The organism is Ferrimonas kyonanensis DSM 18153, from assembly GCF_000425405.1.
GTDB lineage: Bacteria > Pseudomonadota > Gammaproteobacteria > Enterobacterales > Shewanellaceae > Ferrimonas > Ferrimonas kyonanensis.
This window is the reverse complement of sequence record NZ_AUDJ01000014.1, coordinates 115,343-173,013: the sequence shown is the minus strand read 5'-3', so window position 1 is coordinate 173,013 and position 57,671 is coordinate 115,343. Positions and strand designations below refer to the sequence as shown.

Below are 57,671 nucleotides of genomic sequence, written 5' to 3'. Positions count from 1 at the left end.
GCAGCCACGACCTTCTCGAATTTCGGTCATGATGGAACGAGCCACCACGTCGCGACCCGCCAGGTCTTTGGCGTTGGGCGCATAACGCTCCATGAAGCGCTCACCGTCTTTGTTCAGCAGGTAGCCGCCTTCGCCCCGACACCCTTCGGTCACCAGCACCCCGGCACCGGCGATGCCGGTAGGGTGGAACTGCCACATCTCCATGTCCTGCACCGGCACACCGGCACGCAGGGCCATGCCAACGCCGTCACCGGTGTTGATGTGGGCATTGGTGGTGGACGCATAGATGCGGCCGGCGCCGCCGGTGGCCAGCACCGTGGCCTTGGCTTTGAAATAGACAATGTCGCCGGTTTCGATCTCGATGGCGGTGCAGCCTACGACGGCACCGTCTTCGTTCTTGACCAGATCCAGGGCATACCACTCTGAGTACACCTCGGTTTTGTTCTTAACGTTCTGCTGATACAAACAGTGCAGCAGGGCATGGCCGGTACGGTCTGCGGCGGCGGCGGTTCTGGCTGCCTGCTCACCACCGAAGTTCTTAGACTGGCCGCCGAACGGGCGCTGATAGACGCGACCGTTGTCGAAGCGGCTGAACGGCAGGCCCATGTTTTCCATCTCGGTGATGGCTTCCGGGCCGGTTTTGCACATGTATTCGATGGCGTCCTGGTCGCCGATGTAATCGGAACCTTTAACGGTGTCGTACATGTGCCATTCCCAGTTGTCTTCATGGGCGTTGCCCAGGGCAACCGTAATGCCACCCTGTGCCGATACCGTGTGCGACCGGGTTGGAAAGACTTTAGACAGCAAGGCACAAGACTTGCCTTCCTGGGAAATCTGCAGTGCGGCACGCATACCTGCGCCGCCGGCACCAATGACAATTGCATCAAACTCGCGAACTGGAATACTCACTTACACACCCCACAGTACAACAACGCCGGTAGCCAGATACGCCAACAGCACTACGTTGATAACGAACAGCAGAAAGGCTCTCAATTTGGCGGGCTTGATGTAGTCAGTGACTACCTGCCACATGCCAATCCAGCCATGGATTAGTACGCTGAATAACGCCAAAAGGGTGAACACTTTCATCGCCACCGAAGCGAACAGCCCCTGCCAGGCGGCAAAAGTCAGTTCCGGGGTGGTCACCAGATATCCCACGAGAAAAAGGAGGTAGGCCAGCATTACCAGGGCGCTGGCGCGGATCAATACGAAGTCCTGAACGCCACTGCGTCCGAACGTTGCGGCGTTCTTTACCATAACCAGGCTCCTGCCAAAACAGCGACGACCAGGGTAAGAGCAAAGCTGGCTTTCGCCGAGGCATTGCCTGATCCCATCTCTTCAAAATGTCCCAGGTCCTGGAACAGATGACGAATGCCACCAATGACGTGGTATGCCAACGCCGTCAAAATGCCCCACAGGATCACTTTAACGGGCAACATCTGGAAGTAGGACTGGACTTCGGCGAACCCCTGAGCGCCGCTCAATGAGGTCGACAGAAGCCACAACAGAATGGCAAGGGCAACGAAGGTAATTACACCACTGACGCGATGCAGGATTGATGCTATCGCCGTGGCCGGAAACTGGATTTGACTCAAATCCAAATACACAGGTCTTTGCTTATTCACAGCTGCTCACTCAGCTCCATTGAGCATTTTTTGTTATATCCACCGAGTATGGGATTCATTCCCAACTCCAAGGTAGGCTTTTGGAACAGAAAATAGGCAATATTTTAGCCGAGTGTTTGCCGGAAAAACCCGCATGACCTCACCGCTCTACTGCCTCTTTTCAGCGGCCCGGGCCCAGTATACATATCGCTGATTTTGATTACAAACATCACATTTTGCCGATTTATGGGATTTTACACACACAAGTATTTGTATTGTGGGTGTTAGCCCGAAATGAATAAAAGTCGTGCTTTTTCGACTAAAGCTCCGACCAGACAATTGCTTTTTGTGATTCGTGTCTCGTAAAATGGGGGCAACGTTATGGATAGATAACAATAATGTAGTAAGGAGAACAAAGTATGGCTGAATCTAAAGCCACACTGCAGGTTCCGGGTCAGGAAGCCTTCGATTTGCCGATTAAATCGGGCACAGCTGGCCACGATGTGATCGACATTAGCAGCTTGGGAAAGCAAGGATTCTTTACCTTTGACCCTGGCTTTATGGCGACCGCCTCTTGCGAGTCTGAGATCACGTTTATCGACGGCGCGAAAGGCGTACTGCTGCACCGCGGCTACCCCATCGATCAATTGGCAACCCGCTCCAGTTATGTCGAAGTATGCTATCTGTTGCTGTACGGCGAACTGCCAAATGCCGCGCAACTGAAAAAGTTTTCCAGCACTGTGCGTAACCACACCATGGTTCACGAACAGATCTCTACCTTCTTTAAGGGGTTCCGTCGCGACGCCCACCCAATGGCGATTCTGTGTGGCGTAGTGGGTGCCCTGTCCGCGTTCTATCATGATTCACTGGACGTGAATAACCCCACCCATCGCGAGATCTGTGCCTACCGCCTGATCTCCAAAATGCCAACTCTGGCGGCGATGGCCTACAAATACAACCTGGGTCAGCCATTCGTTTACCCGCGCAATGATCTGTCCTTCGCCGGTAACTTCCTGCACATGATGTTCTCTGTGCCTTGCGAGGAGTACCACGTTAACCCGGTCATCGAACGTGCCATGGACCGCATCTTTATTCTGCATGCGGATCACGAGCAGAACGCCTCCACCTCCACCGTACGTCTGGCAGGCTCCTCCGGCGCTAACCCGTTCGCCTGCATCTCAGCCGGGGTTGCCTCGCTGTGGGGCCCGGCTCACGGCGGCGCCAACGAAGCCTGTCTGGAGATGCTGGCCGAAATCGGCAGCGTCGATCGCATTCCCGAATTCATCGACAAGGCCAAAGATAAGAACGACCCGTTCCGCCTGATGGGCTTTGGTCATCGGGTGTACAAGAACTTCGACCCTCGGGCCACCGTGATGCGGGAAACCTGCCACGAAGTTCTGAAAGAGCTGAACATTCAGGATCCATTGCTGGACGTGGCCATGGAGCTGGAGCGCATCGCTCTGGAAGACCCGTACTTTGTCGAGAAGAAGCTGTACCCCAATGTCGACTTCTACTCCGGCATCATCATGAAGGCCATCGGCATTCCGACCTCCATGTTTACGGTGATTTTCGCCTTGTCCCGCACCGTGGGCTGGATTGCCCATTGGCAGGAGATGCTGAGTCAGCCCGGCCACAAAATCGGCCGGCCTCGCCAGCTTTATACCGGTGCGCCGATGCGCGATTACCGCGAAGTCAGCGACCGCTAACCCGTCCTTGGCAGCAAAAAAAACCCGGAATCTCGATTCCGGGTTTTTTATTGGCCGTGACTCTGGGGCATTTACTCTAGAAAAATCGATTGCCTCTATCGGTTTTTCTCCAGCGTTTGGTGCCATTTCTGCTGTTCAGGGCAGCACATCCATCAATTCCATGGGGTGATGAATGATGGCCCTGGGAGCCGCCTGCTGCAACTTGGCCACCGACGACGCCCCGTAAGAAACGCCAACCCCAACCGCCCCGGCTCGATTGGCCATCTCCAGATCAAACAACGCATCTCCCACCATCACCGCCGCCGCAGGATCGCAGCGCAGTTGCTGGCACAGCTGCAGAATCATCTCCGGATTCGGTTTAGACGCCGCTTCGGTGGGGGTGCGACTGGCATCAAACAACGCCCCGAGACCGGACTGGGCCAGCACCCGCTCCAATCCCGGCCGGCCTTTGCCGGTGGCTACCGCCAACTGATACCCTCGCCGCTTGAGGGTATGCAACAGCTCCTCTGCCCCATCAAACAGCGGTGTCTCCACCTGGCTACGTTGCAGATACCACTGGCGATACTGATGTTGAAATGCCTGATTCTGCTGCGAATCAAGCTCCGGTGTCAGTGCCTCAATGGCGGCATCAATGGACAAACCGATAATGGAACGAATCTCTTCGCCATCGGGCACCCGCAACGCCAGCTCGGTGGCGGCACGTTGCCAACTGTCGACGATACGGTCCACCGAGTCCATCAGGGTGCCGTCCCAATCAAAAATCACCATCTGGCAAGGGGTCAAAGCGGTCTCTTCCTCTATTTACTGTTCAGTGCTTTCAGCGCCCGCTTGAGTCGCGGCTCCATCGGCGCTTCCAGCTCGATGGTCGTTTCCTCGCCCGGATGAATAAAGCGCAGCTTATGAGCGTGCAGGAACAGCCGATCCAGCCCTCGCTCTTTCATGTTGCGATCAAACCCGTCATCGCCGTAACGGTCGTCACAGGCAATGGGATGGCCCTTGCACTGGGCATGGACCCGAATCTGATGGGTACGACCGGTAATGGGACTGGCTTCCACCAGGGTGGCCTCACTGCCAAAACGCTCTACGACCCGGAAACGGGTTTCAGAGGGTTTGCCCTCACCGTCGACCCGCACCAGCCGTTCTCCGGATTTGAGGGTATTTTTCAACAATGGCTCGTTGACCACCTTATCGCGGTCCTGCCACTTGCCTTTCACCAGCGCCAGGTACTGCTTCTTCATGGTCTTGCTGCGCAGCTGGTTCTGCATGTGCTTGAGGGCCGAGCGCCGCTTGGCCAGCATCAGCAGCCCTGAGGTGGCCCGATCCAGTCGGTGCACCAACTCCAGGTTTTTCTCTTCCGGCCGCAGTGCTCGCAGCGCTTCGATGACCCCGAAATTCACCCCACTGCCGCCATGAACGGCGATGCCGGAAGGCTTGTTGATCACCAGGATCAACTTATCTTCATAGACAATGTGCTGCTCCAACTCGGCCACTTTACGCAGTTTCGCCGACGGGGCCGTGTCCTCATTGCTCTTTTCGGACACTCGAATCGGCGCAATGCGAATCTCATCGCCGCCAATAAGTTTGTATTCCGGCTTAATTCGCTTTTTGTTGACTCGAATCTCGCCTTTTCGAAGTAGTCGATAAATAAGGCTTTTAGGAACGCCTTTAAGGAAAGTGCGCAAAAAATTATCAATCCGCTGGCCTTCATAGTCCGGCTCGACGGTCACCCACTGCACTTTGGGTGTTTTTGGAGTCTTTGAATCAGTCATGGGCGCCATTGTACTACGATTCCACTTTCTATCGATAATATCGCGATTGACGATTGCCGCATTGTGGTGAAATTGCTATATTCTTTTCGTTGTGGACGGGTTTGAACTGTGAATTTTAAACCGTCGGCAATGATTTGGTCCTGCTATCGGTGATTTACAGACAAAATTTGTCGGTGCCAGGCCCCGGAAAGCGATGAAACACTTCTTGCCACCGGAGCGGCACTTACCTTCCCTAGCAGTCGACCCATTAATAGGAATGCATAATCGGAAACCGATTCAGGTCATTCGTCCGGAACTGTAGCCGGAAAGAATTTTCAGCCTGAGCGCACTGCGCTTGGGTAGCAGTTGTAAGCTGCACAAAAAGTGGAACAAGGGTTGAAGAGAGCATCTGCGGCGCGCCCGCAGCCAACCCTTATAAACCTTAATGTGTTGATTGGCATGGCCCCAGTCAACCAGTCGTGAGACTGCAAAAAATTGATACTGGGGTGCCGGTGCAGCCGACGCTCGACCTGAAGCGGTGACCAACTTAATTGGACTAAGAGTCACCCAAAATGAAAAGAATGCTAATTAACGCAACTCAATCCGAAGAGTTGCGCGTTGCCCTGGTAGATGGGCAGCGCCTTTACGATCTGGACATCGAAAGCCCAGGTCATGAGCAGAAAAAAGCCAACATTTACAAAGGCAAAATCACTCGAGTAGAGCCTTCTCTCGAAGCCGCTTTTGTCGATTATGGTGCCGAGCGCCATGGCTTCCTGCCCCTGAAAGAGATCGCCCGTGAGTACTTCCCCGAAGGGTACTCCTTCCAGGGTCGCCCCAATATCAAGGAGGTGATCAAGGAAGGCCAGGAAGTGATCGTTCAGATTGATAAAGAGGAGCGTGGCAGCAAGGGCGCAGCCCTGACCACCTTCATCAGTCTGGCCGGCAGCTACCTGGTGCTGATGCCCAACAACCCTCGTGCCGGCGGTATCTCCCGTCGCATCGAAGGCGATGAGCGTACCGACCTGAAAGAAGCGCTGAGCAAACTGACCGTGCCCCAGGGCATGGGCCTGATTGTGCGTACCGCCGGCGTCGGCAAAGCTGCCGAAGAGCTGGAATGGGACCTTAAGGTACTGTTGAACCACTGGGACAAGATCAAAGAGGTTTCCGGCTCTCGTCCGTCTCCGTTCCTGATTCATCAGGAAAGCAACGTCATCGTTCGCGCCATCCGTGACTACCTGCGTCGCGACATCGGCGAAATTCTGGTGGATCATCAGCGCATCTATGACGAAGCCATTGAACACATCGGCCTGGTTCGTCCCGACTACGTCAGCCGGGTAAAACTGTACAAAGCCGAAGTACCGCTGTTTACCCACTACCAGATCGAGACCCAGATTGAGTCTGCCTTCCAGCGTGAAGTGCGACTGCCTTCTGGCGGCTCCATCGTTATCGACCCCACCGAAGCCCTGACGGCCATCGACATCAACTCCGCCCGGGCAACCAAGGGTGGCGACATCGAAGAGACCGCACTGCAAACCAACCTGGAAGCGGCAGACGAGATTGCTCGCCAGTTGCGCTTACGCGACCTGGGTGGCCTGGTGGTGATCGATTTCATCGACATGGGTCCAGTCCGCCACCAGCGCGAAGTGGAAACCCGTCTGCGTGACGCCGTTCGTCAGGACCGTGCCCGCGTACAGATCGGTCGCATCTCCCGCTTCGGCCTGATGGAGATGTCCCGTCAGCGTCTGCGTCCTTCTCTGGGTGAGTCCTCCGCCAACATCTGCCCACGATGCAGTGGTCAGGGCGTGGTACGTGGCACCGAATCCCTGGCGTTGTCGATTCTGCGCCTGATGGAAGAGGAAGCGATTAAGGACAACACCGCTCAGATTGAAGCTCAGGTGCCTACCGACGTGGCCGCCTTCCTGCTGAACGAAAAGCGTAAAGCGATTCGCATCATCGAGGAGCGCCACAAGGTTGAGGTGTATGTGATTCCTCATCCTCATATGGAGACCCCACACTACAAAGTGGTTCGTCACCGTAAGGATGACACCATCACCGAAGCCAGCTACCAAATTGCCGAAGCGCCGGAAGCCGTCTTGTACGAGCCGCGCAAGCTGGAGAAGCAGGTCGCCGATCGTCCGGCTATCCGCACCATGGCAGCCCCTAAGCCAGAGCCTGCCAAAGTGGCAAAAGCCAAGCCTGAGGCGAAAGCCAAACCGGCGAAGAAGGCCGAACCCGAGCCATCTCTGTTTGCCAAGATTGCCGCCGGCCTGAAGTCGCTGTTCGCGACCGAAGAAGAGGCGAAGCCCGCCAAGGCGAAAGGCAAAGGCGCGAAAGACGCCAAAGAGGAAAAAGACGGTAAGCGCGGCGACAACCGTCGCCGTAATGATCGCCGTCGCGGTAACCGCAACGAGCGTGGTGAACGCGGTGACCGTAAAGATCGCGGTGAGCGCGGTGAGCGCAAAGAACGTGCTGACCGTAAAGAACGGGGCGAACGTAAAGATCGCAACGAACGAGGCAACCGCAGCGAACGAGGCAACCGCAATGAGCGCGGTCGTCAGCGGGACGACGAACTGAAGACCGATAAGGGTCAGGAGCGTCGTCGTAATAAACCTGAGCAAACTCAGGGCAACGAAGACAAACGCAATGAGCCGCGCGCTGAACAGCGCAGTGAGCAACGCGAAGACAAGCCAGTTCGCCAGCGCCGCATGCGTCGCAAAGAGCAGGATCCCGCTCTGCGCGAACGCGACACTGTCGACGCCCCGGTTGACGCCATCGCCGACACTCAGACTGAGGCTGCACCGCAGAAAGAGAAGCGTGAACGTGAAGTAGTCAAGGAGCGTCGTCAACGTCGCAAACTGGACCGTTCCGTGCGCCTGAACAGCGAAGGTAAGCCGACCGCCGTCAAGGAAGCTAAAAAGCCTGACGCGCCAAAGGCAACCACCGAGGTCGACACCGAGGTCGCCGCTGTCGAGGCACCTGTAGTTCAGGAAACTCAGGCACCAGCAGCAGCCGAAGCCCCGGCCGTGGCCGCAAAAGCCAAAGTCGAAGACACCAAGGTCGCCGAGGCGGAAAGCCAGGACAACAACGGTGAAGACAACGGCGAGCGTGATAACAGCCGCCGCAGTCGTCGCAGCCCTCGCCATCTGCGCGCCGCTGGCCAACGTCGCCGTCGCCAACGGGACGACGAGCCGAAGGAGCTGGAAGACTCAGCAGACCTGGAAGCCAAGGCCCAAAAGGACCCGGTGACCGCCCGCTATCCGGAAGACGCCGCCGCTGAGACTCAGCTGGAGATGTTTGAGGCCACCGACACCAAAGAGACTGCCAAGGCTGTCGAGCCGAAACCAGCCTCAGAGCCTGTTTCGGCCGAACCTAAGCCCGCGGTAGAAGCCAAAGCGGCCAAGCCTAAGCCGGCTGCACCTAAGCCAGCCGTGGAAGCCAAAGCCGCCGAGCCTAAGCCGGCTGCACCTAAGCCGGTCGTGGAAGCCAAGGCCGCCGAGCCTAAGCCGGCCGCACCTAAGCCAGCCGAGGAAGCCAAGGCCGCCGAGCCTAAGCCGGCCGCACCTAAGCCGGTTGTGGAAGCCGAGGCCGCCGAGCCTAAGCCGGCCGCACCTAAGCCAGCTGTGGAAGCCAAGGCTGCCGAGCCTAAGCCGGCCGCACCTAAGCCGGTCGTGGAAGCCAAGGCCGCCGAGCCTAAGCCAGCCGCACCTAAGCCAGCTGTGGAAGCCAAAGCTGCCGAGCCTAAGCCGGCCGCACCTAAGCCGGTCGTGGAAGCCAAAGCTGCCGAGCCTAAGCCGGCCGCACCTAAGCCGGCCGTGGAAGCCAAAGCCGCCGAGCCTAAGCCAGCTGTGGAAGCCAAAGCCGCCGAGCCTAAGCCGGTCTTGGAAGCCAAAGCTGCAGCACCGAAAGCCACCGCCGGGGCCAGCCGCTTTGCCAAAGCCGCCTTTGCTCAGGCGGCCGCGCCTGCCGTGGAAGTGCCAGAGTTCGAAGCCGTGAAAGTGCCTCAGAGCGACGCACCAGCGGAAGCAGAAGCCAAGCCCAACGACTTTGCCAAGAGTCGCTACCGCTTCTCTTCCAACGCCACCATGACCAAACCTGAAGACTCAGAATAAGTCACTGGCTCGCGTCGATTAAAAAACCGGTAACGGCAACGTTACCGGTTTTTTTCTGCCCATCTCTTACACAACTCTGACCAGTGGTTCGCCAGCAGGTGAAAAAAATGTGCATTAGATAACATCTCGGTTAAATACCGTTACCGGCGCTGAACCAACCCGCTTAAATTGAACTCTTAACCAGTACTTTCTGTGTCTTAGGAGTGATTCTCAATGAATCCGATTAGGGGCCTGCTCTGGGGCCTGTTACTGTGCGTTCTTTCTCCGCTGGCCACCGCGGCCGATGCCGATTGGTTTTCTAAAGGCGCCGACGATCAGCCTGTGGTCAACCTGTATTTCTTTTGGTCTGAAACCTGCCCGCACTGCGCCGAGGCTCACCCCTTCATCACCGAAAAACTGCTTGCCCACTACCCCTGGATACAGCTGAAAGATCACAAGGTATCGGATCCTGAGACCCGCCAACACTGGCAACACATCGCCCAACTGACCGGCAGCCAGACCAACTCCGTGCCCTTTATGGCGGTCTGTGGCACCCCCATCGTCGGCTACACCAGTGAGCAGACAACCGGTCAATTCCTTGAAGCGCAGCTGCGCAGCTGCTATCAACGCCTGGGGGGGGATCTCAGCGACAGCCCCGCCATCGCTGGCACCAGCGCCGATGCCGACCTCAGCCTGAACACCAGCCTGGATCTGTCTGCTCAATGCGGCGAAGGCGACGAGGGCACCTGCGGGGTCAGCGAACTGGCGGTACCGGCCGTGCAACCGGTAGAGCTGCCCTTCGTTGGTGTCGTGAATCCGGAAAAGCTGTCCCTACCCATGCTGACCGTGGTGTTAGCCGGCGTAGATGCATTTAATCCCTGTGCCTTCTTTGTGCTGCTGTTCCTGCTCAGCGTCATGGTGAACGCCAAGAGCCGAGGCAGAATGTTGATCGTCGGCGGCATCTTCGTATTTTTCTCCGGGCTGATTTACTTCCTGTTTATGACCGCCTGGCTGAATCTGTTCCAGCTGCTGGGCAACGGCTCTGACGGTGGCTGGATCATTCTCGCCGCCGGAATACTGGCGATCATCGCCGGCGGCATTAATGTGAAGGAGTTTTTCCTCAATCGCGGTGAGGTGTCACTGTCGATGTCGGCAGAAAACCGAACTGGCCTGATTAAACGCATGGGCAAGCTGTCCAGCGCCTCCAGTATGGCGGCCATGATTGCCGGCACCACGGTATTGGCGGTATTAGCCAACGCCTATGAGCTGCTGTGCACCGCCGGCTTCCCGATGATCTACACCAGTGTGTTGTCCATGCACGACCTTAGTGAAAGCACTCGCTACCTGTATTTGGTGCTGTATAACGTGGTGTACGTGATCCCCCTGGCAGCCATCGTGACCGTGTTTGCCATGACCATGGGCAAACGCAAGCTGACGGAGAAAGAGGGGCAAACCCTGAAGCTGATGTCCGGGGTGATGATGCTGGGCCTAGGTGGCACTCTGGCAGTCAACCCCAATGCCCTTCAAAGCCCCATCGTCGCCATCGGTATGATTCTGGGGGCCATCGTGGCCACTATGATCATTGTGCCCATCAAGCGCCGCTGGGAACGACGTCAGGCCTGAGTCTAACCCATAAAAAAACCGGCCCTACGGCCGGTTTTTTTGTGGTCATCGACGACGATTCAGCGCAGCCGTAGCAACCAGTTATCGGCAGCCCCCTCCAGCAAGTCCAGCACCCGTTCAAACCCATCGCTGCCGCCATAGTAGGGATCAGGCACCTCAGCCCCGTCGATGATCATCGCCAGCTTGTGGGTCAAGTGGGACGGACACCTCTGGCGCAGATCGCTCATATTGGAGCGATCTGCCGCCAGAATCAGGTCATAGTGTTCAAAGTCCTCATCCCGAACCTGGCGGGCGCGAATACCAGAAAAATCGTAACCACGTTGTCGCCCCGCCGCCGCGGAGCGCGCGTCCGGCGTCTCGCCGGCGTGATACGCCAGCGTACCCGCCGAGTCCAGCTCGATCCTAAGCCCGGCGGCCTCGAAGCGATGGCGAAACACCGCCTCGGCCGTCGGCGAACGACAGATGTTGCCCATGCAGACGAACAGCATTGATCGGGTGTGTTTGAGTTCGGGCTGCTTAGCCATAACCTCTTTTCCTCACTTTGACATCAACCTTCCCTGTTAACGACCGTATTGCCGATAGCTTTAGCCACATCGTCGACACCGTGCCGCGCTCTCTGCTGGCCACAACCCCCACAAAAAAGGCACCGTCATCGGTGCCCTGAAATGATGCAATTCAGGCTATAACAGCGCCGTTTTAAGCTGCTGCATCAATGCCTGACCGCCTTCACTATTCACATAGTCCAGCAGCACCTGGCTGAACTGCGCCACCATGGCCGAGTCCAGCCCCAGAGAGGAGAAAGCGTCATTGAGCCCCAGCAACGAGGTGGCGTTGCCGCCCATCAGACCACCCAGCAGGCTGGAGGTCCCCGATGACGCCCCGTCTCCGCCCAGCAACTGAGCACCGCTGGCCAGCAGTCCGTCCATATTGGGAATGATCCCCGACAGGGAGTTCATCCCCTCTGCGCTCATGTTCGGCTCAGCCGTCGCCAGCAATGCTCCCAGGCCACCACTGGCCTGCTGCTCACTGACCCCGAGCTGAGAGGTCAGCATACCAATCAGATCCTCGCCGGCACTCACCGGTGCCGACAGCAGCACCATCATCAAAAACAACCCTCTGGATACCATCGCTTTCATCATTCTCTCCCTGACGTTGTTGTCCTCATAGCATAGATGACTCAGCGCCCTCCGACTTACAAATCCTGGCGCCCGTGCGGCTGCATCCAATCCAACCACGGACCGGCTGGCACTACCCCGGTGGGATTAATCATGACGTGAGAACGGTAGTAGTGCTCCTTAATGTGCGTCATATTGACGGTCTCTGCAATCCCCGGCCACTGGTACAATTCACGGGTGTAGGCCCACAGATTTGGGTATTCGCGCAGGTCACGAAGGTTGCACTTGAAATGACCGACATAGACAGAATCGAAACGCACCAGGGTGGTGAACAAGCGCCAATCCGCTTCGGTCGGCTGGTCACCAACCAGATATCGTTGTGATCCCAGTCGTACCTCGAGCAGATCCAATCCCTGAAATAGCTGCTCCACCGCCTCGTCATAGGCTGCCTGGCTGGTGGCAAATCCAGCCCGATAGACGCCATTATTGATACTGGGGTAAACCAGTTCATTAACCGCGTCGATCTCTGCCCTTAGCGGCTCTGGGTAGTAATCCCCCTGCAGGGCACCAACCCCGTCGAAGGCGCTGTTGAACATTCGAATGATTTCGGACGATTCATTGCTGACGATGCGCTTAAGCCGTTTATCCCACAGCACTGGAACCGTCACTCGACCGCTGTAAAGCGGGTCATCGGCGGTATAAACCTGGTGCAGAAACTCGGCACCATTGATGTCATCGGCGACCACGCCATCGGCAGGGGCGAACGACCAGCCCTTTTCGGCCATCAACGGGTGCACCACCGACACGCTGATGATGGCTTCCAGTCCTTTGAGTTTTCGAAAAATCAGAGTCCGGTGGGCCCAGGGACACGCCATAGAAACATAGAGGTGGTAGCGGCCCGGCTCGGCTACAAAACCACCTTCGCCACTGGGACCGGCTGCACCGTCGGCAGTAACCCAGTCCCGGTGCTGAGACTCACTGCGAACAAATTTGCCCTGATTGGCCTCGGTGTCGTACCACACGTCGTGCCACTTTCCATCCACTAAACGTCCCATCGCCTGCTCCAGTAAAAGGGGAAAGCCTGAGAATAGCCCTCAATAAATAGAATAAAAAGCGCATAAAATGGCAGGTTACTTTCGATTTTACTGGAGAAGTGATTCACAGCCACTGGTCGATGGCCTGCATCAGCGAGGCCCGGTGTATGGGTTTATGCAGCACCGCATTCATGCCGGCCTCCATGCACATCTTGTGCGCTTCGGCGGTGGTGGTGGCCGTCAGCGCCAGTATGGGGGTGGTACAGCCTTTGGAACGCAGTGCCTCGGTGGCCGAGTAGCCATCCATCACCGGCATGCTGCAGTCCATCAGGATAAGATCATAGGGGTGATCACTGGCCTGCTCCAGCGCTTGACGACCGTTCTCGACGATGGTGACCTGGCACCCCTCTTTCTCCAGCATCAGCCTCACCACCAACTGATTGGCCTTGGTGTCTTCCGCCACCAGGATATGACCGTTTTTGCTGGCCTTTAACCGGATCTGACTCACCTCCGGCCGCACACAGGGCGTCAACTCCAAGGCAAAATAAAAGCGAGTACCCTGTCCCAACTCACTGGCAACCTGCAGTTCACCGCCAAGTCGCCGCACCAGCTTCTGGCTGATGGACAACCCCAGTCCGGTCCCCTTGCCGCTGGCGTCACTCTCCTGAGTAAAAGGCTCAAACAGCCGCTGCTGAAACGCCTTGCCGATGCCCGGACCGCTGTCCTCGACACCGGTGACCACCTCAACCATCTCTCCAATCCGGCGACTCGCCAGGGTCAAGGTCACTCCCCCTTGCTCGGTATGGTTGACCGCATTGCCCAGCAGGTTTAACAGCACCTGTTTGTAACGGCTGGGATCGACGCGCACCGCCTCGGGAAGGTCGCCGCTAACGTCACAGGATAGACTCAGCCCCTTGTCACTGGCCATGGGGCGGACCACCTCGAGGGTGTCCCGGCAGAGTTGATGCAAATCGGTGGGTTTGTCGTTCAGGCAGAATTGGTCGGAATCGATCTTGTTGTAATCCAGCACATCGTTGATCAAGGCCAGCAAGCTGTGACCGGACTGAGTCAGGACCTTCAATAACTGCCGCTGCTCTGCATCCAGGGAGGAGGAGGCCAGCAGATCGGCACAGCCCAGTACCCCATTCATGGGCGTTCGCAACTCGTGAGTCACCATTGCCAGAAACCGCGACCTCAGATTCGACATTCGGTGGGTTTCCTGCTCGGCCAGCTTCAACTGGGTGAACGCCAACCAGTTGTTATAGAAGGCATCGAACAGCAGTGCCAAATCCCTGAGCATGTCCTGATGGGGGGCGCGCCACTCCACCTCCTCATTGAACACCACCACCAATGACACGCCGGTGGCCACCGCCTGATAACCAACAGAGTGGTCACGCTCACTGAGCAGCGGCTCCTCCTTGGCCAGCCGCCCGCTCTGGCGCTTAGGCCAAGGGCCGTTATAAACCAGCGGCCAACAAAGCGACCTTCCGCGCCCCCACTCCAACCCGATCCAGGCTGCCGACAGCAGGGCGCCAAGGCGCGCCTGAGTGTCACGAATGGTATCGAAAGGGGCGGACACATTGCAGGACAGCAGGTCCCGGCAAACCCCAAGCAAACAGGCGTCGGCCCGCTGACGCCATTTGATCTCTCCGGCTTGCAGCAGGTTGGTGGCCTCCAGTTGCCGATTCAGTTCATACAACTCGAGGCTTTTGCTTTCCAGCAGTGCTTCGGCCTGCTCACGAGCACGCCGCTCCCGCTGATAGCGTTTTTGCCAAAGGTCGCTCATTCACTGGCCTGCCTGGTCAACCGGAAGCACACTCGAGTTTTGTCCTGGCCGCTCAGATCGGTCAGGTCAATGTCGATGGTTTCTTCGAAGTGGTCGCAGCAGCGGGCAATCAGGCCATGGGCGACATCCGCCAGTCCGCGCTTAGAGTTGTAGATCACCTCCATATGGTTCTCATCTCGCTTCGGAAACTCGAACGTGGGCACCTCTGCACTGACGTGGATTTTTTTTACGTGGGTGTGGATCTCATTTTCCACGGCATAGAGAAAATCGAAACTGTTGTCACAGTGACTCAACCGCTGCGGGTACAGCTCCATTAGCCGGGGAAACAAATAATAACCGTAGGTATAAAGCAGCTCGGCCACCGGTTTATTGACCCGGTCGCTCAGCGCCACCACCAGAGCCACAATCTCCTCATGATCGTAGTTGCCTACCCGGGTGTAGGCGCCGCCACTGGGCAACTCCACCTGCTCAAACAGCGCTTCGGTCACCTCGGGACCAAACGCCTCATCGACCAAGTCCAGAAACTCGGTAAAGATGATTCCCTGCATATCGCCTCCCTGGCAATTCTGTTGCTGTGGCCAGTGCCTGTCACCAGTTTAGTCTATTCATCGCCTTTCATCCTGTCGGCAAACCGCTGATATACCGATGCAACCTTGGGATTAATCACCATCTGACAATAGGGCTGACTCTGGTGCTGCTGATAATACTGCTGGTGGCTCAATTCCGCCGGATAGAAATCGTGTCCCGACTCCACCGCGGTGACGATCGGTTGGGCAAAGGCGCCACTGGCCTCCAGTCGCTGCACATAGCGACGAACCCGCTCGGCTTGCTCCTCTTGCTCACAAATCACAATGGATCGGTACTGAGTGCCTCGGTCGGCCCCCTGTCGATTCAGCGTAGTCGGGTCGTGGCTGGCAAAAAACAGCTCCAGCAACGAGTCCAGATCCACCACAGCCGGGTCATAGCTGATCTTAACCACCTCGGCATGACCGGTATCACCTCGGCACACCTGCTGATAACTGGGGCTGTCAATGCTGCCACCGGCGTAACCACTGACGACACGGCTCACCCCCCTGACCCGCTCGAACACCGCTTCAATACACCAAAAACAGCCCCCCCCCAGCATCAGGGTGGCGACCGTGGAATCCGACTCCGGCCGGAATGCCAGGCTCAGTGAATTGACACAATGGCGCTCATTGGCCGGGGTCAAACGCTCTCCCCGGAATACGTGCCCCAAATGCCCACCGCATTGACTGCACAGAATCTCGGTTCGTCGACCGTCGGCATCCACCACCTCGGTCACGGCCTGCTCCACTGGCACCTCGAACGAGGGCCAGCCACAACCGGCGTCAAACTTGGATTCACTGCGATACAGTGGCGCATCGCACTTACGACAGCGGTAGCACCCGCCGCTGTCGTGGTTCAAAAATCGACCGGAAAATGGGGGTTCGGTGGCTTTATGCTCCAGTACCCGCTTCTCCTCATCGGTCAATGGTCGTCGTGGCATGCTGCGCTCCTCACCCTGGGGGCGTTAATGCGCCTCGAGCCGCCAACCTGCGCGCTCCATGCAGGCGGCAAAGCGCCCTTTGAAATCGGCCTGACTGTCATCGATAGCACCGTTACAACGGTCTCGATCTGTCATAAAGCCCTGATTGTCCTTAGTATCATGTACCCAGCTGGCTTCAGGCTGTCCACATCCCGCCAACACCACAATCGTCAGTGTGCCCAAAAGCAATTTTTTCATGATCTTTCCTTTATTAGATGTCACTCCCTGAGTGCCTACGATAGCAAACAATTCGCTGTTGCATCACTCTCGTCGCCGTGCCAAACTTCCGGCGCATTTTTACGGAGTCCATTATGTCTACTGAAATCTACAAAGAGTTTCATTTTGAAGCCGCACACCACCTTCCGAATGTTCCTGAAGGACACAAGTGCGGCCGGCTGCATGGTCATTCGTTCCTGGTGCGCATCTACATCAGTGGAGAGGTCGACGCGCACACCGGCTGGATAATGGACTTCGGCGATCTCAAAGCGGCCTTTAAGCCCATCTACGATCGCCTGGATCACTACTACCTGAATGAGATCCCCGGCCTGGAGAACCCCACCAGCGAAGTGCTGGCCCGGTGGATCTGGAATGAACTCAAACCGACACTGCCACAGCTGTCGATGGTGGAGATCAAGGAAACCTGCACTTCCGGATGTCGCTACCGCGGCTAACCTCCCCTTGAATCAAAAAAAGCAGCCAATGGCTGCTTTTTTTAGGTTCCAGCCGATGATTAAGACCAGATAAATTTCGAATGGTTCTTTAGTTTTATTCGGTTTTACCGCATCGGCAACTCGATGTTTGCGAACATCTCATCCACCTGTTGCTGATCCCGCAGCAACTGCGCCTGCTCGACCCGCTCCCGAGTCAGGTGAGGCGCAAACCTTTCCATAAATTCATACATATAGCTGCGTAGAAAACTGCCTTTACGAAAGCCAATCTTGGTCGTGTTCGGCTCAAACAAGTGACTGGCATCCACCACCACCAGATCCTGATCTTCCACTTCATCTATGGCCATGGTCGCCATCACCCCGACGCCTAACCCCAGGCGGACGTAGGTCTTCAGCACGTCGGCGCTGGTGGCGGAGAACACCACCCTGGGCTCCAGACCATTACTGTGAAATGCTCGCTCCAAAGCGCTACTGCGGTTAAAGCCAAACACGTAGGTCACCAACGGGCACTCGGCCACATCCGACAGGCTGACCGTGCTTTTCGATGCCAGCGGATGATCCTTGCGAAACACAATGGATCGGTTCCAGTGATAGCAGGGCAGCATCAGCAGATCATGGAACATGTTCATGCCTTCGGTGGCGATGGCAAAATCCGCATCGCCACGTACCGCCATCTCGCAGATCTGGTCCGGGGTCCCCTGATGCATGTGCAAATTGACCTGAGGGTAACGTTCGATAAAGCCACGAATCACCTCGGGCAGCGCATAGCGGGCTTGGGTATGAGTGGTGGCCAGGATCAGATCACCACGATCAGGCTGAGTGTACTCCCGGGCGACCTTCTTGATACTTTCGACCTTGCCCAAAACCTCGGAGGCGATATCGATCACCTGCTGACCCGCGGGGGTCACATGGGTCAGGTGCTTGCCGCTGCGGCCAAAGATCTGAATGCCCAACTCATCCTCCAACATCCGCACCTGTTTGCTGATCCCCGGTTGAGAGGTATACAGACTCTCTGCGGTAGCAGACACATTGAGGTTGTTGTTCAGCACCTCGACGATATAGCGCAACTGTTGAAGCTTCATGTTGTTGTCAAACCCTTGTCTCTAATACCATAAAGTTATAAACCCGATGGTTCTAAAACGCAAATGGAATATAGCAAAGCCGTATCCGTTAAGATGCAACTCACTGGACAATAGTGTAACATTGATAAAAATTCTAACTCTTTGCTATTGCATGTCATTTTTTGCCGTTGTCGTTATGGTGTTGATTGCCCTGCTGGTTATCATCGCCATCAATCTGGTCTATCAGCACCACGAAGCTAAAGAAGCCAATCGGCGGAAAGAGCTGGCTCGCCAGCGGGCCATAATCGAAGAGTCCGAAGAGATCCTTTCCCAGGCCGCTCTGTTGCCCATGAGCAATGCCCTGCTGCAAACACTGAATCAGCGCATTCTCGATGCCCTTAAGACCGCCAAGCAGATGAGTCCGGCCAACACTGACATGGACTCTCGCATCGCCCAGACCATGGCCCAGCTAAAGGGGCTTCAGGATTCCAACGCCGGACAGGAAAGCATCGACCTGTTTCAGTTGCCCAGCAACGAGAAACAGACTCTGGTACTGATCCAGACTCTAAAAAAACTCAAGCCGGTGCTGCGCAATGAACACAATAAAGGCCGCATCAATGCCGATGTGTTTACCGACGAAGAGCTGAAGATCGACAAACTGCAGCTGCGCATCCACATCGAGGTGCTGCTCAACCGGGCCCGTAACCTGGTCAACGCTCGCCAGCACGGTTCGGCCAAGATGCTGCTGTCGAAAATCACCCTGGCCCTCAATAACCAGGTGCTGGCCTCTCCGGATTACCGCGCTCGAATGCTGGCCAAAACCAACGAACTGCTCGACACCATCGAAGGCAGCAAGCAGCCGGTGGAAACCAGCAAACCGAAGCGCACCGACGATCTGGACGAACTGTTCCAACCAAAGAAGAAGTGGTAACTCCCCGCACTCGGGCCGGAACCCTCCGGCCTGCTTTCCTGTGTTCCCCCTGGCGTTAACCCGTCGGCTTAGGTTCCAATCTGAGATCTTTGCCGCGAATTTGTTTTCTGATCAAGTCGTTTGCCGGTTTGTCCATTGTGCCGCTGCCTCAGCGGGAGTAGCATGGCGGTGCCTTCGGGCAACTATTCTCAGGGCGGGGTGAAACTCCCCACCGGCGGTAAACTTCCTTATCGGGAGTGAGCCCGCGAGCGCCCACCTGGTGGTGGGGTCAGCAGATCTGGTGCGAAACCAGAGCCGACGGTTACAGTCCGGATGAAAGAGGATAAGGGCGCCATCTCTGATGCTGGTGTCTCTGCAAGGCCAACGCTGCACTCGCAGCGGGCCCGTTTACCTGTGCACCTTGCCCGGGTAATCTCCTATGCCCTGATTCTGGTATCTCATTGTATTATTAAAGGAACTGCCATGAATCAGCCATTACTTGCCGGCACAGCCGAGCAACGCGTACTCGCCGCCATTGACGCCCTTAAACTGGGCCAGGGGGTGCTTCTGGTCGACGACGAAGATCGGGAGAACGAAGGCGACATCGTCTATGCCGCTCAATCCATCACTAAAGAGCAGATGGCATTGCTCATTCGCCACGGCAGCGGCATTGTCTGTCTGTGCCTGACCCATGAACGGGCCGACGCCCTGGCGCTGCCGCCGATGGTCGACCACAACTCCAGCCAGAACGGCACCGCGTTCACCGTCTCCATTGAAGCCAAGGTGGGCGTCACCACCGGCGTATCGGCAGCGGATCGGGTCACCACCATTCGCACCGCCGTCGCCGATCACTGCCAACCCGGTGATCTGGCTCGCCCCGGCCATGTGTTCCCGCTGCGAGCCAACCCCGGTGGCGTGCTGAGCCGTCGCGGCCACACCGAAGGCTCGGTGGAACTGATGCAACTGGCCGGACTCAAGCCGGCCGGCGTCATCTGTGAAGTCGCCCATGACGACGGCGACATGATGCGCCTGCCGGAACTGGTGAAATTCGCCAAAGCTCATCAAATGCCGCTGCTAAGCATCGAAGACATTGTGCAGCACCTGGTCCTGCAACAGCGCCAAAGTGCGTAAATTCGCTCTTTAGGGCGTTCTCAAGACCTAAAAAAAGCCCGCTGCATGGCAGCGGGCTTTTTTATTGGCTTAGGATCAGCAAAATCAGGCTTTCTTCTTTGCCGCCGGCTTGCGCTTTTTCGCCAGCTCTTCCACCCACTTACCATCCACGTATTTGGCGGTCCAGCCGGTGGCCTTGCCATCGACTTCGGTAGCAACGTACTGCTCTTTAGTCTTACGGCTGAACTTCAGCACCGCCAGGTTGCCGTCAGGGTCCTTGGCCGGCGCTTCGGTCAGGTAGGTGAACTTCGGCGAGATGCGGTCCTTGAAACGCACCAACTCCTCCACCTTAGGAGCCCGGGTCTCACGACTCTTCGGGAAGGTACTGGCCGCCAGGAACAACCCGGCAGCGCCGTCTCGCAACACGAAGTGCGCATCGGATTTCTCACAAGCCAACTCCGGCAACTGGACCGGGTCCTCTTTCGGTGGCGCCACTTCACCGCTTTTCAGCAGCTTGCGGGTGTTTTTGCAGGCTTCGGTATTGGTGCAGGCAAAGTACTTACCAAAACGGCCGTTTTTCAGTTCCATGTCGGCACCGCAACGATCACACTCGATGATCGGACCGTCATAGCCCTTAATTTTAAAGGTACCCTGCTCGACTTCATAACCATCGCAGTTGGGGTTGTTACCACACACATGCAGCTTACGGGTTTCATCGATAAGGTAGCTGTCCATGGCGGTACCACAAACACCACAACGACGCTTGCTACGCAGCGCTTCCGTTTCCATATCTTCACCGGACAACACCGCTTCCGCTTCGTCTCCCGGGGTCAGGTTAATGGTGGTCTTGCAGCGCTCCTTCGGCGGCAGATTATAGCCACTGCACCCCAGGAACACCCCGGTGGTGGCAGTACGAATCCCCATGGGGCGCTCACAGGTTGGGCACGGAATGTCGGTCAGCACCATCTCATTGCCGACCATACCGCCCTCTTCCGCGGGCAACCCGGCATGATCCAGACGCTCGGTAAACTCGCCATAGAACTCGTTCAGCACCTGTTTCCAGTCGCGCTGATCGTCGGCAATTTTATCCAGGGTCTGCTCCATGCCGGCGGTAAAGTCGTAGTTGAGCAGATTTTCAAAGTTCCCCACCAGTCGGTCGGTTACGATCTCGCCCATCTTCTCGGCAAAGAAACGGCGATTTTCCACCTTTACGTAGCCCCGATCGACAATGGTCGAGATGATGGACGCGTAGGTAGACGGACGGCCAATGCCTCGCTTCTCCAGCTCTTTCACCAGTGACGCTTCATTGAAGCGGGCCGGTGGCTTGGTGAAGTGCTGCTTGGGATCCAACTGCTTCAGACTCAGGCTGTCGCCAACTTTGACCGGCGGCAGGATCAGATCCTCTTCCCCTTTGCGGCGCAGTGGCGGCTGTACCCGGGTCCAGCCATCGAAACGCATGATGCGGCCCTTGGCCTTGAGTTCATAGTCATCGGCCACCACGGTCAAGGTGGTCGAATCGTACTTGGCCTCGGTCATCTGGCAGGCAACAAACTGGCGCCAAATCAGGTCGTACAGTCGCTCGGCATCTCGCTCCATTCCCTTGAGGCTGTCGGCCTTAACGGTCACATCGGAAGGACGAATCGCTTCGTGCGCTTCCTGAGCGCCCTCTTTGCTGCCATACACCTTAGGGGAGTCAGGCAGGTACTCGCTGCCGTACCACTCGGTCACATAGTCGCGGCAGTTGGCCACCGCTTCTTTGCTGAGGTTGGTGGAGTCGGTACGCATGTAGGTGATGTAACCGGCTTCATACAGGCGCTGGGCCAGGGTCATGGTCTTTTTCACCCCAAAACCCAGACGGGTGCTCGCCGCCTGTTGCAGGGTCGAGGTGATGAACGGCGCCTGGGGCTTGCTCTTGCTGGGCTTATCCTCCCGGCCACTGACAGTGTAAGAGGCGGCTGTCAGTGCCGCCACCGCCGCCTTGGCCTGGGTTTCGTTGGTCAGGGCCAACTTATCGCCCTGATAGCGGCTTACCTGCATCCGCAAGGCGTCGCTGGAGGCGCAGCTCAGGTCGGCATGCAGATCCCAGAACTCTTCCGGCACAAAGGCGCGAATCTCACGCTCACGCTCCACCAGCAAGCGAACCGCCACCGACTGTACCCGGCCGGCGGAAAGGCCGCGGCCAATCTTCTTCCACAGCAGCGGCGATACCATAAAGCCCACCACCCGATCGAGGAATCGACGGGCCTGCTGAGCATTAACCCGGGCCTGGTTCAGCTCCAGAGGGTTGGAGAAGGCATCTTTAATGGCACTTTTGGTGATCTCGTTAAACACCACCCGGCGATAACGTTCGTCATCACCGCCAATCACCTGTTGCAGGTGCCAGGCAATGGCTTCCCCTTCGCGGTCCAAATCCGTTGCGAGATAGACGTGATCCGCCTTGGCAGCCAGAGTTTGCAACTCCTTGACCACCTTTTCTTTGCCAGGCAGCACCTGGTAGTTGGCTTTCCAGTCGTGCTCGGGGTCGATGCCCATGCGGGCGATCAAGCCCTGGTATTCACGATTGCGCTTGTATTCTGCCTTCTCTTCGGGCGACATCTTTCGCACTTCGGCAGCGGGCTTGGCCGGCACTGACGAGGTCGATTGACTGGCGGAAGTCGGAAGATCACGAATGTGGCCCACCGACGACTTTACGATGAAGTCGTTGCCGAGATATTTGTTAATGGTTTTCGCCTTGGCGGGCGACTCCACAATTACCAGTGATTTAGCCATGACGGAGGAATAGGCACCTGTTAACAAGCTGATTCAAATAAAGTGGCTCCATATATAGAGGGAACATCCGCCAGTTTCAAGCTTTGCCCCGCTTTCAAGCCACTAGTTAGTCGATTTTTGTCCAACAAATTTTTTTTGGACTAAAAACGCACCTAAAAAAATTACTAATGCAATGCCGCGCTCAACGCAAGTAATAGTTATGCAATTGTAAACGCCGATGGCAATTTTTCCCCTTGTCCATCACAGTTTCCTCTTTATACTGTTGACTTCCCGAACCCGGACCGCTTGCCGGTTTCCCCATCGGATTCAGGACCTCAACTATAAATAAAATAAGGAATTTTCATGCGTGCATTTGAAGCCAACTTCGATGGCCTGGTAGGCCCGACCCATAATTACGCCGGTCTCTCTTTTGGCAATGTGGCCTCCCAATCCAACGCTCAGGCGGTTTCAAATCCGAAAGCGGCAGCCCTGCAAGGGTTAGAAAAAATGTGGTCAGTGAAGCAACTGGGCCTGCACCAAGGCGTACTGGCTCCCCAGCAGCGTCCGGACATCCATACCTTGAAAACCCTGGGATTTTCCGGCAGTAACGGCCAGATACTGCAGCAAGCCTACGACACCGCACCGCATCTGCTGATGGCCTGCTACTCCGCTTCCAGCATGTGGACCGCCAATGCCGCCACCGTCTCCCCCAGTGCCGACAGCCGCGACAACAAGGTGCATTTCACCCCCGCCAACCTGGTCAACAAGTTCCACCGCGCCATCGAGCATGACGTCACCGGACGCATTCTGGGCGCGACCTTTAATCATCCGGATCATTTCCACCATCACGCCGCCCTGCCGGCCCACGACATGTTCGGCGATGAAGGCGCGGCCAACCACACCCGCCTGTGCCGGGATTACGGCCAAGCGGGGGTGCAGTTGTTTGTCTTCGGTCAACACGGCTCGGATCCCAGTCAACCTAAACCACAGCGCTACCCGGCCCGGCAAACGCTGGAAGCCAGTCAGGCCGTGGCCCGCCTGCACCAACTGGACGATGCCCGCACCGTTTACCTGCAACAAAACCCCGACGTCATCGATCAGGGGGTCTTTCACAACGACGTCATCGCCGTCGGCAATCAGAACGTGCTGTTCTATCATGAACAGGCTTTCCTCGACACCGAGGCAAAGCTGGCGGAGATTCAACGCAAATTCGGTGACAGCGAGTTGCATTTCATTCGCGTCGGTACCGACCAGGTCAGCATCGACAATGCGGTTCGCAGCTACCTGTTCAACACTCAGATTCTGACTCTGCCCAGCGGCGAGATGGTGATTGTTGCCCCCACAGAGTGTCAGGACAACGCTCAGGTTAATCAGTACCTGCAATCCCTGGTCGCCGCCGCCAACCCCATAAGTAACGTATTGTTTTATAACGTTAAGCAAAGTATGCAAAACGGCGGCGGTCCCGCCTGCCTGCGCCTACGGGTGGCACTGACCGACACCGAGTTGGCGGCGGTAAACCAGGCGACTTTGCTGGATGCGGGGCAGCACCAAGCCCTGCGAGACTGGGTCAACGGCCACTACCGCGATCAGTTGACACTGAACGACCTTCGCGACCCAAGCCTGCTGGAGGAGTCACTGACCGCCTTGGATCGGCTGACCCAGATTCTCAATCTGGGTAGTGTCTACCCCTTCCAGCGCGACTGAATAGCAGGCACAAAAAAGCGGCTGTGGAGACCCCACAGCCGCTTTTTTATGTCACCAATTTACAGAATGGCAGGAATGCCAGGCAACTGTCCTACCAGCGCCAGGGAGCCCACACAGACGATAAAGGCGATCAGCGGAATCACCACGCGGTCGGCAAAGGACAGCGATGCGCTGCGCTTCTTGTCGCCAATCAGGCCCATGTTGTCCAGCAGCATGGTCAATGCCCACCCGAAGACCGGGTTCACAAAGGCACAGGAGAACATGCACACGCCGGCACTCTGAGCACTCTGGTTGTCACGAACCATCTGCATGCCCGCTTCCAACAACGGCAGGAACACCCCCACCAGCAGCGCCACCCGCAATACCGGTTCCCACATGGCCAGATCCATCGGATAGCCCAGCACCGCCGCCAGCACGCACATCACACCGGTGAGTAGGGCGCCGCCAGGGATCGGGCGCTTGGCGATGGCCGCGGGAATCATGTAGGTGCCCCAGGAAGACGCCAGGTTACCGCCACCAAGAACAGAGCCGACAATCTGACGAATGGAGCAAACGGTCATGGTGTCGTCGACGTTCATCAGTACCCCTTTGGCTTTCTTGGGGTAGTTCAGTTCCTGGAACACTCGATGACCGAGGAAATCCGGAGACCACATGGCCACCGCCAGAATGGCAAATGGGATCACCGCGATAAAGTGGTTCAGATCCGGCCAACCCAGCTTCCAACCGGTGGTCTCTCCCCACCAGAAGGTCGGACTCATCGGTGGCAACCCGGGCTCGGTGACAAACTCAAACGGCGTGCCCATGGCATAGGCCACGACGCCAGCCAGGAACGAGCACAAGGGAATCGCCAACCAGCGCTTCTGCACCCGGGCCAGATAGGCGTAAATCACCACGGTCGCGAAAATCACCCCAAAGGAGACAAAGCCCATGCCGATCCCTTCGGACCACAGCTCCAGTTTGCCAATCTGGCCCACCAGTCCCATGGCGCCCAAGTAGATCAGCAGTCCGCCCCGGACCCCTTCTCCACTGAGAGTCACCAACTTGGAGCCCCCTTTACTGAAACTGAGCAGTAAGCCAAACACGCCCACCATGATCCCCAGCGCCAGTGGATGGCCCCCGGCTGCCGCAATCAACGGAATCAGCGGAATCATCGGCCCGTGAGTTCCGGCAAGGTTGGTGTTGGGATTGAGCAGCGCCGAGAACACTACGGCAAACAGCACCCCGGCGATCAGCAACTCGTAGCGCACGTTTTCAGCGACAAACTCTGCCGACAGGCCAAACTGGGTGGCAAACGCCGCCGCCATGGCAGTCACCATCACCACCTTGCCGATGGTAGCGGCCAGGGCCGGCACCAGATCTTCCAGCTCAATGCCGAAATCCCGGAAAGGAAGGTGCAGGCGCCAGCGCCTGAAGTTCATGATACTCAGCTCGTTTTCCAGATAGCTGTCTCTGGACTCAAACTCACTGGCGGGCTTTCGCCGCTGTTGATAGGAGGATTGCGTTGACATCGATAACCCCTGCGGTTAATCCAACATTGTCGAAACAGACGCTCACGCAAATTCAACAAGGCGCCTGCATTTCGTTTTCGTTATCGGCGAATTCTATGTAGGCAAATTTTGCAAATCAAACCCTGCAAAACCCACCAAAATGCCGGAAAATCTCCATCCCTGTCACGCTTCGAAAGCAGAAAAAACAACAACAAACAAAAAATACTGTTTTAAAATCAGAATATTACAACCAGCTTAAATTATGCATAAAGAAATGTTTGCAACCCATACAAAACATCAATAATGGAAGGTATATCAGTGCATTACGCCGCGCCGATGTAACCGGATTGTTGCGTGAAAAAGTTTCAACTGCCGAAGGCGTCACGGGTTCCGGCAAAACGTGATCGGCTGCACACCAAGACAATTATAGGAGGGATTTAATGGACGCTAACTCCATCAATAAACCACGCTATTGTGACCCAGCTCAGTTAGAGGGATTTTTCCCGAGCGCGATCACAAAAAGGAACATTGATTAACATTTGCTCGGCGGCGTGCTCAACTCCTGCACCATCAACAAACCGCGATGATCGCCAGCAACAAAAACGCCCGGCGATTGCCGGGCGTTGGGATGACTATGCCACCGAGTTACAACGAGCGGGCGTTCTTCTTCATGTACTCAGCAAACTGCTCATACAAGGAAGTCACTAGCTCATCATCCAGCGGTTGACCGTCGGCATCCTGGAAGCTCAGGGCGGAGACCCCACCCTCTTCGCTAAGCTTAATTCGGTAAGCCCCGGATTTCAGCGCCAGCAGGTCGTTATCCCCCCACAGGCTGGCCCAGAACCCCTGGTTGGGATCGTAGTCGACGTAGTAGGTGCCCTGGCTCTTATCCAGATCCTTTACGGTAAAGCCAAGTACAGGCAGCACCTTGTCCAAGCGGCTCCAGACTCGCTCAAACTCGGCGTTCGCGGTAAATGCCGCGTTGCCGTCGGCGTCTTTACCCAACGACAATTCCATGCCTTCAGAATCCTGAATCTGACGTATCTTACGCTCCTGCTTTCGCTGGAAGTTCATGTAAGAGATGGCATTATTCAGCATATCAATGGAATAACGACGCTTATCCGAGTCGGTCAGAACCACGTCCTGGTCCTGTTCATCGATCAACTCTTCGTGGTCCGTCAGCTCGATGGTCAGGGCCCCGGTACGACCGTTGTCCTTCACTTCGATATTAAATTGATAACGCTGACGCAGGCGGTACTCGTCTTTACCCCAGATAGAACCACCGAACTCCTCCACCGTCTCGATCCAGTCGGTCTTCAGAACACCGGCGCTGTTGTCGGTGTCGGTGACCGGAATTGACTTGTGAGCCAGGAATTTCGTCAGGTTCTCCAGCATCTCCTGTTTCAGGTTGATGTCTTCAAACTGGTTTTCAATCAGAACGGTAACGCTGTCTGCGCCCTCTTGCAGCCGAGTGCCCGGTGCCAAAGGCAATACCTGCAGCGGCGGACGAACGTCGACGCGGGCGCCCATGGCCTGGCTGCCTGTGGTTGGCCCAGGCAGCTGATACTCAGAACTGATGGCAGGCTCTTTCAACTGCTTAGGCACCTTCATCGGAACCGGTTCAGGCTGAGTGGTGTAATCGTAGCTGCCACTGGCCTGACGCCGCTCCAGCGGAGTGCTGCATCCTGCAAGTGCAGATACTACCAACACTCCTAGTAAAACTCGCTTCATTCTTTTTTCCTTTTTATAGCACGCCGGCCTGCACCAACGCGTGACGCACCGTGTCATGGTGCGCTTCAGATAATTCAGTTAACGGCAAACGCAAGGTTGCCAGTGGCATTTTGCCCATCTCCGCCAATGCCCACTTCACCGGAATAGGATTGGCTTCGGCAAACAGCGCCGAATACAGCCCAATCAGCTTGTCATTGCTGGCTTTAGCCGCCGCCATATCGCCGCGGGCAGCGGCGTCGCACATCGCCTTAAAACAGGCTGGTGCCACATTATTGGTGACAGAGATGACGCCGTGGCCACCGAGGCCGATGAACTCCATGCTGGTCGGGTCATCCCCACTGAACAGCAAAAAGTCATCCGGACACAGCTGCTGCAACACTGGCACCCGGCTCAAGTCACCCGTAGCGTCTTTGATTGCAATAATCCCGGGAAGTTTCGCCAGCACGGCGGTTGTTTCCGGCAACAGGTCGCAACACGTGCGGCCCGGTACGTTATAAAGGATGACCGGTTTGGTCGCGATCGCCTCGATGGCACTGTAATGAGCGATCAGCCCAGCCTGGGTTGGCTTGTTGTAATAGGGGGTTACCGATAGGGTGGCATCCACGCCCACGGCCTCACAACGACGAGTCAACTCAATGGCTTCGGCGGTCGCATTGGCACCGGCACCGCCGATCACAGGAATGCGCCCGGCCACCGCCTTGACCACGGCCGCCACCACCTGGATATGTTCGTCGGGATTCAGGGTCGCGGATTCTCCGGTGGTGCCCACCGCGACAATGGCATCGGTACCCTGCTCAATATGAAACTCAACCAACTCATTAAGAGCGACATAATCTACGGCGCCATCCGCCAGTAGTGGAGTCACCAGCGCTACTATACTTCCGCTAAACATCTTCTGAAATCCCTAGACCTTTGAACAAGCTATGGTACTTGTGCCAACCAGCATTGACAAGGGATGGAGGCCGGTTAGACGGAGCTTAATCCGATGGATTTTCCTCATCCTGATTTCGACCCCTGACAGGGCTGCCGCCGTCCCCTTCCGGTTTCGGATAACCTGGACTCATAAGTTATTCTCATCCATAGAGTAAATTTATTGTGCTAGCATGATCGACTTGCATCGATTCGATGGCCTTCAATCACCTGCCAAGAAAGGACCACCATGACCCAATATCTTGCGGTTACGGCAATGGGCACCGACCGCCCAGGGATCGTCAACCAACTGGCTAAACTGACCGCCAGCTGCGACTGCGACATCATTGACAGCCGCATGGCTACCTATGGCAACGAATTTAATCTCATCATGCTGGTTGCCGGCAGTTATGCCGCCATCGCCCTGATGGAAAATGAGCTGCCCGCAAAGGCGGCACAGCTGGATCTGCTGACCATCAGCAAACGCACCAGTGAACACGTACCGCAGCAGCACATCGCCCGCCTGGCAGTGGAATACTCCGGCGAAGACCGCCGCGGCACCATGCGCCAGGTCACCCAGTGTCTGGCCGACCTGGGGCAGGATCTTGCCGGCATGCGAACTCATGCAGGCACCGCAGAAGATGGCAAAGCGTTGCAGCAACTGGAACTGTTCATTAATATTCCGGAGAACACCGACATCGATCATCTGGAGCAGCAACTGACCACTCTGGGTGAACAGATGACACTGGATTGCCGTATCAGACGGATGGATACCAACGAAACTACCAATTAGGGACATAATGAATCCATTACAGGCGGGCGCGGATGCCCCACAATTCGAACTCAAGAACCAACACGGCGACGTCGTTTCCCTGGCCAATTTCCCCGGCAAACGGGTGCTGGTGTACTTCTACCCGAAAGCGATGACTCCAGGGTGCACCACTCAAGCCTGCAGTTTGCGTGATTCCAAGGCCGAACTGGCAGCCCTGAACACCGTCGTGCTGGGCATCAGTCCAGATCCGGTTAAACGGCTGGCTAAGTTCATCGAGCGGGACAATCTCAACTTTGATCTGCTCTCCGACGAAGATCATGCCATCGCCGATGCCTTTGGTGTCTGGGGACTGAAGAAATTCATGGGACGGGAATACGACGGCATTCACCGTCTCAGCTTCCTGATCAGCCCAGAGGGCAAAGTCGAGCACCTGTTCAATAAGTTTAAAACCAAGGATCACCATCAGGTGGTGCTGGATTATCTGGCGGCTCACTGAGTCTCAACACTCAGACACGCACAAAAAAACCCGCCAATCGGCGGGTTTTTACTGTCACACCAACTTAGTTAGCGGTGCGGCCGTCATCATGACAGGCATCACAGGTTGGGTGTTGACCCACTTCCTGCTCATGCACCATGTGACAGTCGGTGCACTCCAGCATACCGTCGTGGGCCGGGTGTGGCGCTTCCATGTCGGCCAGGCCGCCATGACAATCCGCACACTGAGCCGCTTCATAGGCGCCGTCTTCAGACGGAGCACCATCGGCATGACAGGTTTCACAACCGGACATCTCGGCATGCATATCGGCAATGACATCGGCAGCAGATACACTGAATGCCAGACCCATACCAAAGAACACGCACAATAATTTCTTAAACATTTATCTCATCCTCACACGCTGTCAGGGCAGTGAAAAACCCGCCCCATTTTTTTTATCCCCAATTAACCTAGTTGATCGCCATCAACCACGCAATTGAAAGGCGGGCTAACTTTATCAGTTGAGAGGGTGGAAAAACGGTGGTCAGATCAAAAAAGAACGTAATTCTTGGCCTTAGACATCTAATTTTACAAAGGATTCGGTTTCAGTTCAGAAAACGAAAACAGGCAGCGAATGCTGCCTGTTTTCTGAGCTAAGCCGGTATTAGCCGTTGGCCTGAAGTTGGGCAATCCGCTTTTCCAGAGGCGGGTGACTCATCATCAACTCGCTCATGCTGCGCTTGCCACTGATGCCAAAGGCCGCCATGGTCGCCGGCATCTGGCTCTCCTGACCACCACGCAGACGCTCCAGCGCCGCAATCATCTTATGGCGTCCCGCCAGCGCGGCACCGCCGGCGTCAGCCCGAAACTCACGCTGACGGGAGAAGTACATCACGATAAAGGACGCCAGGATACCGAAGACGATCTCCAGTACCATGGACACCAGAAAATAGGTCATGTAACTGGCTTCCTCACCGCTGCCCTCTTCATCTCCGGACGACAGCACATTGCTGACGGTACCGGCAATCAGGCGGGCGGCAAAAATCACGAAGGTGTTCACCACCCCCTGAATCAAGGCCATGGTCACCATATCGCCGTTAGCGACGTGGCTGACTTCATGGGCCAACACCGCCTCGACCTCATCCCGGTTCATGCCGTACATCAACCCGGTAGAGACCGCCACCAGCGAGTTATTGCGGCTGGGACCGGTAGCAAACGCATTCATCTCTGGCGCGGAGTACACCGCCACTTCCGGCATCTTGATTCCAGCCTGCTGGGCCTGACGAGCCACAGTCTCCATCAGCCAGGTCTCAGTTTCATCCCGGGGCTGGTCAATCACCTGCAGGCCCATGGAGCGCTTGGCCACCCACTTGGACATCTGCAGTGACAGAATTGAACCACCGAAGCCAAACACCGCCGCCAGCACCAGTATGTAAGGAATGCTGTTGTGCTGAATGCCCAACGCCGAGGTCAGCAGGGTCAGTACAATACCCAACACCAGCACTACCGCCAGGTTGGTCGCCAGGAACAAGAGTACGCGTTTCATCTATTCTCCTAAAAAGACACGTCATCAATGGCTCACACAGGGTGAGTCATCCTATAGACAACAGATGGGGGCGAAATATCTCTGATTCAAGTCACATTTTTCCAAGTAAAAAACTGACGCACACCTCGAAATTCCCGATCTGGACCGAAAACAGGGCCATGCTCTCAGCAATAACCGCGATGGGAGGGCGATCAAAATTCAGAGGAAAAAAAGCCACCGTTTGGGGCGGTGGCTTTCTGGTGGTTTGGGAAACCAATTCACACTTCGAAATACAGTATATGCCACTTTCAGCACTCTTCAACCACAAGATGCGGCATTATCCGACAGTTGGGCTATAATGATATAACCAAATACTATTCGAACTCCGGCGAGTTGGCACCTGGCCCTATCTTTTTGATCCCTAAAGAGTTTTCCACTGGTCGTTTTTCTTCGGGACATCCGTCGATTTTCGTCTTATTATCAGGCGGATAGCGTGAAATAAGGAATTCGCTCCATGAGTCAATCAATGTTATTGCTAAGCAGCTCCCGCGTCGATGACACCCCCTACCTGAGCCATGCCCTTCCCATGCTGGAAAAGCTGGTAAAACCAGGCAGCCGGTGGTTGTTCATTCCCTATGCCGGAGTCAGCATCAGTTACGACGACTACCAGCAACGGGTTGCGGAAGCCTTAGGTTCCCTGGGATGCCAGGTATGCAGTGCTCACGAATGCCCGGATCCGGTGGCAGCACTGGAAGAGGTCGACGGCATCATGGTCGGTGGGGGCAACACCTTCCACCTCTTGCACGAACTGTACCGTCACAACCTGGTTGAGGCGATTCGCGACAAGGTCAAAAACGGCATGCCTTATGTTGGCTGGAGTGCCGGTTCCAACGTGGCCGGCAAGTCGATTCGCACCACCAACGACATGCCAATCATTGAGCCGCCCAGCTTTGATGCCCTGGCTCTGGTTCCGTTCCAGATCAACCCACACTACAGTGACTATCAAGCCCCAGGCCATAACGGTGAAACTCGAGCCCAGCGTCTGCAGGAATTCACCTGCATTGACCCGCTGTCTCCGGTCGTGGGCATCTGCGAAGGCTCAGCCATTTTCCGTCAGGGCGATGCGCTGGTCCTCAAAGGGGACAAGAGTGGTTACCTGTTTGAAGGCACCACCCAGAAGGAAGAGATTCAACCAGGCAGCGACATCAGTTTCCTACTGTAATTGCCTGCCGCTAATAAAAAAGGGCCTCGTGGCCCTTTTTTGTTTCTACACGATCTCCGTCAATGGCACTCCGCGGGCCAGACAGTCCGCCAATCGCGGCACCATTTCGCTGGCCTTACCCCGCAGATGATGCTGAAACTGACTTTGAACCTCGGACGGCTCGAGGTTGATCTCCAGGGTCTGAGCATGCCCCTGGCTGGCCATGTCGACGAAGCCTGCAGCAGGATAGACGGTGCCCGAGGTGCCGATGGCCACAAACAGGTCGCACCCGGACAGGGACTGATAGATCTGGTTCAACTGCAGCGGCATCTCTCCGAACCACACCACATGGGGGCGCAGTATCTCCGCAGGGATACAGCAGGTGCAGCAATTGTCGGCGGCAAACGGCATCACCATGGGAAACACCTGTTGACTGCGGGGACAGCGGGCCTTGGCCAATTCACCGTGCATATGAATGACCCGGCGACTGCCGGCCCGCTCATGAAGGTTGTCGATGTTCTGGGTAATCAGAGTCAGCTCAATCCCATCTCTGGCCTCCAGCTCAGCCAGGGCACTGTGGGCCGCGTTGGGTTGAACCTGAGCATCGCCTAGCTGCTGCCAACGGGCATTATAGAACTCCCGTACCAGTTCTGGGTTGCGCTCATACCCCTCCGGCGTGGCCACCTCTTCGATGCTGTGCTGCTCCCACAGGCCATCTTCGGCACGAAACGTCTTCAGACCCGACTCCGCCGAGATCCCGGCCCCGGTGAGCACCACTATCTTCATTGCCATCCTTCCATCCCTGATTTTTGCACGCCTTTGTCATCTTAACCGTCGCTCCCGACAAGGGCGATCGATTTTTGACGTTTGCCTTCACTTTCAGTTTGCCGTATTTTCAAACGCATCGGGCTCATTTTTTGCCACAATGAGCATCGAATCGCAAATCCTTGCAATATCGAAGGTTTAATGTTGCGGACAAGCTACCTATAATGGGTCTAATTACAAAGTGTCAGAACCCTCTGACTTTATGCAAGAGACTGCCATGACGGACGAAAACCAAGCACTAAAAAAAGCAGGCCTGAAAGTCACCCTGCCACGGGTTAAGATTCTCGAGCTGTTGCAGCACCCGGGCAATCAGCACATCAGTGCCGAAGACCTGTATAAATTATTGCTGGACCAAGGAGAGGAGATTGGACTGGCCACGGTATACCGCGTACTGAACCAGTTCGATGACGCCGGCATCGTCACTCGCCACCACTTCGAAAGCGGTAAGGCGGTATTTGAGCTGGCCAGCCAGCATCACCACGACCATCTGGTCTGCCTCGATTGTGGCAAGGTGATTGAGTTCAGCGACGAGACCATTGAGCAGCGTCAAAACGAGATTGCCATGAAGCACAACATTAAACTGACCAACCACAGCTTATACCTGTACGGCGTCAGCACCGATGGCAAGTGCGACCATTAAATAGACCGGCAGTCTTGTAATAACGGACAAGCACAAAAAAGCGGAGCCTGTGGCTCCGCTTTTTTGTGCCTGAAAGGGCCCTGACAACGGGCCCATCCAGATTAACCGCTGATTTTGGCCCAAGTATCACGCAGACCAACGGTGCGGTTAAACACCAGCGCGTCGGCGCGGCTGTCGACGCTGTCGGCGCAGAAGTAGCCGACCCGCTCAAACTGGAACGCTTGCTCGGCTTGCGCCTGTTTCAGGCTGGTCTCGACAAAACCACGCTTCACCACCAGAGAGTCCGGGTTCAGCACCGCTTCGAACTCCTCCGCTGCACCGGGATTTTCCACGGTGAACAGACGATCGTACAGGCGGAACTCGGCTTCCAGGCCGGCACTGGCAGACACCCAGTGAATCACCCCTTTTGGTTTCACACCATCGGCAGGATCCACACCCAGGCTGTCCAGATCCACGGAACAGTAGATGGTGGTTACCTCACCATTCTCGTCCTTGTCGACGCGCTCTGCGGTCAACACGTAGGCACCGCGAAGACGCACTTTCTTCCCGAGAACCAAACGCTTGAATTTCTTATTGGCTTCTTCCCGGAAGTCATCACGCTCAATCCAGACTTCCCGACTGAACGGCACTTCACGGCTTCCCATGGACTCATCTGAAGGGTGGTTTGCCACGTTCAGCACCTCCACCTTGTCGGCAGGGTAGTTTTCCAGTACCACCTTAACCGGATCCAGCACCGCCATGGCCCGGGGCGCATTGACGTTCAGGTCATCGCGCACGCACGACTCCAGCGAGCCCATCTCAATGGTGTTTTCCTGCTTGGTAACACCAATGCGCTGACAAAACTCCCGAATCGACGCTGGGGTATAGCCTCGGCGACGCAGGCCAGAGATGGTCGGCATACGCGGGTCGTTCCAGCCATCCACCAACTTGTCGGTCACCAGCTGATTCAGCTTGCGCTTGGACATAACGGTGTATTCCAGGTTCAAACGGCTGAACTCATACTGGCGAGGCTGACATTCAATGCTGATGTTTTCCAGCACCCAGTCATACAAGCGGCGGTTGTCCTGGAATTCCAGAGTACACAGAGAGTGGGTAATCCCCTCGAGGGCATCGGAGATGCAGTGGGTAAAGTCGTACATCGGGTAGATGCACCACTTATCACCGGTCTGGTGGTGGTGGGCAAACTTAACCCGATACAGTACCGGATCCCGCATCACCATAAAGGAGGACGCCATGTCGATTTTGGCCCGCAGGCAGACCGTGCCCTCTTTGAACTCACCGGCACGCATCTTTTCAAACAGTGCCAGGTTCTCTTGCGGGCTGCGATCCCGGTACGGGCTTGGCTTACCGGCCTGAGTCAGGGTACCGCGGTATTCACGAATCTGCTCCGGAGTCAGTTCATCCACGTAAGCCAGACCTTTATTGATCAGCTCAACGGCGTACCCATACAGCAGCTCAAAATAGTCTGAAGAGTAGTGGATGTCTCCGTGCCACTGGAACCCCAGCCACTGCACGTCCTGCTTGATGGACTCGACGTATTCGACGTCTTCCTTTTCCGGGTTGGTGTCATCGAAACGCAGATTACACAGACCATGATAATCCTTGGCAATGCCAAAGTTCAGGCAGATGGACTTGGCATGACCAATATGAAGATAGCCGTTGGGCTCTGGCGGAAACCGGGTCTGAACAGCAGAGTGTTTGCCCGAGGCCAGATCGGCATCAATGATATTGCGAATAAAGTTGCTTGGACGAACGTCGTTGTCCGGCTGGGTCATGGTTGCCCTCGACTAACTGCAAAAAAACGTATAAGGGGACTATGATCCACTATCAGGGGGATCGGAGCAAGACCCAAAACTCGCTCCCACGGTGACTTTTTTGGCTTTTTGGCCAACATTTGCGCCCAACGGCCAAACTGATCGCCCAAAGCCAGAGCTGGCAGGGTTTAACCGGCTAAAAATCCCCGGGTTCCACGACACCGCAGAAACCAAAAAGGCAACCCGGAAGGGCTGCCTTTTGCATCTGTCATCGTAGCTCGGCGCCGGGCGCGCCGCTCATGACATTACTCTTTAATGGCCACCGGAATGTCACCGACACCCATCTGGCTCTTCTTGCCCACACGGCGCAGGTAAGCGATACCAGCCACCACCAACACCACGATGGTACCGATGTGGAACAGGGCATGAGCCGGCTCTATCGCCAGTCGGGACGCCTGATAGAACAGGGTCGCAGTGGCATAGGCCAGGGCGAAGGTGTATACCGCACTGAACGCAGTCCAGCGGCTGCCAAATTCACCGGCCATGGCACCCAAGACCGCAGCACACGGAGTGTACAGCAGGATGAACAGCAGGTAAGCAAAGGCGGCGGCGCGGGTTTCGAAGCCGGCTTCCAGGTTGCTCAGGGTCGCGGCTTCAAAGCCAAACTCTTCTGCCATGGCGTCGGTATCGTGGGCATCACCGATGTTCAGGCCCAGAGGATCGTCCCAGGCAATACCAAACATATTTTCCGGAATGGTCGCCAGACCTTCGTTCACGGCGCCCAGCAGGCTGTATTCACCGCCCTCTTCCTCACCGCCCTGGCTGTACAGGCTGTTCAAGGTGCCGACAACGGCTTCCTTGGCGAAGATACCGGTGATGACACCAACGGTCGCTGGCCAGTTGTCTTCCTTAATGCCCATGGGGTCAAACAGCGGCGTTACCACCTGGGAGGCGGCAGACAATACTGACTTATCCGAATCCTGGTTACCGAAGCTGCCGTCGGTGCCCATGGAGTTGAAGAAGCTGAGGATGGTCACCACGATCACGATGGTTTTACCGGCGCCCAGAACGAACTGCTTGGTGCGCTGCCAGGTGCGGCGGCCAATGGCGCCCAGGGTTGGCATCTCATAATCCGGCAACTCCATAAAGCCCTGGCTAGCCTGGCCCGGCAGCAGGGTATGACGCAGCAACAGGCCGGTCAGGATTGCGGCAACAATGCCCACCAGGTACAGCACAAACACCAGGTTCTGACCGTTATCCGGGAAGAACGCCGCCACAAACAGGGCGTACACCGGCAGACGGGCACCACAGGACATGAACGGCGCCATCATGGCGGTGACGATACGCTCACGCTTGGTATCCAGAGAACGGGTGGCGGTCACCGCAGGAACGTTACAGCCGAAACCGACAATCAGCGGCACAAACGCCTTTCCGGGAAGGCCAATCTTCTGCATCACGCCTTCGATTACAAAACCGGCGCGGGCCAGGTAACCGGACACTTCCAGAATGCTCAAAGCGATGTACAGGAATGCCACCACGGGAATGAAGGTTGCGACGGTCTGAATACCGGCACCCACACCGTCGGACAGAATGGCCGACATCCAATCTGGCAGGCCGGCATTGCCAATCAGCAGCGCGGTGCCATCGACAAAAATGGCACCGGCGACGATGTCGAAGAAATCGATGAACGCCGCCCCGACATTAATGGCGAACATAAAGGTCAGATACATCATGCCCAGGAAGATGGGCACCCCGGTCATGGGGCTAAGGGCGTACTTATCCAGCTTCTCGGTGACCGAGTGATAGATGCTGGGCTGAGACACGGTCTCACCAACCAGGTCACCGATAAATTGATAGCGTCGATCGGCAATGTGCTCCGCCGGGCTGAGATCCGCAGCAACCAGCTTGTTGTAAGCCTGTTGAGCATCGGCATCACTCTGTGACAGCAACTTACTGATGGCACGGGCACGGATGCCGTCGAGACGAGTCAGTTCCTGCTCAATGCTGGCATCAATGCCAATGGACAGCACCTCGCCGGCAGGCTTGGCGGCCATCTCGGCCAGCGCCTGTTTGACCAGCTTCGGTCCCTGCTCGCTTTTGGCACTGATCTGAACCACTTTGCAACCCAGCTTGGCAGACAAAGCCTGGGTGTCGACCTCGACACCACGACGCTCGGTCACGTCGCCCTTGTTCAGCACCAACAGCATCGGCACATCGAGCTCGCGCAACTGGGTGGTCAGGTACAGGTTGCGCTCCAGCTGAGACACATCCACCACATTGATCAACAGATCAACGTCGCTACCCAACAGGTAATCGCGGCTGATCTTTTCATCAATAAAGCCTTCGCCATCCGCCGCTTCCAGATCGTACAATCCGGGCAGATCGGTGATTTCCACCTGAACGCCGTCCAGATCCAGTTTGCCGACCTTTTTATCGACGGTCACACCGGCCCAGTTGCCCACGGACACATTGTTGCCCGTCAGTGCGTTAAACAGGGTTGATTTGCCGGAGTTCGGATTACCGACAGCAACACAACGCATAGTAGTCATTCGTTATCCCTCTACGTGAATCTGCGCAGCCAGACGATTGTTCAGGCACAAGCTTGCACCCCGAACTTTAAGTTGTACTGCGCCACCCAAAGGTGCCGAACGTACCATCTGCACTTCACTGCCTGTTGTGAAGCCCAGTGCCATCAAGCGGCGCTTCAGGGTCAGAGGCATGCTCTGATCACCCAAACGCTTCACACTTGCACGTTGTCCTAACCCCAACTCCGATAAAACCATTGTGCTACCTGTATCTAAATGGGAATTGATTTCATTTACAGTCAAGTATACACAAGGAAATACAAAAATCCTTGACCTAGCTCGCCGTTTTGCACCTCAAATAATAATAATTCCTATTTTATTAAGTTGTTCGGCCTGTTTTTTTTATTGCCGCTCTGGCCAATGCGATTCCAGTGGATAAACCGGGATCTGGGTCACAGGCAAAAAAAGGCATGGCGAATGGAATTCAAAGTTTTGCGACTCCCCTCAATTTGCTGGTACAGCCGTGACCCCTGTCACATCGAAAAATCAAATGACCATTTTATAATCCGCCACTAATTCAGGCGTTTGCGCCAAAATTTATTAACATAGTTTAGGTAAACTCATGACACAAAAGATTGCAAACCCGGCCCCACTGGGGCTGATGGGGTTCGGCATGACCACTATCCTGCTTAACATCCACAACGCAGGATATTTCCCTATCGATAGCATGATCCTTGCTATGGGTATCTTCTTTGGTGGCATCGCTCAGATCATTGCCGGCATTATGGAGTACCGCAATGGCAATACTTTTGGCACCACGGCCTTTACCTCCTATGGCTCTTTCTGGCTGACTCTGGTAGGGCTGATTCTGATGCCAAACATGGAAATCGGTGTGGCCGGCAGCCCGCATCACTTCATGGGCTGGTACCTGAGCCTGTGGGGCCTGTTTACCGGCTTTATGTTTATTGCCACCCTGGCAAACTACCCTCGTGCCAAACAGTTTATCTTTGGCAGCCTGACCGTGCTGTTCTTCCTGCTGGCGGCTCGTGACTTCACCGGCAGCGCCCTGCTGGGCACCATCGCCGGTTTCGAAGGCATCGTCTGTGGTGCCAGTGCCGTCTACCTGGCAATGGCCACCATCATCAACGGCGAGTATGGTCGCACCATCATGCCCATCGGCGAACTCAAGCGTCCAGCCGCCGCCCAGGCCAACGTGGCCATGGCCCACTAAACTGGCTTGCAAACAAAAAAACCGGCTCAGTGAGCCGGTTTTTTTTACCTTCAGATATCATCGCCTTCCAGCAGACTCCTGAGCGTTTGCGGCTCAGGCATTCGGTAGCGGCCGCGGCCTAACCGAACCAGGTGGCCCTCTTTGATCAGCGTATTCAGCAGCGACGACGCGGTTTGTCTGGTGGTGCCGATCAACAAGGAGATCTCCTCCATATTGAGGTCGCAGCCAAACTCGGTGCCGGTTTCCGTGTGCTTGCCCTGCTCGTCCGCCAGCGACAGCAAGAACTCCACTAACCGGTAACGAACATCGTGGAACATGATCCCCTCGATAACATCCAGAGTGCCGCCCAGCACCTGACCGAGAATGCCGGTCATCACCAGCGACACCTCAGGAAAGCGCACCACCTCCTCCCGAAACCGCGCCACGCTGATGGACATGATGGTCGCCTCTCTGCAGGCCTCAATCATCACCCGGGTATGGGTACTGAACAGATCCCCCGGCTCCAGAAAGCACAGAGTAAACTCCTTGCCCTCGTAGGAAAGGAAGATCCGCAGTCGCCCGGACACCACGATAAACACCTCATTGCTTTGCTGCTCCGGCGAGCTCACCAGGTTGCCGCGGGCAAACTGACGCGCCTGAAAGCCGGAAAGAAAGCCTTTGTATTGAGGCGCCTTTAACAGTTCAATCATGTTGAACCTGGACAGTCTCATTTTTGATTGCACCACCGCGCTCCTGTGTTCTTCCCTATGTGCCCTGGCCGCTAGCCGAATGGCTGGATGATGACAAGCCGCTTCGCTCTCCCCGGCACTACCGCTCTGTGCATGAAATGCAAGGATCGATGCTGTTCACCATCAACGGCACATCGGCGATCTTCTCCCCGGCCATCATGGTCTGCAATGCATCCCAGTTGGGGTAGCTGGGTACCCGCCACTTGAGACGTTCCGGCTTGTCACTGCCATCGGTGCGCAGATAATAAATTAACTCTCCCCGGGGTGCCTCACTTTTTGCGATCGCTTCCCCGGCGGGAATGCTGGGCAACGTAGTGATGGCAATGGGCCCCTGGGGCAGCTTGGCCAGGCACTGCAAGATCAGATCCAGCGCCACCAGCACCTCATCGATACGCACCATGGCCCGCGACCATACGTCACCGCCACTGCGGGTCTGAATCTCCATATCCAGTTGATCGTAGATGGCGTAACTGGCCTGGACCCGAACGTCGTACGCCAGACCCGACGCCCGCGCCACCGGCCCCACCAAGCCGTAGTCCTTGACGTCCTCCAGAGTCAGCACCCCAACCCCCTGAGTTCGCGACACGATGAAGTGGTCGCTGTTGTACAGCGCCTTAATCTCCTCCACCGCCGGTATCATTCCCTGAACCTTTTCGGTCAGGTATGCCACCTTATCGGCATCCAGGTTGTATTTCACCCCACCGATGCAGTTGGCGCCCAGATCCATGCGGTTGCCGTACACGGTCTCTTTGACGTCCTGCATCACCTCCCGGGTTTCCAACACGTGCATAAACAGAGAATCAAAGCCGATGATGTGGGCCATGATCCCCACATTAAACAGGTTCGATGCCACCCGCTTGACCTCATCGGCGATCACCCTCAGGTACTGGGCCCGCTGCGGCACCTCAATGCCACCGATGGTTTCCAGGGCCATGCAATAAGTGGTCGGGTGGCTGTTGGAGCACAGGGAACACAAGCGTTCGGTCAGGGTAATGTTCTGGTAGAAGTTTCGCTTTACCGCCAGGTACTCCAGGCCTCGATGCACATGGCCGGCGGTGATGTCGATGCCCTTGATGGTTTCCCCCTCCACCTCGACTTTGAAGTACATGGGCTCTTCCAGAGCCACATGCAAAGGGCCCACAGGTACCTTATAGCTGCTCATTGCGTGTCTCCCTTGGTGATCATAATTTTTTCCCACAACGCCTTGGTACTGGCGGCATTAACCAGATCGGAATAGGGAATGAAGCGTTGCAGCACCGCCGGGTCGATGTTTTCATCGATGAACAGGCGCCGAGGGTTCGGGTGACCGGTCACCTCGATTTGATACAGCTCCATAAACTCACGTTCATTCCAATCGGCATTGCGAAACACGCCGGTCAGCGACGGAATGATGCGCGGCGCGGCGTCCACCGTGACGGTGGCGGTCAGCGTGTCGCCATCCAGATCGAAGTGATAGGCAATTTCCAGCCCGTCAGGCTGCTGCTTAATCTGGTAGGCGGTAATGGTACTGAGGCGACCATCCAGTACTTTGATCAGGCGTGCCATCGGCAGGATCTGGGCCGCATCGCTCAGTCGGCACCAGGCCACGGTGACGCCTTTGCCATTGGTGCTCTGCGACCAGTCGGCCGGTTGGCTCAGGCTGTTGCCCAGGCTGGCAGCCACACTTTGAAACATCGGGGTCATAGCAATTCTCCTTTGGTCAACTGCCGAGCCGAGCGTTGGCGGCGGCAGTCCGGACATAAGCGGGACAGGGATTCAATAGCGGCGTTGGAACCGGCATACGCGCGGCCAATCAGGCGCTCGGTGGTAGGAACCATCGCCGTCTGGCACCCCTCACAAGGCAAGCGCCGCACCACCCCCTGCTCCACCATGGTGTACTTCTCCTGCTGCGGGTGCGCCAGGTGCCAGTCCTGGGTCATTTCAATGGCGCCGGGTACGCAGTAGTGCTCGCACAGGCCACAAAAGGCGCAGCTGTTGTGCCACAGGTGAAACTTCAAGCCCGCATCGGTTTCCTGAAAACGGATGGCACCACCGGCACACACGTACTCACACATGCGACAGCCGGTGCAGCGACTGGCATCAAACTCGATGCGGCCCCGCAGCGCCTTCGGCGTAAAGGTGTCGCCGAAAGGAAAGGGATCCGTAGACGGCCCTTTGAGCAGATTTCGAAACAGCAGTTTTACAATTCCCATGGGACCTCCTACAGCCGGGTTTTCCAGATTTCAATCGCCTGGGCAATGCCTTCGATGATCGCCTGCGGTCGCGGCGGGCAGCCGGGCACATTGACGTCGACATCGAAATAGCGATCGATTGGCCCTTCAATGGCATAGCTGTCCCGGAACACCCCTCCTGAGATGGGACAGATCCCCACCGCCACCGTGACCTTGGGGTCAGGAATTTCGGCGTACACCCGCAAAACCTTGTCTTTAACCCGGGCGGTCAACGGCCCGGTGATCAGTACAATGTCGGCGTGCTTGGGACTGCCGCAATACTGACACCCGAGACGCTCCACGTCGTAACGGGGAATGCAGGCGGTGGTCGCCAGCTCCACGTCGCAGCCGTTGCAGGAACCGGCGTTGATGCGGTACAACCAGGGTGAGCGCACCGCCGTGTTGGAAAACAGTTTCATAGATACCTCTCACTCATACGGTGGCCACCACCAGAATCAAACTCAGCACCCCAAGCAGCTCCGGCCATTTGAAATAGAAAATAAACGCCTGATCCATCCGCATTCTTCCCACCGACGCCCGCAGCGCGGTCTTGGCCAGCAGAAACAGGCCCAGGCATTTGAGCAGGTGCGTCAACAGCGGCCACAGCCCCTCCCCTACGGAAGGCCAGAACATCACTACCCCCAGGCTCAGCACCAGCATGGTCTTGAGGGTCGACATCAGCTTGAACATTGCCAACGCCGGGCCGGAATACTCCAGCAGCGGCCCTTCGAGAATCTCCGACTCCGCCTCAGGAATGTCGAACGGGGCCACCCCCAGGTTGGCCGGTATCACGCTCAGAAACGCCAGCAGGGCTGGCCACATCAATGGGTCGGTAATGAAGGCGCCGTGGCCCTGTTGCCAGGCCACCACCTCATTCAGCGACAGGCTGATCGGCTCCCCCAGACCCGCACCGGTACGAATGGCCACGCTGATCAGCACCAACAGCAACGGACCTTCGTACGCCAGCATCAACGACATCTCACGGGAGAAGCCGATGGCACCGAAGGTCGAGCCGGAGGCGGAGCCGGCCAACATGATGACGATGGCTGGCACCGCCAGCAGATACAGCAACACCAGCAAATCCCCCAGCGCCTGCGGCGGCTGATACATGCCGGGAATGGGCACCAGGGCGACGGCTACCATCATGGCGCAGACGCCGGCCGCCGGCAGGTACAGGAACAACCCGGTCATCGCCGGTTCCGGTACCATGGATCGCTTTTGCATCAACTTGGCAATGTCATAAAAAGGCTGCAGCAGCGGCGGACCGATGCGGCGCTGCAGGCGCGCCACCACAATCCGGTCTACCCCCTTGAACAGCAGCCCGACGAACAAGGCGCCCATCCCTAATGGCAGCACCCACAGGGGTGACAACAAGGCCAACAACTCACTCATGGTTCACTCCTTGAGATGGTTTGGTTCGTGTGATGGCGCGGATCAGCGCCTTGGGGGACTCATACAGGCTGGAGGCCGGCAGGTGAGCCTGTGCGGCATCGATGTCCTCAACCCCGCAGGCGTGCAAATGCACCCGCTGCCGCACAGGGTTACTGAGGCGATAGAAGCCCCAACAGCCCCAGGCCAACAGCGCCATTGCCAGCGTCAGGGTGGCTGGATGCCAGCCGCCATTGCCCGGCAGACCGCCAAACCAGCTGACGCTGATGCTTGCCATCCCCAGGGAGTCGATGACCGCCGCCACCGGCACCAGCACCATGCCGGGAAACGCACCGATGATCAGACTCACCACCATCAGCACCAGCATCGGCAGGCGCATGGACCAGTCCGCCTCCTTAAGGTGGGCCACCTTGGGGTTGAGCTGGCCCATAAAGGCCACATGGGCAAACTTCAATACCGCCGCCAGGGTAAACAGGCTCGACATCAGTGCCGCCAGACCCAGCAGGTAATGCCCGGACTCGAAACTGGCCTGATAGATCAGCCATTTCGACGCGAATCCATTCAGCGGCGGTACGCCAGACAGGGACAGGCCGGCGAACAGGAACACGCCGAAAGTCACCGGCATTCGTCGCCCCAGGCCACCCAGTTCGTCCAAGCTCTCCAGGTGGGCCTGTGCCAAAATCACTCCAGCAGCCATAAACAACATGTTTTTTAATAGCATGTGGTTAACGAAGTGCATTAGGCCCCCCGCCAGTCCCAGGGGCGACATCAGGGCGATGCCCAGCAAAACGTACGCCAGTTGACTGACGGTGCTGTAGATCAGCAGCCGCTTTATCCCGGTTTGAATCATGGCCATAGCCCCGGCATAGAGCAGGGTTACCGCCGCAATCACCGCCACGGCATACGTCAGCCAGGGCAATTCGGCAATGCCACCCAAACGGGCGGTGAGCGTGGTCACTCCCAACGCTGCGATGAACTTCAGTACCCCATAAGGGCCACTTTTCAGCAATACCGCCGAGATGTAACCACTGACCGGCGTCGGCGCCGTCGGCGGGTGCATCTGTACATCGATGCGCAGCGGCAACTGGGCCGCTTTCATCAACAGCCCGGCCATCACCAACACCAACGCCAGCGCCAGCCAGGAGACCGGCATGAAGGCAGTGGCGGCCTGGAGCGCCGCGAAGCTGAATGAACCGCTGTAGGCGGTCAGCATTACCACGCCCAGGAACAGGGCACTGGCCCCAACCAGGTTAAACAGGAAATATTTGAAGCCTTCGCCCAGGGCCTCTTCGCTCTCCTCGTGAATGATGACGAAATACAGCGTCCAGCTGCTCATCAGCTCCCAGAAAGCAAAGAAGTTAAACAGATCCTCGCTGGCGGTCACCCCCAGCAGGCCGCCGATCATCATCAGGAAAAAGAAGCTGAATCGGTGCGGGCTGTGGCTGTGGGCCATGTAGCCCTTGGCGTAACACAGGTTTGCCACCCCCATGGCGGCAATCAATATCGCAAACCACCAGGACAGCAGATCGTAGCGCTGAGACTCCAGCAACACTCCGGCCAGCGCCAAGGCCATCACTCCCAGGGCCGCCCAGCGGCTGCCGGGCAGTTGCCAGCGGCCCATCAGATACACCACGATGGCTCCACCACAGGCCAACAGGGCACTCAGCGGCCAGGCCATGGTGAGCGTCGGCACACTGATGGTGCCTGGTTCAGGCGCCAGCAGCGCCGCCGCCGGACGAACCCAGTTCACCACCGCGTCCGGAAACAGGCCTCCCAGCAGCACCAAACTCGCCAGCCCCACCAGGGCCAGTAGCATCGAGGCCGGAGCCTCGTTCACTCGGACCCTGCCCGGCTGGAAATACAGCACGCGAAACAGGCGCAGATAGTAGATGGCACCGATGACGCTGCCCAGCAGGATCGTCGCCGGCAACAGCAGTTGCCCGGCGGCGACAGCGGCATACAGCATCATGAACTTACTGAAGAAGCCACTAAACGGCGGCAGCCCCATGATCGCCAGCAAGCCCACCGCCATGCACAGGCCGGTCACCGGCATCTGCCGGGCCACTCCCGCCAGATCCGACAACCGCTTACTGCCGGTACGGTAGATAAAGGCGCCGGCGGCCAAGAACAGCAGGCTTTTAAACAGGGCATGATTGGCCAGATGCGCCAATCCCCCCACCAGGCTCAGATACGTTCCCAGGCCGAGGATGGCGGCAATCTCCCCCACCTGAGCCAGGGTTGAATAAGCCAGCATCCGTTTCAGGTTGTCCTGCCTGAGCGCCATGATTTCGCCATACAACAGGGTAATGACCCCCAGCAGGCTCAGCAGCAGACCGAACACACTCCAGTCACCGACTCGTCCCATCTCCATCAGGGTCGCGGTGCCAAACACCATCATGCCCAGTTTCAGCAAGCCAAACAGGCCCGCCTTGGTGAGAATCGCCGACATCGGTGCCGAAATCGAAGACGGGGCCACCGGGTGGGCATCGGGCAGCCAACTGTGCAGCGGCCACAGGCCGGCTTTCACCCCCAGTCCCAGCATAAAGCAGCCCAGGGCCACCCAGGCCACCATCGGTGACAGCTGCGCGACTCCGGCCGAGATCGCCGCAAACTCAAAGCTGCCGATCTGGGCGTGCAGCAACAGGATGCCAAAATGCATCACATAGGCCCCGCTGGCGCACATCAGGAAGTACTTTCTACCGGCACGCAAGGCAGAATCGCTCTGTGGGTGGATCACCAACAGATACGACGTCCAGGTCATCAACTCCCAGAACAGGTAAAAGTTGCCCAGGTTGTCGGCGGTGGCCACCCCGAGCAATGATCCCAGCATCAGCATCAGGAAAAAGTAGTAGCGATTGCTGTGAGCCTGCTGCTTCATGTAGGCGGCGGAGTACACCACCACCATCAGCATCACCAGGGCAAACAGCACCGCAAACAACCAGGATAAGCCATCAAGATCGGTTTGATTCCACACCAGTACCAGGGTCATCGCCGCCACCCCCTGGGCCAGCCAGTTTCGCAACCGGTGACTGAAATGGCCAAACACGTAGAGACCAAAACCACTTAGGTAGGGCAGCAACACCAAGGGGTGCCAGGGGGTTTCAAACGTCGGCAGGCCATCGGCCGCCGTCAGCCCCAGGTACTGGCCAATCCCGTGCAGCAAAGGCTCGGGATCCAGGCTCAGCAGCACCGTCATCGCCGCCAGTGACACCATCAGCAACCAGGAGCGACTGCCAAACGCCCACTCTCGCCAGCGCTGACCGTCCGCCTGGGGTCCAAAGCACAGAGCCTGAATCACCGTGATGGTGTACACCGCCGCCACCACGCTGGCCAGCGTCGCCGTCAGGGCCAGAGCCCAGTGCCCCAGATCCACCGCCGAATACAAAATAATGAACTTGCTGAATGCCCCTTTAAATGGCGACAGCCCCATGACAGAAAACAACCCAAAGCCCAACATCAATCGGGTCAGGGGTAACTGCGGCGCCACCTTGGCCACCTCGGTCAGATCGGCACTTCCGGCGCGACGAATCAACCGCCAGGCCGCCACGATCACCAGCAGTCGCATCACCACCTGCAGCGACAGGTGGAACCAGGCACCGGTCTCCCCCAGGGTGGTGTCCAGGCCCAAGCCCAATCCCAGATACCCCATCTCGGCGACGGTGGAAAACAGCAGCAACTTCCCCAGATTGCGATAATGCAACCAGGCCCATAACTCTCCGATTAATAACAGCGCGGCCCCTCCCCAGGCCCACACCGATAACTCACCCATAGCAATCCTCATCCAAGCAACAGTGCCATAGGGGCAGTGTCCGGTATGGTGAAGGGGATTTCTGTCAGCGAGCCGACAGCCGCGCCGGTATGTTGCCTAATCGTTGCCCCCATCACGCTTTTACCGAGGAGGCGGGTTTCGGCCGCCAAACACAAAAAAGCCTGAGCCCCTTCACAGGGACTCAGGCAAGGCTCACATTGAAACACTCAGTGAACGAAGAGGATCAGGCTCAGTGGCCTATCTGATGGATGTATTTCATTAACTCAATGCGGGTGGCATCACTGACCTGGCTATGCCAGAAGCCGCCGACATAGGCCACCAATGGCACTGCAAACATCAGCAACAACAGGATGATCAGCACCCCTCGAGCCGACAGGGTCTGCCCCCAGCGAGTCGACACCTGCAGCGCCTCTTTCTTAGGACAGGCCGCCACGCAGCGCATGCAAGCCTGACACTCATCGGAACGTACGGTGCTCTCGGTATGCACCTGGATTCGCGCAGGGCAAGCGCGAGTGCACTTATCGCACTTCATCCCTCGGGACTGAATCAGGCAGTGGTTGGTGTCCCGTCGCACCTTAAACGGGCTGAGGAAGCTCAGCAGCCCCAACAGTGCACCGTAGGGACACAGGTAGCGACAAAATGCCTGCTGTTGCCAAGCCGCCAGCCCCAGAATCACAGCAATGACCACCAGAGCGAGCACACTGGGATTAGCAAAAAACAGTCCCATTTTAAGGTCGGCTATCTTTTGATAGTTGCCATCGAGATAATAGGGCAAAGATTCCGCTGGCATACCAATTACGATGTAAAACAACCCCAATAATAAAAGGTATTTCAGCATTCTTAATGGCCAATCCAACCATTTTGGAGCCAAATAAGCGCCCTTAATAAAACGCACCCTCAAATCGTACAAATATTTACCAGCCAGACCTAAAGGACAGATCCAACCGCAGAATGCGCGCTTACAAATCAATCCACTTAATAATACTGAGGTCAGCATAACAGCCGCAGCTGGGTGGTTTTGGTCCCACAGGTTCAACATGATGATGGCTTTCAATTCGATGCCACCGGCAATCGGCAAAAACGCATCCACCACATCCGGTCGTCCCAATCCGGTTTCCACTCCCTGGCCCAGCAAACTGTAATACAGCACATACTGGATGCCCACCAACACCATCGCCAAGGACATCGAGTGATGCACCCAATCCCTTAGGCCATTCTCCCGTCCCTGGCCACGGGCAATCTCCGGTCGCCAATGGTGCAATGCGACCAGCGCCAGCATGGCAACCGCCGCCCCCAGCAACAGCGGCCAGTACAAGGTGAGCGCCAACGCCGTCACCATCAAGGCGGCGGTTAACAACAGTCCCCACTTCTGATTACTCCAATAGAGCAGGCTTAAAGAAAACACCAGGCCGAACATCAGAGTGATGGATTCGATTACAGTCATAATTCAGTTCTTAATAACAAGTCGTAATTATATTGAGTTCAAAATAGTCTTAACGTTCATCGCTTAGTGTCTATTCGTGACCATGATCAACAAAATAAAACCCATAAGAAAACAAACAATAAAAAGGCAAAAAAACAGAAATAACTTTATTTTTGGCAGCACAATAAGCGCCCACACAATATAGCCTGGGCGCCGATAATCATTGCCGTGAATTTACCCTATTTCTTCACTAACTCTGCCAACCACGCCAACCACGCTTCCAATCCCTGTCCGGTTTTTGCCGACACCTGCCACGCCGGTTGCGCCAGCCCCAGTTGCTCCAGATTGGCCTGCGCCCGGTGGGCATCAAAGTCATCGAAGTGGGCCAACAGATCGACCTTGGAGATCAGCACCCTATCGGCGCTGCGAAACATCACCGGATACTTACAGGGTTTATCGTCCCCCTCGGTGGCCGACAGCAACACCACATCCTGATGCTGACCCAAATCAAAGCTGGCAGGACACACCAGGTTGCCCACATTTTCAATAAACAGCAGGTCCAGTTCCGCCAACGGCAGATAATGCAGGGCGTTGTGCACCATGTGGGCATCCAGGTGGCAGGCCATGCCAGTGGTGATTTGCAGCACCGGCACCCCATGCTTGCGGATACGAGCCGCATCGTTCTCGGTCTCCAAATCCCCCTCGATCACCCCAACCCGAATGCCCATCTTCGCCAGTTCTGGCAGGCAGGCCTCAAGCAGTCGGGTTTTGCCGCTGCCCGGCGAAGACATCAGATTGATGGCCACGACCCGATGCTGGTCCAGGTGCTCGCGGTTGTGCATCGCCTGATGATCGTTTTCATCCAGCAACCCCTCAAGCACCTGAATGGTTCGCCGTCCCTGACTGTGTTCCAGTTTGCCCCCGGCCTCCAGCAGGTGGCGATTGCCCGACGTCACATTGCATCCACAGTTATTGCACATGGCTGACTCTCCTCTGCCTCCTGAACCGACTAGGCACTCTTGTCGGAGTAAGTGGTCACTGTGTCCTGAGCCTGCTGCAGGCGCTGACCGGTAGTTTTCATCTGCACCACCACATCGGCAATCGACTGTGCCAACTCAGTCAGTTCCTGAGCCAGCAACTGATGCTGCCACCGCTCCATTTCATTGATGTGCTCATCGTTATGCTGTTGCCAGTGGGGCAGCAACCGCTGCATTTTTTGCAGCAAAATTTGCCGTTCGTTACTCATGGTTGTCTCCTGATTTCTGTGGCTGTTCCAGCACGATCTGTCGTTTAAGAAAATCGGCGCTCACCAGCCGATAGCCAGACAGCTGGCGCGGGGGATCAAAAAAAGTGGTGATCACTAAGGCCTCTCCGTGCACTTCGATGCCGGTGACCTCTTCAATGGTCTCTGCCGACGTCGGGGTCACCAGCATCACACTGACGTTACACATGAGCCGCCTCCTCCATCCTCGGTACCAGGGCCAGCAGCGCCCGCTTGATGGCATCGACTTCCTCGATGAAGGGGCCGGAAAAATCAAACGGGGATTGGCCGGACTTATCGGCACGACGCAGGGTGTCACTCCAGCTCAATTGCCCCAGCAGGGTTCGCTTCGGGCCCAGAGCCTGACGAATAAACTCCAGGTCGTCGGGACCGTCGACCTTACTGGCCACAAACCCCACTCGGGCGATGGCCAGTTGCTGTGCCAACTGCTCTACCTGCAAGGCGGTCTGCACGCTGCGACTGCCAGGCTCCACCACCACCACCAGCAGATCCACGGCATCGGCGGTGCCCCGGCCCAGATGTTCAATGCCCGCCTCCATGTCCATGATCACCATCTCATCTCTGTCCAGCAGCAGGTGTCGCATCAAGCTGCGCACCAAGGTGTGTTCGGGACAGACACAGCCGCTGCCGGCATGGTCGACGGTACCCATTTTCAGCACCCGTACCCCCTGATGCTCCAACCAGAATTGCTGCGGCAGGTCGTCCACCCTGGGGTTGAGTTTAAACAGGCCACCGCTGTTCTGATCGGCGCCGGTGCGGGATCGGGCCAGCTCGGTCAACTTGGAAAACGGCAAGGGTTGCGGCGACCCGGCAGCAATTCCCACCGCCGCCGCCAGGTTGGCATCGGGATCGGCGTCCACCGCCAGCACCCGCAAGCTATCCTCGGCCAGACTGCGGGCCAGCAAGCCAGCCAGGGTGGTCTTTCCCACTCCCCCTTTTCCAGTAATGGCTATCTTCATGTTGCACCTCCACCCGGGAAGGCCGTGCCTTCCCGGGGCTATGTTGGTTAAATTCCCAGGCCAAGGCGTTTGTTGCGAATCACCTCTACCAGTTTTTCGCCGGCCAGATCCGGATCGGTTTCCACCAGGAAGTAGCCTCCAAACAGATCCTTAGCCCCTTCGGTCATTAACTCCGTCACCACCTTAGAACCGGTCACATGCGGCATGGTGCCCAAATGAGTCGGAATCCCCAGGCCCACGCTCCAGGAGGCGATGGCCACCGCTTTTTCCGACATCGCTTCCGGAGCCGACGCCACCAATGGCAGATCACACAGATCCACATTCAGGCGATTGGCCAGTGCCGTTGCCAGGGTAATGGCACGGCTGTTGTCGACGCAGGAGCCCATGTGCAGCACCAAAGGCAACGGCCCATTGAGGCCGGCCGCCTCACCGACGGCGGTCAACACCGCCTTCAGCCCCTCACCGGCGTACAACTCGGTGGCCTGCTGATTCATCAAACCATTTTTGGCGAAAGCGCCGGCACCACAGCCTGTGGCCAGCAGCAGCACGTTGTTGGCCGCCAGAGTTTTGGCGATCTTCTGATAGCTTTCATCCTGAACGCTCTGGGTGTTGTTGCAGCCGGCAAACAAGGCGATGCCCTGAATGTTACCGGCCACCACGTGGTCCAGCAGTGGCTTCAGTGGGTCCTCGGCGTCGACCTGTGCCAACGCATCCATCACCGCTTCGGCGCTGAAACCCACCACGGCGGTGCGTTTGATGTCAGGAATGTTGATCTTATTGGGGTCCCGGCGGCCAAAGGCATCGATGGCAAACTGAATCACCTTGCGGGCAGTGGCACTGGCGTTCTCCTCACAGAAGTCCACATGACGCGCTCCCTGCATCTTGTTGTCGGCCATGGTGGTGATCACTTCGGTATGGAAGCAGTCACCAATTTGCGGCAGCGACGGCATGATGCACTGCACGTCAACCACCATGGCATCCAGGGCTCCGGTCAGAATCGCCATCTCCTGAGACAGGTAGTTGGTCGCCAATGGAATACCGTGACGCATCATGACTTCGTTGCCGGTACAGCAGATGCCGACGATGTTAATGCCTCCGGGCGCACCGGCCTCGATGGCGGCCTGATTCATCTCGCGGGAGACATCGCAGATCACTTCGCTGAGCAGCGGGTTATGGCCATTGACGGCAATGTTGACCGACTGACGATCGATCACGCCGATATTGGCTTCGGTCACCACCGGCGCAGGGGTGCCAAACATGGCGTCCGACAACTCGGTCGCCAGCGACATGCCATTGAAATCGGCCAGTGCGCCTCTCACCCCGCCGAGAAAAACGTTGCTCGGTTCGGCGTCACAGCCGATGTGAGTGCGGGCCATGATCTGAGCCACGGTGGCATCGATGTTGTGCGGCAACACCCCCAGCTTGGCCAGTTTGTCGAGGCGCTTTTTCGGCACCGAAGCACTGATCCAGTGACAGCCTTTGTGATGATCCTGGTTCTGATAGTCCTCCAGCGTCTTGGTGGCGACCTCGTGCGCCAGTTGCAGTACGGATTTGTCGCCGGTATCAATCTGCAGTCGCTCGGCGATGGCGGTCAGTTTTTTCGGGTCCCGAATCTGATAAGCCGGCAACTCGCCTTTGCCTACCCGCTGCATCGCCAGGGCGATGTGGCGGCCATGCTCCGAATGGGCCGCCGCCCCCGCCGCCATCATTCGGGCCACATTGCGGGCCACGATGGTGTCGCGATTGGCACCACAGATCCCTTCGCTGGGACCATCGCCAAAGGGGTCGACCCGACAAGGGCCCTTCCAGCAGATGCGACAACACAATCCCAGAGAACCGAAACCACATTGAGGTTGCTGGGCCTTATAACGGTCAAACACCGTGGCAATGCCTTCGCTTTCTGCCACCGGGCACAAGGCTGCAACGGCCTCGTCGCTGGATTTTACGATGATCTCCATCAGGGTCTCCTCAGGGTCAGGGTCATGTGTTTTTGAGATTGAGCCAGCTCTTTCGCCCTGGCCTGCACCAGGGCGGTGCGGTAGGTTTGCATGTTTATCAGGCTGATCGCCTTGGTCGGGCAGGCTTCGACACAGGCGGTCTCACTCTTGCCCTGCTCGGCACACCAGCTGGTACACAGGTCGCATTTCAGTGCCACCCCCTGATTGTTGGTGTCTTGCTCCTGTTGAAGGCTGTCCCGCCGCACGGTGATGGCCCCGAAAGGGCACACCATCACGCACAGCTTGCAGCCAACACAGTTGGCCTCGACGATCTGCACCTGACCGTTTTCCTGACGACAGGCGCCGGTTGGGCACACCATGGTGCAGGGGGCATTCTCACACTGGCGGCACTGCATCGGCATCATTACCTCATCCGCCACCACCACCTTGGTGCGTGAGTGAAGCGGCAGTCCTTTGACCACCGACCCCACCAGGCCGCCTTCGCCACCATGAGCGACCGCACAGGCCAACTCACAACTATGACAACCCAGGCATCGCTCTGCGTCGGCATAGATAATGACGTTCTCCGTTTGTTTCATAACTTCAGCCTCTAGGTCTCAAAGCTTTCAATGAACAACTCTTCGCCTTGAATCAGTTCGATATCCCGGCTCTGGCACGTGTCACAACGAAAACAGAACCGGGAAATATCGAACGATCGCTGGCATCCATGGCAGGTTGCCCGAGCGGGGACGTGATCGATAACCAGCTGCGCCCCCTCAATCAGAGTGTCCTTTGCGAACATCTCAAAACAGAAACTCAAGGATTGGGGCTCCACCGCCTTTAACTGGCCAACTTTGACCGTAACGCGAGAAATGGAGTTCGCCTTAACCCGTTCAGCCTGGGTCAACAGCACCTTTATCAGGCTTTGGGTTAGGGCCGCTTCATGCATCTCGTTACCTGTGTCGTGGGTTTCTCATTGACCTGAGGCTATGAAACACCAGCGATGGCGGGAATTCTGTCAGCTGAATGACACTAGCGAAGGGAAAGTTGGCAACTGCGCTCGAGGGCACATTAAAGGGAGAAATGAGGGGCAGGTAAAAAAAACGCCGGGCAATGCCCGGCGTCGTTTAACCACTCAACTTTTGGCTGAGTCGTTTATGGCTTCTTGTGAGCCACCTTGTATTTGTGACAATCGATGCAGGTCTTGCCCATCTTGTCCATCTTCTGGTGCATCTTGGCCGCCACTTTCTTCTGTTTGTCGAAGTTCATGCGGTTCACATCGTGACAGGTGCGGCATTCGCGGGAGTCATTGCTCTTCATCTCAGCAATGATGCGAGCGGCACCGTCTTTTTTGTAGGCCAGGAACTCTTCCTTGGTGGTGATCTCGCCTTTCAGCTCCAGATACACCTCTTTCATGGCAGAGATCTTACGAATCATTTTTGGCACGAACTCTTTGGATACGTGACAATCGGCGCAGTTAACCACCATGCCAGACTTAGACATGCCGTGCTTGCTGACCTTCACCTCTTCAGCGGCAAAGGACGGCACGTGACAGTTAACGCAGAAAGCGTCACTGCTGGTGGCGTGCAGTACGGTGTTAAAACCAACGGTACCTACGGCACCGACAGCCAGGGCCAGGAAGGCGCCCAGTGGAATACCCAGCAACCATTTTGATTTGGGTTGCTTCCACAACTTAGCCCAACCGGACTGTTGATTGTTGTCTACCATCTCTCATCCTCATGAAATAAAGCAGTGGCTCAATAAATTAGGAGCCACAAATTCTCAATTCCAAATTTTACTTGTCACATAATTGGAAGGTGATGATACAAGTCACAGTTCTTCGACTGCTGGTCAAAATTGGCACGCACACTGCGATCCAGATCATCCTTTTTCAGGGCGATTTCATGACGGTTTTCAAGTGCGTAACGACAGATACATTACCTATTAAAAATCAGCAGTTAGCCACCAGAATGTTGCTGATGAACTACAGTTGCTTAACAGATTTCGTACGAAACTGAACCAGAAGGCCGATACAGGTCGAATATTTGATTATTCATATGGGAATGTTGAGTTGGATCACGTTGCATTCATTCGACTCTGAGTTATCTTTCTGATGTTGGAAGTGCATACCTCAAAAGAGATATTTGCATAGCCAACCCTTAATACATTGCAGGGAAATAGTAATGATGATGATGAAACAATCTGCCTTATGGCGCGCAATGGCGTTTGCCGGAATCGGGGCTTTCGCCCTGGCTGGCTGTGGTTCCGACGGATCTGATGGCTCCGACGGTGAAGATGGCAAGCCCGGTCCCGTTGGCATCGCCATCGGCCAGGCCACCTCTGTGCAAGCCACGGTCAACTCCGCTTCCGTCAGCGAAGATGGGTTCCTGACACTGAACTTCAGCCTGGCCAACGCCAATGGCGTTGCGGTTTATGGCCTGACCAACGCCGACATCGGTGCGGTCTCCTTCGGCCGCTTGGGTAATGAAGATGAAGTGGGTACCACAGATATCGAGGGTGAGCCTCGCGATATCTGGTTGAGCTACTTCAACAAAGACAAAGGCGACGGCCACTTCACCGGTTCCTCCTACTTTAAGGGCAGCAGCTGTGAAGACTGTCTGACCGACAACCAGGACGGCACCTACAGCCTGACCCTGAACATGGCCATCGATACTCTGGGCTATGACTACGGTTACCAGGCCGACGCCACCAACGGCATTTACCTGGGCGTGAAAGCGACCGGTGCCGCCGGTGCCACTCTGGTCGAAAACAGCTTCTACTACTGGCAGCCCTCTTCCGATACGGCCCAGCCGCGTCCGAAAGAGCTGATTGCCGACACCACCTGTCAAAGCTGTCACCGTCCGGGCCATGATGGCGCCCTGTCCATGCACGGCGGCAAACACGTGACTCTGGAGTCCTGTACTTTCTGTCACGCCGATTACAACAGCTACAACAAAGACATTGAAGACGCCGATGGCAATGTCACCGGCACCATGGTGTTTGATGGCTCCATCAAGGGCATGGCTCACGACATTCACAGCCACTCCTTCTTTGCCGACGACGGTATCTACCCTCAGAACGCCTCCAACTGTCAGACCTGTCACCAGGCCGACGAGGCTCTGCCTCTGGCTGACCACTGGAAAGCCGACAAGGACAGCGCCACCTGCCTGAATTGCCACAACAGCGCCTACGGCGTACCAAGCTGGCACTGGGGCGGCGAAGCGATTAAGCCGGAATACACCAACTGTGTGTCCTGCCACAATGCCGACGGTGCCCGCGGTGCCGAAGCCGGTCACTACACCCAGAACGACAGCGCTCGTTCCACCACTCTGAATGTGGTCTTCGATGAGATGACCGTCGCTGCCGACAGCCTATCCATCACCACCACCTTCAAGATTCTGGACGGCGAAGATCTGGTACCCCTGACTCAAGTTGACCCTCGCCCCTACAAGTACGGCGGCTTCAACAGCGCCATCGTTCTGAACGGCGTGCTGGGCGATGACTTCCTGGTCAACTACCAGAAAGTCGGCTTCGACAACTTTACCCAGCTGAGTGACGGTCGCATTCAGGCAGTCATCAATGACGGTGCGTTCAAGGTTAAGGAACTGGTTGACGCCGGTGCCACCATCGCCCTGAGCAGCCAGCTGCACGTCTGCTTCGAAGGCAAAGGTGTGCGCGCCGACTGCGTGGTTGACGGCGAAGGCAACCTGGACGGTCAGGATGCCCCTTACCTGGTCAGCGACACCTACTTCTTCGCTCAAGACGGCAGCGCTGTTGCCGAAAGCCCTCGTGTTCAGCACGCGGAGATGAGCGCCTGTCAGGATTGTCACACCACCGCCATCACTCACCGTTACACCAACGACATCGACGGCTGTGCCAGCTGCCACAACGGTACTCGGGATAAGAAGGGCACTGGCTCCTCTAACCTGGCGTACATTGTGCACAGCAAGCACTACATCGGCGACTTCTTCAAGAAGACCGACTGTGCCACCTGTCACGGTGACAACGGCTACTCCCTGTCCATCATCGCCAACACCACCGATGCCCAGCCTGTGGCCTTCGGTACCACTGATGGTCAGCGTTTCGATCCCGCTACCAATGAGCAACTGGTGGTTTCCCCGCAGACTGCGGCCTGCGTAAGCTGCCACATGCCTCCGTATGGCCTCAGTGCCTCCACCGTTGCCCACATCGAGGGCATGGGTGGCGTTATCGACCATGACGGCGACATCAACACCATTGGTGTACCGGCCAGCCAATACCCGGCTCAGGTGAACGAAAGCTGCGCAACCTGTCACAGCGACAGCCAGTTGCTGGAAGCTCACGCCAACTGGGGCACCGGTCACTAAGACCGATGACAACACAGTGTAAAAGCGGCCTTCGGGCCGCTTTTTTTATTCCCCGATAAAACTCGAATATTTCGCGCCAACCCCTCTTAAATTTCCGAACAA

The 57,671-nt window shown here is 56.6% G+C and carries 52 protein-coding genes and 1 riboswitch (1 of these 53 cut by a window edge); of the genes, 13 read left to right on the top strand and 39 right to left on the bottom strand.

Going from position 1 to position 57,671, the window contains the following annotated elements:
* The 3 genes in view from sdhA to sdhC are tightly spaced (each overlapping or abutting the next) and all read right to left on the bottom strand, a layout consistent with a single transcriptional unit that may run on beyond the window.
* On the bottom strand, positions 1-909 hold the 5' portion of the coding sequence (gene sdhA / locus H598_RS0106565; RefSeq protein ID WP_028112306.1) for a succinate dehydrogenase flavoprotein subunit. 846 nt of this gene lie to the left of the window's left edge; only the first 909 of its 1,755 coding nucleotides appear in the window; the start codon lies at positions 907-909; its stop codon lies off the left edge, out of view.
* Positions 910-1,257: a succinate dehydrogenase, hydrophobic membrane anchor protein gene (gene sdhD / locus H598_RS0106560; RefSeq protein WP_028112305.1), complete on the bottom strand. Its 348-nt coding sequence runs from the start codon at positions 1,255-1,257 to the stop codon at positions 910-912. It lies immediately after the preceding gene.
* Positions 1,251-1,625: a succinate dehydrogenase, cytochrome b556 subunit gene (sdhC, locus tag H598_RS0106555; RefSeq protein WP_028112304.1), complete on the bottom strand. Its 375-nt coding sequence runs from the start codon at positions 1,623-1,625 to the stop codon at positions 1,251-1,253. Before sdhC ends, sdhD begins: the two co-directional genes overlap by 7 nt.
* A gap of 398 nt (positions 1,626-2,023) precedes the next feature.
* Between sdhC and H598_RS0106550 the strand changes: the two genes are divergently transcribed.
* A complete protein-coding gene (locus H598_RS0106550) occupies positions 2,024-3,310 on the top strand; it encodes a citrate synthase (RefSeq protein WP_028112303.1) in 1,287 nt (428 codons plus the stop codon).
* Between the two features lie 135 nt (positions 3,311-3,445).
* On the opposite strand, the gene H598_RS0106545 is transcribed toward H598_RS0106550, so the two are convergent.
* Together H598_RS0106545 and rluC are read right to left on the bottom strand one after the other, a co-directional pair.
* A complete protein-coding gene (locus H598_RS0106545) occupies positions 3,446-4,078 on the bottom strand; it encodes an HAD family hydrolase (protein WP_035415555.1) in 633 nt (210 codons plus the stop codon).
* Between the two features lie 29 nt (positions 4,079-4,107).
* Positions 4,108-5,079: a 23S rRNA pseudouridine(955/2504/2580) synthase RluC gene (gene rluC, locus H598_RS0106540; protein ID WP_028112301.1), complete on the bottom strand. Its 972-nt coding sequence runs from the start codon at positions 5,077-5,079 to the stop codon at positions 4,108-4,110.
* 551 nt (positions 5,080-5,630) lie between these two features.
* Between rluC and rne the strand changes: the two genes are divergently transcribed.
* Positions 5,631-9,167 carry a ribonuclease E gene (gene rne, locus H598_RS0106535; RefSeq protein ID WP_028112300.1) on the top strand — a complete coding sequence of 1,179 codons (3,537 nt, stop codon included), beginning with the start codon at positions 5,631-5,633 and terminating at the stop codon, positions 9,165-9,167.
* 213 nt (positions 9,168-9,380) lie between these two features.
* Positions 9,381-10,769 carry a cytochrome c biosynthesis protein gene (locus tag H598_RS0106530; protein ID WP_028112299.1) on the top strand — a complete coding sequence of 463 codons (1,389 nt, stop codon included), beginning with the start codon at positions 9,381-9,383 and terminating at the stop codon, positions 10,767-10,769.
* Positions 10,770-10,828: 59 nt separating this feature from the next.
* Here the strand turns inward: H598_RS0106530 and H598_RS0106525 are convergent, their stop codons facing one another.
* From H598_RS0106525 to H598_RS0106495, 7 genes are all read right to left on the bottom strand, one after another.
* On the bottom strand, positions 10,829-11,293 hold the full coding sequence (locus H598_RS0106525) for a low molecular weight protein-tyrosine-phosphatase (protein WP_028112298.1): 465 nt from the start codon (positions 11,291-11,293) through the stop codon (positions 10,829-10,831).
* 156 nt (positions 11,294-11,449) lie between these two features.
* Positions 11,450-11,908, bottom strand: coding sequence for a DUF2780 domain-containing protein (locus H598_RS23540; protein WP_084144356.1), 459 nt, complete (start codon positions 11,906-11,908; stop codon positions 11,450-11,452).
* 53 nt (positions 11,909-11,961) lie between these two features.
* Positions 11,962-12,939, bottom strand: a complete 978-nt coding sequence (locus H598_RS0106515; RefSeq protein WP_028112297.1) for a glutathione S-transferase family protein — start codon at positions 12,937-12,939, stop codon at positions 11,962-11,964.
* A gap of 103 nt (positions 12,940-13,042) precedes the next feature.
* Positions 13,043-14,704 (bottom strand): response regulator, encoded by a 1,662-nt coding sequence (locus H598_RS25470; protein WP_051252501.1) that lies wholly within the window; start codon positions 14,702-14,704, stop codon positions 13,043-13,045.
* The gene (locus tag H598_RS0106505) at positions 14,701-15,252 is read right to left on the bottom strand and encodes a heme NO-binding domain-containing protein (protein ID WP_028112296.1); all 552 of its coding nucleotides are present in this window, start codon (positions 15,250-15,252) and stop codon (positions 14,701-14,703) included. The genes H598_RS25470 and H598_RS0106505 overlap by 4 nt, the downstream gene beginning before the upstream one ends.
* A 53-nt stretch (positions 15,253-15,305) precedes the next feature.
* Positions 15,306-16,211, bottom strand: coding sequence for a bifunctional methionine sulfoxide reductase B/A protein (locus H598_RS0106500; protein WP_028112295.1), 906 nt, complete (start codon positions 16,209-16,211; stop codon positions 15,306-15,308).
* A 24-nt stretch (positions 16,212-16,235) separates the two neighbouring features.
* The gene (locus H598_RS0106495; RefSeq protein ID WP_028112294.1) at positions 16,236-16,448 is read right to left on the bottom strand and encodes a hypothetical protein; all 213 of its coding nucleotides are present in this window, start codon (positions 16,446-16,448) and stop codon (positions 16,236-16,238) included.
* 113 nt (positions 16,449-16,561) lie between these two features.
* Here H598_RS0106495 and queD point away from each other — a divergent pair, with 113 nt between their 5' ends.
* Positions 16,562-16,921 carry a 6-carboxytetrahydropterin synthase QueD gene (queD, locus tag H598_RS0106490; protein WP_028112293.1) on the top strand — a complete coding sequence of 120 codons (360 nt, stop codon included), beginning with the start codon at positions 16,562-16,564 and terminating at the stop codon, positions 16,919-16,921.
* 104 nt (positions 16,922-17,025) lie between these two features.
* Here queD and cysB read toward each other — a convergent pair whose 3' ends face one another.
* Complete coding sequence (cysB, locus tag H598_RS0106485; protein WP_028112292.1) at positions 17,026-18,000, bottom strand: HTH-type transcriptional regulator CysB; 975 nt, start codon at positions 17,998-18,000, stop codon at positions 17,026-17,028.
* 151 nt (positions 18,001-18,151) lie between these two features.
* Between cysB and H598_RS0106480 the strand changes: the two genes are divergently transcribed.
* Both H598_RS0106480 and ribB read left to right on the top strand, forming a co-directional pair.
* Entirely contained in the window at positions 18,152-18,910 is a 759-nt protein-coding gene (locus tag H598_RS0106480) for a hypothetical protein (protein WP_028112291.1), read from the top strand.
* Between the two features lie 180 nt (positions 18,911-19,090).
* Positions 19,091-19,238, top strand: a riboswitch (FMN riboswitch).
* Between the two features lie 134 nt (positions 19,239-19,372).
* On the top strand, positions 19,373-20,020 hold the full coding sequence (gene ribB / locus H598_RS0106475) for a 3,4-dihydroxy-2-butanone-4-phosphate synthase (RefSeq protein WP_028112290.1): 648 nt from the start codon (positions 19,373-19,375) through the stop codon (positions 20,018-20,020).
* A gap of 84 nt (positions 20,021-20,104) precedes the next feature.
* Here the strand turns inward: ribB and topA are convergent, their stop codons facing one another.
* The gene (gene topA, locus H598_RS0106470; RefSeq protein ID WP_028112289.1) at positions 20,105-22,768 is read right to left on the bottom strand and encodes a type I DNA topoisomerase; all 2,664 of its coding nucleotides are present in this window, start codon (positions 22,766-22,768) and stop codon (positions 20,105-20,107) included.
* 342 nt (positions 22,769-23,110) lie between these two features.
* Between topA and astB the strand changes: the two genes are divergently transcribed.
* Complete coding sequence (astB, locus tag H598_RS0106465) at positions 23,111-24,451, top strand: N-succinylarginine dihydrolase (protein ID WP_028112288.1); 1,341 nt, start codon at positions 23,111-23,113, stop codon at positions 24,449-24,451.
* 59 nt (positions 24,452-24,510) lie between these two features.
* Here astB and H598_RS0106460 read toward each other — a convergent pair whose 3' ends face one another.
* From H598_RS0106460 to dapA, 3 genes are all read right to left on the bottom strand, one after another.
* On the bottom strand, positions 24,511-25,959 hold the full coding sequence (locus tag H598_RS0106460) for a DUF3360 family protein (protein WP_028112287.1): 1,449 nt from the start codon (positions 25,957-25,959) through the stop codon (positions 24,511-24,513).
* 624 nt (positions 25,960-26,583) lie between these two features.
* The gene (gene bamC / locus H598_RS0106455) at positions 26,584-27,669 is read right to left on the bottom strand and encodes an outer membrane protein assembly factor BamC (RefSeq protein WP_028112286.1); all 1,086 of its coding nucleotides are present in this window, start codon (positions 27,667-27,669) and stop codon (positions 26,584-26,586) included.
* 13 nt (positions 27,670-27,682) lie between these two features.
* Positions 27,683-28,561, bottom strand: a complete 879-nt coding sequence (dapA, locus tag H598_RS0106450) for a 4-hydroxy-tetrahydrodipicolinate synthase (protein WP_028112285.1) — start codon at positions 28,559-28,561, stop codon at positions 27,683-27,685.
* A 267-nt stretch (positions 28,562-28,828) separates the two neighbouring features.
* Between dapA and H598_RS0106445 the strand changes: the two genes are divergently transcribed.
* Together H598_RS0106445 and bcp are read left to right on the top strand one after the other, a co-directional pair.
* The gene (locus H598_RS0106445) at positions 28,829-29,371 is read left to right on the top strand and encodes a glycine cleavage system transcriptional repressor (RefSeq protein ID WP_028112284.1); all 543 of its coding nucleotides are present in this window, start codon (positions 28,829-28,831) and stop codon (positions 29,369-29,371) included.
* Between the two features lie 7 nt (positions 29,372-29,378).
* A complete protein-coding gene (gene bcp / locus H598_RS0106440; RefSeq protein WP_028112283.1) occupies positions 29,379-29,846 on the top strand; it encodes a thioredoxin-dependent thiol peroxidase in 468 nt (155 codons plus the stop codon).
* 64 nt (positions 29,847-29,910) lie between these two features.
* Here the strand turns inward: bcp and H598_RS0106435 are convergent, their stop codons facing one another.
* Together H598_RS0106435 and htpX are read right to left on the bottom strand one after the other, a co-directional pair.
* Positions 29,911-30,228: a cytochrome c3 family protein gene (locus H598_RS0106435; RefSeq protein WP_028112282.1), complete on the bottom strand. Its 318-nt coding sequence runs from the start codon at positions 30,226-30,228 to the stop codon at positions 29,911-29,913.
* A gap of 261 nt (positions 30,229-30,489) precedes the next feature.
* Positions 30,490-31,371 carry a protease HtpX gene (gene htpX / locus H598_RS0106430; RefSeq protein WP_028112281.1) on the bottom strand — a complete coding sequence of 294 codons (882 nt, stop codon included), beginning with the start codon at positions 31,369-31,371 and terminating at the stop codon, positions 30,490-30,492.
* A 493-nt stretch (positions 31,372-31,864) separates the two neighbouring features.
* On the opposite strand from htpX, the gene pepE reads away from it, so the two are divergent.
* On the top strand, positions 31,865-32,572 hold the full coding sequence (gene pepE / locus H598_RS0106425) for a dipeptidase PepE (protein WP_028112280.1): 708 nt from the start codon (positions 31,865-31,867) through the stop codon (positions 32,570-32,572).
* A 45-nt stretch (positions 32,573-32,617) separates the two neighbouring features.
* Here pepE and cobB read toward each other — a convergent pair whose 3' ends face one another.
* Positions 32,618-33,343, bottom strand: a complete 726-nt coding sequence (cobB, locus tag H598_RS0106420; RefSeq protein WP_028112279.1) for a Sir2 family NAD+-dependent deacetylase — start codon at positions 33,341-33,343, stop codon at positions 32,618-32,620.
* A 250-nt stretch (positions 33,344-33,593) separates the two neighbouring features.
* Here cobB and fur point away from each other — a divergent pair, with 250 nt between their 5' ends.
* Entirely contained in the window at positions 33,594-34,016 is a 423-nt protein-coding gene (gene fur / locus H598_RS0106415; protein ID WP_028112278.1) for a ferric iron uptake transcriptional regulator, read from the top strand.
* A gap of 101 nt (positions 34,017-34,117) precedes the next feature.
* Here fur and glnS read toward each other — a convergent pair whose 3' ends face one another.
* From glnS to H598_RS0106400, 3 genes are all read right to left on the bottom strand, one after another.
* A complete protein-coding gene (gene glnS, locus H598_RS0106410) occupies positions 34,118-35,791 on the bottom strand; it encodes a glutamine--tRNA ligase (RefSeq protein WP_028112277.1) in 1,674 nt (557 codons plus the stop codon).
* 284 nt (positions 35,792-36,075) lie between these two features.
* The gene (gene feoB, locus H598_RS23530; RefSeq protein ID WP_035415554.1) at positions 36,076-38,319 is read right to left on the bottom strand and encodes a ferrous iron transport protein B; all 2,244 of its coding nucleotides are present in this window, start codon (positions 38,317-38,319) and stop codon (positions 36,076-36,078) included.
* A 3-nt stretch (positions 38,320-38,322) separates the two neighbouring features.
* A complete protein-coding gene (locus tag H598_RS0106400; RefSeq protein ID WP_028112276.1) occupies positions 38,323-38,553 on the bottom strand; it encodes a FeoA family protein in 231 nt (76 codons plus the stop codon).
* 364 nt (positions 38,554-38,917) lie between these two features.
* Between H598_RS0106400 and H598_RS0106395 the strand changes: the two genes are divergently transcribed.
* The gene (locus H598_RS0106395) at positions 38,918-39,526 is read left to right on the top strand and encodes an acetate uptake transporter (protein WP_028112275.1); all 609 of its coding nucleotides are present in this window, start codon (positions 38,918-38,920) and stop codon (positions 39,524-39,526) included.
* Between the two features lie 50 nt (positions 39,527-39,576).
* On the opposite strand, the gene H598_RS0106390 is transcribed toward H598_RS0106395, so the two are convergent.
* The 16 genes from H598_RS0106390 to H598_RS0106315 all read right to left on the bottom strand — a co-directional run bounded on the left by H598_RS0106390 (position 39,577) and on the right by H598_RS0106315 (position 54,951).
* Positions 39,577-40,215 (bottom strand): Crp/Fnr family transcriptional regulator, encoded by a 639-nt coding sequence (locus H598_RS0106390; RefSeq protein ID WP_211227274.1) that lies wholly within the window; start codon positions 40,213-40,215, stop codon positions 39,577-39,579.
* Between the two features lie 118 nt (positions 40,216-40,333).
* Positions 40,334-41,416, bottom strand: a complete 1,083-nt coding sequence (locus H598_RS0106385) for a hydrogenase large subunit (RefSeq protein WP_028112273.1) — start codon at positions 41,414-41,416, stop codon at positions 40,334-40,336.
* Positions 41,413-41,937: an NADH-quinone oxidoreductase subunit C gene (locus H598_RS0106380; RefSeq protein WP_028112272.1), complete on the bottom strand. Its 525-nt coding sequence runs from the start codon at positions 41,935-41,937 to the stop codon at positions 41,413-41,415. Before H598_RS0106380 ends, H598_RS0106385 begins: the two co-directional genes overlap by 4 nt.
* The gene (locus tag H598_RS0106375; protein ID WP_028112271.1) at positions 41,934-42,446 is read right to left on the bottom strand and encodes a 4Fe-4S dicluster domain-containing protein; all 513 of its coding nucleotides are present in this window, start codon (positions 42,444-42,446) and stop codon (positions 41,934-41,936) included. The genes H598_RS0106380 and H598_RS0106375 overlap by 4 nt, the downstream gene beginning before the upstream one ends.
* 8 nt (positions 42,447-42,454) lie before the next feature.
* Positions 42,455-42,883: an NADH-quinone oxidoreductase subunit B family protein gene (locus tag H598_RS0106370; protein ID WP_028112270.1), complete on the bottom strand. Its 429-nt coding sequence runs from the start codon at positions 42,881-42,883 to the stop codon at positions 42,455-42,457.
* 13 nt (positions 42,884-42,896) lie between these two features.
* The gene (locus H598_RS0106365) at positions 42,897-43,856 is read right to left on the bottom strand and encodes a respiratory chain complex I subunit 1 family protein (RefSeq protein WP_028112269.1); all 960 of its coding nucleotides are present in this window, start codon (positions 43,854-43,856) and stop codon (positions 42,897-42,899) included.
* A complete protein-coding gene (locus H598_RS0106360; protein WP_035415552.1) occupies positions 43,849-47,622 on the bottom strand; it encodes a proton-conducting transporter transmembrane domain-containing protein in 3,774 nt (1,257 codons plus the stop codon). The genes H598_RS0106365 and H598_RS0106360 overlap by 8 nt, the downstream gene beginning before the upstream one ends.
* Before the next feature lie 229 nt (positions 47,623-47,851).
* Positions 47,852-49,066, bottom strand: a complete 1,215-nt coding sequence (locus H598_RS0106355) for a 4Fe-4S binding protein (protein WP_028112267.1) — start codon at positions 49,064-49,066, stop codon at positions 47,852-47,854.
* Positions 49,067-49,284: 218 nt separating this feature from the next.
* Complete coding sequence (gene hypB / locus H598_RS0106350) at positions 49,285-50,025, bottom strand: hydrogenase nickel incorporation protein HypB (protein ID WP_028112266.1); 741 nt, start codon at positions 50,023-50,025, stop codon at positions 49,285-49,287.
* A 29-nt stretch (positions 50,026-50,054) separates the two neighbouring features.
* Positions 50,055-50,291 carry a DUF8180 domain-containing protein gene (locus H598_RS0106345; protein WP_028112265.1) on the bottom strand — a complete coding sequence of 79 codons (237 nt, stop codon included), beginning with the start codon at positions 50,289-50,291 and terminating at the stop codon, positions 50,055-50,057.
* A complete protein-coding gene (locus H598_RS0106340) occupies positions 50,284-50,496 on the bottom strand; it encodes a CooT family nickel-binding protein (protein WP_028112264.1) in 213 nt (70 codons plus the stop codon). The genes H598_RS0106345 and H598_RS0106340 overlap by 8 nt, the downstream gene beginning before the upstream one ends.
* A complete protein-coding gene (locus H598_RS0106335) occupies positions 50,489-51,286 on the bottom strand; it encodes an ATP-binding protein (RefSeq protein WP_028112263.1) in 798 nt (265 codons plus the stop codon). Before H598_RS0106335 ends, H598_RS0106340 begins: the two co-directional genes overlap by 8 nt.
* A 47-nt stretch (positions 51,287-51,333) precedes the next feature.
* A complete protein-coding gene (gene cooS, locus H598_RS0106330) occupies positions 51,334-53,244 on the bottom strand; it encodes an anaerobic carbon-monoxide dehydrogenase catalytic subunit (RefSeq protein WP_028112262.1) in 1,911 nt (636 codons plus the stop codon).
* The gene (locus H598_RS0106325) at positions 53,244-53,822 is read right to left on the bottom strand and encodes a 4Fe-4S dicluster domain-containing protein (protein WP_028112261.1); all 579 of its coding nucleotides are present in this window, start codon (positions 53,820-53,822) and stop codon (positions 53,244-53,246) included. Before H598_RS0106325 ends, cooS begins: the two co-directional genes overlap by 1 nt.
* An 11-nt stretch (positions 53,823-53,833) precedes the next feature.
* Positions 53,834-54,172, bottom strand: a complete 339-nt coding sequence (gene hypA / locus H598_RS0106320; protein WP_028112260.1) for a hydrogenase maturation nickel metallochaperone HypA — start codon at positions 54,170-54,172, stop codon at positions 53,834-53,836.
* Positions 54,173-54,378: 206 nt separating this feature from the next.
* Entirely contained in the window at positions 54,379-54,951 is a 573-nt protein-coding gene (locus H598_RS0106315; protein ID WP_028112259.1) for a NapC/NirT family cytochrome c, read from the bottom strand.
* 455 nt (positions 54,952-55,406) lie between these two features.
* Here H598_RS0106315 and H598_RS0106305 point away from each other — a divergent pair, with 455 nt between their 5' ends.
* Positions 55,407-57,569 carry an OmcA/MtrC family decaheme c-type cytochrome gene (locus tag H598_RS0106305; RefSeq protein ID WP_028112257.1) on the top strand — a complete coding sequence of 721 codons (2,163 nt, stop codon included), beginning with the start codon at positions 55,407-55,409 and terminating at the stop codon, positions 57,567-57,569.
* Positions 57,570-57,671 lie beyond the last annotated feature (102 nt).

What these genes read in the sequence shown, in the direction of transcription:
- H598_RS0106305 (WP_028112257.1), top strand. Translation starts at nt 55,407, where the DNA reads ATGATGATGATGAAACAATCTGCCTTATGGCGCGCAATGGCGTTTGCC.
- H598_RS0106335 (WP_028112263.1), bottom strand. Translation starts at nt 51,286, where the DNA reads ATGAAGATAGCCATTACTGGAAAAGGGGGAGTGGGAAAGACCACCCTG.
- rne (WP_028112300.1), top strand. Translation starts at nt 5,631, where the DNA reads ATGAAAAGAATGCTAATTAACGCAACTCAATCCGAAGAGTTGCGCGTT.
- H598_RS0106505 (WP_028112296.1), bottom strand. Translation starts at nt 15,252, where the DNA reads ATGCAGGGAATCATCTTTACCGAGTTTCTGGACTTGGTCGATGAGGCG.
- H598_RS0106375 (WP_028112271.1), bottom strand. Translation starts at nt 42,446, where the DNA reads ATGGGAATTGTAAAACTGCTGTTTCGAAATCTGCTCAAAGGGCCGTCT.
- rluC (WP_028112301.1), bottom strand. Translation starts at nt 5,079, where the DNA reads ATGACTGATTCAAAGACTCCAAAAACACCCAAAGTGCAGTGGGTGACC.
- astB (WP_028112288.1), top strand. Translation starts at nt 23,111, where the DNA reads ATGCGTGCATTTGAAGCCAACTTCGATGGCCTGGTAGGCCCGACCCAT.
- glnS (WP_028112277.1), bottom strand. Translation starts at nt 35,791, where the DNA reads ATGACCCAGCCGGACAACGACGTTCGTCCAAGCAACTTTATTCGCAAT.
- H598_RS0106495 (WP_028112294.1), bottom strand. Translation starts at nt 16,448, where the DNA reads ATGAAAAAATTGCTTTTGGGCACACTGACGATTGTGGTGTTGGCGGGA.
- H598_RS0106445 (WP_028112284.1), top strand. Translation starts at nt 28,829, where the DNA reads ATGACCCAATATCTTGCGGTTACGGCAATGGGCACCGACCGCCCAGGG.
- H598_RS0106315 (WP_028112259.1), bottom strand. Translation starts at nt 54,951, where the DNA reads ATGGTAGACAACAATCAACAGTCCGGTTGGGCTAAGTTGTGGAAGCAA.
- H598_RS0106460 (WP_028112287.1), bottom strand. Translation starts at nt 25,959, where the DNA reads ATGTCAACGCAATCCTCCTATCAACAGCGGCGAAAGCCCGCCAGTGAG.
- H598_RS0106390 (WP_211227274.1), bottom strand. Translation starts at nt 40,215, where the DNA reads ATGATTGAACTGTTAAAGGCGCCTCAATACAAAGGCTTTCTTTCCGGC.
- queD (WP_028112293.1), top strand. Translation starts at nt 16,562, where the DNA reads ATGTCTACTGAAATCTACAAAGAGTTTCATTTTGAAGCCGCACACCAC.
- H598_RS0106325 (WP_028112261.1), bottom strand. Translation starts at nt 53,822, where the DNA reads ATGAAACAAACGGAGAACGTCATTATCTATGCCGACGCAGAGCGATGC.
- ribB (WP_028112290.1), top strand. Translation starts at nt 19,373, where the DNA reads ATGAATCAGCCATTACTTGCCGGCACAGCCGAGCAACGCGTACTCGCC.
- sdhD (WP_028112305.1), bottom strand. Translation starts at nt 1,257, where the DNA reads ATGGTAAAGAACGCCGCAACGTTCGGACGCAGTGGCGTTCAGGACTTC.
- H598_RS0106525 (WP_028112298.1), bottom strand. Translation starts at nt 11,293, where the DNA reads ATGGCTAAGCAGCCCGAACTCAAACACACCCGATCAATGCTGTTCGTC.
- cysB (WP_028112292.1), bottom strand. Translation starts at nt 18,000, where the DNA reads ATGAAGCTTCAACAGTTGCGCTATATCGTCGAGGTGCTGAACAACAAC.
- H598_RS0106395 (WP_028112275.1), top strand. Translation starts at nt 38,918, where the DNA reads ATGACACAAAAGATTGCAAACCCGGCCCCACTGGGGCTGATGGGGTTC.
- H598_RS0106400 (WP_028112276.1), bottom strand. Translation starts at nt 38,553, where the DNA reads ATGGTTTTATCGGAGTTGGGGTTAGGACAACGTGCAAGTGTGAAGCGT.
- H598_RS0106435 (WP_028112282.1), bottom strand. Translation starts at nt 30,228, where the DNA reads ATGTTTAAGAAATTATTGTGCGTGTTCTTTGGTATGGGTCTGGCATTC.
- fur (WP_028112278.1), top strand. Translation starts at nt 33,594, where the DNA reads ATGACGGACGAAAACCAAGCACTAAAAAAAGCAGGCCTGAAAGTCACC.
- bcp (WP_028112283.1), top strand. Translation starts at nt 29,379, where the DNA reads ATGAATCCATTACAGGCGGGCGCGGATGCCCCACAATTCGAACTCAAG.
- H598_RS0106480 (WP_028112291.1), top strand. Translation starts at nt 18,152, where the DNA reads ATGTCATTTTTTGCCGTTGTCGTTATGGTGTTGATTGCCCTGCTGGTT.
- pepE (WP_028112280.1), top strand. Translation starts at nt 31,865, where the DNA reads ATGAGTCAATCAATGTTATTGCTAAGCAGCTCCCGCGTCGATGACACC.
- bamC (WP_028112286.1), bottom strand. Translation starts at nt 27,669, where the DNA reads ATGAAGCGAGTTTTACTAGGAGTGTTGGTAGTATCTGCACTTGCAGGA.
- H598_RS0106550 (WP_028112303.1), top strand. Translation starts at nt 2,024, where the DNA reads ATGGCTGAATCTAAAGCCACACTGCAGGTTCCGGGTCAGGAAGCCTTC.
- H598_RS25470 (WP_051252501.1), bottom strand. Translation starts at nt 14,704, where the DNA reads ATGAGCGACCTTTGGCAAAAACGCTATCAGCGGGAGCGGCGTGCTCGT.
- feoB (WP_035415554.1), bottom strand. Translation starts at nt 38,319, where the DNA reads ATGACTACTATGCGTTGTGTTGCTGTCGGTAATCCGAACTCCGGCAAA.
- hypA (WP_028112260.1), bottom strand. Translation starts at nt 54,172, where the DNA reads ATGCATGAAGCGGCCCTAACCCAAAGCCTGATAAAGGTGCTGTTGACC.
- dapA (WP_028112285.1), bottom strand. Translation starts at nt 28,561, where the DNA reads ATGTTTAGCGGAAGTATAGTAGCGCTGGTGACTCCACTACTGGCGGAT.
- H598_RS0106355 (WP_028112267.1), bottom strand. Translation starts at nt 49,066, where the DNA reads ATGACTGTAATCGAATCCATCACTCTGATGTTCGGCCTGGTGTTTTCT.
- hypB (WP_028112266.1), bottom strand. Translation starts at nt 50,025, where the DNA reads ATGTGCAATAACTGTGGATGCAATGTGACGTCGGGCAATCGCCACCTG.
- H598_RS0106345 (WP_028112265.1), bottom strand. Translation starts at nt 50,291, where the DNA reads ATGAGTAACGAACGGCAAATTTTGCTGCAAAAAATGCAGCGGTTGCTG.
- H598_RS0106340 (WP_028112264.1), bottom strand. Translation starts at nt 50,496, where the DNA reads ATGTGTAACGTCAGTGTGATGCTGGTGACCCCGACGTCGGCAGAGACC.
- H598_RS0106365 (WP_028112269.1), bottom strand. Translation starts at nt 43,856, where the DNA reads ATGAGTGAGTTGTTGGCCTTGTTGTCACCCCTGTGGGTGCTGCCATTA.
- H598_RS0106515 (WP_028112297.1), bottom strand. Translation starts at nt 12,939, where the DNA reads ATGGGACGTTTAGTGGATGGAAAGTGGCACGACGTGTGGTACGACACC.
- H598_RS0106380 (WP_028112272.1), bottom strand. Translation starts at nt 41,937, where the DNA reads ATGACCCCGATGTTTCAAAGTGTGGCTGCCAGCCTGGGCAACAGCCTG.
- htpX (WP_028112281.1), bottom strand. Translation starts at nt 31,371, where the DNA reads ATGAAACGCGTACTCTTGTTCCTGGCGACCAACCTGGCGGTAGTGCTG.
- cooS (WP_028112262.1), bottom strand. Translation starts at nt 53,244, where the DNA reads ATGGAGATCATCGTAAAATCCAGCGACGAGGCCGTTGCAGCCTTGTGC.
- H598_RS0106545 (WP_035415555.1), bottom strand. Translation starts at nt 4,078, where the DNA reads ATGGTGATTTTTGATTGGGACGGCACCCTGATGGACTCGGTGGACCGT.
- H598_RS0106385 (WP_028112273.1), bottom strand. Translation starts at nt 41,416, where the DNA reads ATGAGCAGCTATAAGGTACCTGTGGGCCCTTTGCATGTGGCTCTGGAA.
- H598_RS23540 (WP_084144356.1), bottom strand. Translation starts at nt 11,908, where the DNA reads ATGATGAAAGCGATGGTATCCAGAGGGTTGTTTTTGATGATGGTGCTG.
- topA (WP_028112289.1), bottom strand. Translation starts at nt 22,768, where the DNA reads ATGGCTAAATCACTGGTAATTGTGGAGTCGCCCGCCAAGGCGAAAACC.
- H598_RS0106500 (WP_028112295.1), bottom strand. Translation starts at nt 16,211, where the DNA reads ATGCCACGACGACCATTGACCGATGAGGAGAAGCGGGTACTGGAGCAT.
- H598_RS0106370 (WP_028112270.1), bottom strand. Translation starts at nt 42,883, where the DNA reads ATGAAACTGTTTTCCAACACGGCGGTGCGCTCACCCTGGTTGTACCGC.
- H598_RS0106360 (WP_035415552.1), bottom strand. Translation starts at nt 47,622, where the DNA reads ATGGGTGAGTTATCGGTGTGGGCCTGGGGAGGGGCCGCGCTGTTATTA.
- cobB (WP_028112279.1), bottom strand. Translation starts at nt 33,343, where the DNA reads ATGGCAATGAAGATAGTGGTGCTCACCGGGGCCGGGATCTCGGCGGAG.
- H598_RS0106530 (WP_028112299.1), top strand. Translation starts at nt 9,381, where the DNA reads ATGAATCCGATTAGGGGCCTGCTCTGGGGCCTGTTACTGTGCGTTCTT.